This window comes from Microvirga arsenatis (genome assembly GCF_009910705.1).
GTDB lineage: Bacteria > Pseudomonadota > Alphaproteobacteria > Rhizobiales > Beijerinckiaceae > Microvirga > Microvirga arsenatis.
In genome coordinates this window covers 621,215-678,885 of record NZ_JAAAXJ010000001.1, presented here as the reverse complement: position 1 = coordinate 678,885, position 57,671 = coordinate 621,215, and the positions used below count along the sequence as shown (strand labels likewise).

The 57,671-nt window shown below is 63.4% G+C and carries 35 protein-coding genes (2 of these 35 running past the window's edge); 6 read left to right on the top strand and 29 right to left on the bottom strand.

Annotation, left to right across the window (positions count from 1 at the left end; genetic code table 11):
• The 3 genes from moaC to GR303_RS03125 form a co-directional block, all read left to right on the top strand.
• Positions 1-283: the 3' portion of a cyclic pyranopterin monophosphate synthase MoaC gene (gene moaC / locus GR303_RS03135; protein ID WP_161724528.1), read on the top strand. 194 nt of this gene lie to the left of the window's left edge; 283 of the gene's 477 nt are visible here — the last part of the coding sequence; its start codon lies beyond the left edge, outside the window; the stop codon is at positions 281-283.
• Complete coding sequence (locus tag GR303_RS03130; RefSeq protein WP_161724525.1) at positions 280-1,536, top strand: molybdopterin molybdotransferase MoeA; 1,257 nt, start codon at positions 280-282, stop codon at positions 1,534-1,536. Before moaC ends, GR303_RS03130 begins: the two co-directional genes overlap by 4 nt.
• A 167-nt stretch (positions 1,537-1,703) precedes the next feature.
• Positions 1,704-3,017, top strand: coding sequence for a calcium-binding protein (locus tag GR303_RS03125; protein WP_161724523.1), 1,314 nt, complete (start codon positions 1,704-1,706; stop codon positions 3,015-3,017).
• A gap of 516 nt (positions 3,018-3,533) precedes the next feature.
• Here the strand turns inward: GR303_RS03125 and GR303_RS03120 are convergent.
• The gene (locus GR303_RS03120) at positions 3,534-6,587 is read right to left on the bottom strand and encodes a hypothetical protein (protein ID WP_161724521.1); all 3,054 of its coding nucleotides are present in this window, start codon (positions 6,585-6,587) and stop codon (positions 3,534-3,536) included.
• An 89-nt stretch (positions 6,588-6,676) separates the two neighbouring features.
• Complete coding sequence (locus GR303_RS24555) at positions 6,677-17,140, bottom strand: hypothetical protein (protein WP_281351498.1); 10,464 nt, start codon at positions 17,138-17,140, stop codon at positions 6,677-6,679.
• 654 nt (positions 17,141-17,794) lie between these two features.
• Here GR303_RS24555 and lexA point away from each other — a divergent pair.
• Entirely contained in the window at positions 17,795-18,505 is a 711-nt protein-coding gene (gene lexA, locus GR303_RS03035) for a transcriptional repressor LexA (protein ID WP_161724519.1), read from the top strand.
• Here the strand turns inward: lexA and GR303_RS03030 are convergent.
• Positions 18,483-20,759: a ComEC/Rec2 family competence protein gene (locus GR303_RS03030; protein ID WP_161724517.1), complete on the bottom strand. Its 2,277-nt coding sequence runs from the start codon at positions 20,757-20,759 to the stop codon at positions 18,483-18,485. The two genes, lexA and GR303_RS03030, sit on opposite strands and share 23 nt — an antisense overlap.
• A gap of 141 nt (positions 20,760-20,900) precedes the next feature.
• On the opposite strand from GR303_RS03030, the gene gltX reads away from it, so the two are divergent.
• Both gltX and gltA read left to right on the top strand, forming a co-directional pair.
• Positions 20,901-22,331, top strand: coding sequence for a glutamate--tRNA ligase (gltX, locus tag GR303_RS03025; protein ID WP_161724515.1), 1,431 nt, complete (start codon positions 20,901-20,903; stop codon positions 22,329-22,331).
• A 171-nt stretch (positions 22,332-22,502) separates the two neighbouring features.
• Positions 22,503-23,795: a citrate synthase gene (gltA, locus tag GR303_RS03020; RefSeq protein ID WP_161724514.1), complete on the top strand. Its 1,293-nt coding sequence runs from the start codon at positions 22,503-22,505 to the stop codon at positions 23,793-23,795.
• A gap of 74 nt (positions 23,796-23,869) precedes the next feature.
• Here the strand turns inward: gltA and lpxB are convergent, their stop codons facing one another.
• From lpxB to nuoL, 26 genes are all read right to left on the bottom strand, one after another.
• Positions 23,870-25,054 carry a lipid-A-disaccharide synthase gene (gene lpxB / locus GR303_RS03015; protein ID WP_161724513.1) on the bottom strand — a complete coding sequence of 395 codons (1,185 nt, stop codon included), beginning with the start codon at positions 25,052-25,054 and terminating at the stop codon, positions 23,870-23,872.
• Entirely contained in the window at positions 25,047-25,964 is a 918-nt protein-coding gene (locus GR303_RS03010; protein ID WP_161724511.1) for an LpxI family protein, read from the bottom strand. The genes lpxB and GR303_RS03010 overlap by 8 nt, the downstream gene beginning before the upstream one ends.
• A 6-nt stretch (positions 25,965-25,970) precedes the next feature.
• Positions 25,971-26,783 carry an acyl-ACP--UDP-N-acetylglucosamine O-acyltransferase gene (lpxA, locus tag GR303_RS03005; protein WP_161724510.1) on the bottom strand — a complete coding sequence of 271 codons (813 nt, stop codon included), beginning with the start codon at positions 26,781-26,783 and terminating at the stop codon, positions 25,971-25,973.
• Positions 26,780-27,244, bottom strand: a complete 465-nt coding sequence (gene fabZ, locus GR303_RS03000; RefSeq protein WP_161724509.1) for a 3-hydroxyacyl-ACP dehydratase FabZ — start codon at positions 27,242-27,244, stop codon at positions 26,780-26,782. Before fabZ ends, lpxA begins: the two co-directional genes overlap by 4 nt.
• Before the next feature lie 40 nt (positions 27,245-27,284).
• Complete coding sequence (gene lpxD / locus GR303_RS02995) at positions 27,285-28,349, bottom strand: UDP-3-O-(3-hydroxymyristoyl)glucosamine N-acyltransferase (RefSeq protein WP_161724507.1); 1,065 nt, start codon at positions 28,347-28,349, stop codon at positions 27,285-27,287.
• A gap of 38 nt (positions 28,350-28,387) precedes the next feature.
• Complete coding sequence (gene bamA, locus GR303_RS02990) at positions 28,388-30,700, bottom strand: outer membrane protein assembly factor BamA (RefSeq protein ID WP_161724505.1); 2,313 nt, start codon at positions 30,698-30,700, stop codon at positions 28,388-28,390.
• 164 nt (positions 30,701-30,864) lie between these two features.
• Positions 30,865-32,028, bottom strand: a complete 1,164-nt coding sequence (rseP, locus tag GR303_RS02985; RefSeq protein WP_161724503.1) for an RIP metalloprotease RseP — start codon at positions 32,026-32,028, stop codon at positions 30,865-30,867.
• Between the two features lie 20 nt (positions 32,029-32,048).
• Positions 32,049-33,230 carry a 1-deoxy-D-xylulose-5-phosphate reductoisomerase gene (dxr, locus tag GR303_RS02980; RefSeq protein ID WP_161724501.1) on the bottom strand — a complete coding sequence of 394 codons (1,182 nt, stop codon included), beginning with the start codon at positions 33,228-33,230 and terminating at the stop codon, positions 32,049-32,051.
• Between the two features lie 7 nt (positions 33,231-33,237).
• Positions 33,238-34,095: a phosphatidate cytidylyltransferase gene (locus tag GR303_RS02975; protein WP_161724499.1), complete on the bottom strand. Its 858-nt coding sequence runs from the start codon at positions 34,093-34,095 to the stop codon at positions 33,238-33,240.
• Between the two features lie 2 nt (positions 34,096-34,097).
• Positions 34,098-34,865 (bottom strand): isoprenyl transferase, encoded by a 768-nt coding sequence (locus tag GR303_RS02970; RefSeq protein WP_161724496.1) that lies wholly within the window; start codon positions 34,863-34,865, stop codon positions 34,098-34,100.
• Between the two features lie 30 nt (positions 34,866-34,895).
• Positions 34,896-35,456 (bottom strand): ribosome recycling factor, encoded by a 561-nt coding sequence (frr, locus tag GR303_RS02965; protein ID WP_161724494.1) that lies wholly within the window; start codon positions 35,454-35,456, stop codon positions 34,896-34,898.
• Between the two features lie 71 nt (positions 35,457-35,527).
• Entirely contained in the window at positions 35,528-36,241 is a 714-nt protein-coding gene (pyrH, locus tag GR303_RS02960; RefSeq protein ID WP_425487123.1) for a UMP kinase, read from the bottom strand.
• Between the two features lie 70 nt (positions 36,242-36,311).
• A complete protein-coding gene (gene tsf / locus GR303_RS02955) occupies positions 36,312-37,241 on the bottom strand; it encodes a translation elongation factor Ts (protein ID WP_161724491.1) in 930 nt (309 codons plus the stop codon).
• Between the two features lie 104 nt (positions 37,242-37,345).
• Positions 37,346-38,362 (bottom strand): 30S ribosomal protein S2, encoded by a 1,017-nt coding sequence (locus GR303_RS02950; protein ID WP_161724489.1) that lies wholly within the window; start codon positions 38,360-38,362, stop codon positions 37,346-37,348.
• A gap of 591 nt (positions 38,363-38,953) precedes the next feature.
• On the bottom strand, positions 38,954-42,427 hold the full coding sequence (gene dnaE, locus GR303_RS02945) for a DNA polymerase III subunit alpha (protein ID WP_161724486.1): 3,474 nt from the start codon (positions 42,425-42,427) through the stop codon (positions 38,954-38,956).
• A 410-nt stretch (positions 42,428-42,837) separates the two neighbouring features.
• Positions 42,838-44,916 (bottom strand): calcium-binding protein, encoded by a 2,079-nt coding sequence (locus GR303_RS02940; protein WP_161724484.1) that lies wholly within the window; start codon positions 44,914-44,916, stop codon positions 42,838-42,840.
• An 824-nt stretch (positions 44,917-45,740) separates the two neighbouring features.
• Entirely contained in the window at positions 45,741-46,436 is a 696-nt protein-coding gene (locus GR303_RS02935) for an ABC transporter ATP-binding protein (RefSeq protein WP_161724633.1), read from the bottom strand.
• Positions 46,437-46,438: 2 nt separating this feature from the next.
• The gene (locus GR303_RS02930; protein ID WP_161724481.1) at positions 46,439-47,728 is read right to left on the bottom strand and encodes a lipoprotein-releasing ABC transporter permease subunit; all 1,290 of its coding nucleotides are present in this window, start codon (positions 47,726-47,728) and stop codon (positions 46,439-46,441) included.
• Between the two features lie 6 nt (positions 47,729-47,734).
• The gene (proS, locus tag GR303_RS02925; protein WP_161724479.1) at positions 47,735-49,063 is read right to left on the bottom strand and encodes a proline--tRNA ligase; all 1,329 of its coding nucleotides are present in this window, start codon (positions 49,061-49,063) and stop codon (positions 47,735-47,737) included.
• Positions 49,064-49,455: 392 nt separating this feature from the next.
• Positions 49,456-49,722, bottom strand: a complete 267-nt coding sequence (locus GR303_RS24270) for a DUF1467 family protein (protein WP_161724477.1) — start codon at positions 49,720-49,722, stop codon at positions 49,456-49,458.
• A gap of 79 nt (positions 49,723-49,801) precedes the next feature.
• Positions 49,802-50,206, bottom strand: a complete 405-nt coding sequence (mce, locus tag GR303_RS02915) for a methylmalonyl-CoA epimerase (protein WP_161724474.1) — start codon at positions 50,204-50,206, stop codon at positions 49,802-49,804.
• Positions 50,207-50,332: 126 nt separating this feature from the next.
• Positions 50,333-52,006: a ribonuclease J gene (locus tag GR303_RS02910; RefSeq protein ID WP_161724472.1), complete on the bottom strand. Its 1,674-nt coding sequence runs from the start codon at positions 52,004-52,006 to the stop codon at positions 50,333-50,335.
• Positions 52,006-52,836 (bottom strand): biotin--[acetyl-CoA-carboxylase] ligase, encoded by an 831-nt coding sequence (locus GR303_RS02905; RefSeq protein WP_343038471.1) that lies wholly within the window; start codon positions 52,834-52,836, stop codon positions 52,006-52,008. Before GR303_RS02905 ends, GR303_RS02910 begins: the two co-directional genes overlap by 1 nt.
• 2 nt (positions 52,837-52,838) lie before the next feature.
• A complete protein-coding gene (gene nuoN, locus GR303_RS02900; RefSeq protein WP_161724471.1) occupies positions 52,839-54,278 on the bottom strand; it encodes an NADH-quinone oxidoreductase subunit NuoN in 1,440 nt (479 codons plus the stop codon).
• A gap of 7 nt (positions 54,279-54,285) precedes the next feature.
• The gene (locus tag GR303_RS02895) at positions 54,286-55,797 is read right to left on the bottom strand and encodes an NADH-quinone oxidoreductase subunit M (protein WP_161724469.1); all 1,512 of its coding nucleotides are present in this window, start codon (positions 55,795-55,797) and stop codon (positions 54,286-54,288) included.
• Positions 55,797-57,671, bottom strand: the 3' portion of a protein-coding gene (nuoL, locus tag GR303_RS02890) for an NADH-quinone oxidoreductase subunit L (protein ID WP_161724466.1). 168 nt of this gene lie beyond the right edge of the window; only the last 1,875 of its 2,043 coding nucleotides appear in the window; its start codon lies off the right edge, out of view; its stop codon occupies positions 55,797-55,799. Before nuoL ends, GR303_RS02895 begins: the two co-directional genes overlap by 1 nt.

The following is a 57,671-nucleotide window of genomic DNA, read 5'->3' as shown; positions in this document are numbered from 1 at the left end:
CTCGAAGCGCACCCACGAGCTCATCCCCCTCTGCCACCCTCTCCTCATCTCCAAGGTGAAGATCGATTGCGCCCTCGACGAGAGTCTGCCGGGCGTGCGGGTGACCGCTGAGGTGAAGGTGTCGGGCCAGACCGGCGTGGAGATGGAGGCGCTCACCGCCGTCTCCGTCGCCTGCCTCACGATCTACGACATGGTGAAGGCCGCCGATAAGGGCATGCGGATCGAGAGCGTGCGCCTGCGCCGGAAGAGCGGTGGCCGGTCGGGAGATTTCGAGGCGCCATGAGCCTGATCTCGGTCGAGGATGCCCTGTCCCGCGTATTGGCCAGCATCGAAAGGCCGGTTGAAGCCGAGCATGTTCCTCTGGCCTCCTGCGCCGGGCGCACCCTCGCCGAGGATGTGAGCGCCCGGCGCGACCAGCCTCCGTTCCCGGCTTCCGCAATGGACGGCTATGCGGTGCGCAGCATCGACTGCACCCGGATCCCTGCGACCCTCCAGGTGATCGGAACCAGTGCAGCAGGAGCCCGGTTTGCCGGTGCGCTCGGCCTCGGGGAGGCCGTGCGGATCTTCACCGGAGCTCCCGTGCCCGAAGGCGCCGACGCTGTGGTGCTGCAGGAGGACGCGGAGCGCTCCGGCGACACGGTGACGATCAAGGAAGCGCCCCGCCCCGGACGTCACATCCGCGCCGCAGGCCTGGATTTCCGGGTCGGCGACATTCTCCTGCAGGCGGGGCTGCGCCTCGACTCCCGCCACATCGCGCTGGCCGCCGCGATGGGTCACGGGACGCTCTCCGTCCACCGCAAACCCCGCGTTGCCGTCCTCGCCACCGGCGACGAGCTGGTGCGGGCGGGCGATCCCTTAGGTCCGGACCAGATCGTGGCCTCAAGCCTCCCGGCCACCCTGATGATGGCTGAGAAGGCCGGCGCGGAGGCCATCGATCTCGGCATTGCCCGCGACAGTATCGAAGCGCTCGAGGAGCGCATCCGGGCCGCGCGGGAGGCCCAGGCCGACATCCTTGTCACCCTGGGCGGCGCCTCGGTAGGGGAGCATGATCTGGTGCAGAAGGCCCTCACCCGCCAGGGCATGAGGCTCGGCTTCTGGCGCGTGGCCCTGCGCCCTGGAAAGCCGCTGATGCACGGCCGCCTGGGCTCGACCCTGCTCCTGGGGCTGCCTGGCAACCCGGTTTCGTCCCTCGTCTGCGCCGTGCTGTTCCTGGTGCCTGCCATCCGCGCCCTGCTCGGCGACCAGCATGCGGCCGAGGACCCGACGGAAGACGCCATCCTCGGAGCTGATCTGCCGGCGAACGGAGAGCGCCAGGACTACATGCGGGCCTCCCTCGCCCTTCAGCCGGTTCCCTTGAGCCTTTCCCCAGGAACCGAGCGCCTGATGCTCCCTGTCGCGACGCCGCACCTCCTGCAGGATTCCTCCATGCTGAGCATCCTGGAGCGCTCCGACGCCCTCCTCGTCCGCCCCCCTCATGCGCCTGCGGCCTCCGCGGGAGAGCCATGCCGGATCATCCGGCTAGGGCAGTTTTGTTAGGAACTACTCCCTGCTTACTGCTGGCGGTCGATCGCCACTTCGTTGGACCTCCAGCGGTACTCCTCGTCATGCCCTTTCGATATGTGACGGCATACTCTATTGCCCCTCGCCCCATCTTATGTAACGTTATATAAATAATCATATAGCCAAGTCACAAAGGGGCAGAAATGGCAGACCGTATTTTTGAGGGCAGCGAGAGTAATGATGTATTCAACGTTGTCGCTCCCCATCCTAACGACACTCTGATCTATGTCGGATTGGGCGGTAACGACACTTTCGTAGTGAATGCAGGCGTAGCAAGAACAAGCATTTCCGGAACGAACAACTTTGGCCATTTCAATGATCGCCAAATAGACGTCATCCAACTCCTTGGCTCTGCTCACTTCAATTCCATCACCGCCATTGATGCTCTTACTTTTGCGTCCCCGGTACCGACTGCAACTACGCTCACTTACAACGCCAACAGCTTCTTTGGCGTTTCTCAGGTTTACGGATCCACGGCCGGCATTGACACGATCCACTTCACGAGCGCCTCTGAATCCGTCGATCTCGATCTGTCCGGAACGACTTTCCTGAACTGGAGCCGAGCCAATCAGACCATTCTGGTTGAGATGAACACCGATACAACAAGGGTCTTGGACGACCGTTTCGTCGGCAGCACGGCAGGCGAGCGTGTCACCGCAGGCCTCGGCCGTGACCTGCTCTATGGCAACCTCGGCAACGACTATCTCGACGGCGGCGACGGCATCGACGTCCTCGACGGCGGCGACGGCAACGACACCTTGATCGGCGGCGGCGGCGAAGGCCCGAACATCCTGAAGGGCGGCAAGGGCAACGACGTCTACAAGTTCAGGGAAAAGGTCGACATCATCATCGACGCCGGTGGTCTCGACTGCCGCGTGGTGACGAAGAACACCACTTTGTCGTCGAGCGACAGGCTGTTCGAGGGTCTGGCTGCCGACGAGGCGCTCAGTGCCGGGAAATCCGTGAGCCTGAAGGGCACGGCGAAGGCCAACCTGCTCATCGGCCATACCGGCCGGAACACGCTCGACGGCCTTGCAGGCAACGACCTCCTGGAAGGACGCGGCGGGAACGACAAGCTGATCGGCGGCGCTGGCAACGACCGCCTCACCGGCGGCCTGGGTACGGACGCCCTCAATGGCGGGGCGGGCCGGGATGCGTTTGTGTTCGATGCCGCTCTCGGCTCCGGAATCGACAAGATCACCGGTTTCTCGACGCGTGACGACACCATCGTTCTCGATCAATCCGTCTTTACCGGCATTGCTGCGGGCAAGCTTCCTTCTAGCTTCTTCGTCAGCCACACGGCGGCGAAGGATGCCGACGACCGGATCATCTACAACAAGAAGACCGGCGCCCTCTTCTACGATGCCGATGGCATCGGAACGGCAGCGGCGGCGATCCGGTTCGCAACGATCGACAAGAACCTGAAGCTCTCGGCTGCGGACTTCCTGATCGCCTGATCAGCAGCACGCGACAAGAAGAGCATATCAAGACCGCTCCGGCCCAAGCCGGAGCGTTTTCATTTTGTGCTGAACAGGGTGCTGCGTTGCCCGACGACAGCTCTGGCTGGACGGCTTCGATCTTCTAGAGAACCCGGAAGCGTGATCTTCACTGCCCGGCGGAGCAGGCGCGCATATCGACAGTTCGGTACTCTCCGTTGAGCAATAATCGGGTCAATATCCAGCAATGCTTTTCCCATGTAGCCCCTGTTGTGGACCGGAAGACGGGCCAACCCATTCGGTCCTGAACCCTCGCCTCACTGTCGAAAATGACGGGAGCATACCCAGACGCTGGCAGGTAAAGCGCTTCCGGGGTGATGGCTGACGAGGTGCATGCTCGAGCAGCAGGGCAGCAAATCTCACATGTGAGAAGTGGGAGTAAGGCGGCATCCCGCTCCTCCCACGTCCTGACAGAAACAGATATGCCGGCCTCGCGAGAGGCCGGCACAGTACTCATTATAGCGTTGCAAATCTATCCTAAATGAACAGGACTTCCTTGTGGTTGAAGCCCCTCAAGGCCTTGTTATTGGTGAAGTTCGCCATTTCGATGGCCGCCTTCGAGCCTGAGCCGTCGGCGTCATAGTAGAGCACGCGCTTCTTGGAGTCGTAGACGAAGTAGTCGTCCTGATCCTTTGCCTTGGCGCCGACCGTGAAGAATTTCTTGTCCATCTTCAGCGGGATGATTTCCGTGCCCTTCTTGATCAAGCCATAGAGCTTCTTGTTCGACTTGAACAGGTCGTTGTCGAGCCAGATCGAGTCATCCTTGACGCTGTAGTCCTTGATCGTGTCGTAGTTGACCCGCCGGTCCGTCGAGGACGTTCCGAGCTTGCCGTCGAAGACGAACACGTCCTTGCCGACGCCACCCCAGAGCGTGTCGTTGCCGTACCCCCCCCAGAGCTTGTCATCGCCCAGGCCACCAAAGAATGTGTCCTTGAAGTTGCCCGTCTTGCTGCCCTTGATCACATCGTTGAGCGGGCTGGCACTCGCGGCCAACATCGTCTCCGGGTTGATGTCGGCAACATTGATGGTGATATTCTCCTCATATGATAGTCCGGCCCCTGACTTATCAGTGACGCGTACCCTCACCACATGCGATAGACTCTGTTCCGCATCGAGCATGACGCCGTTCGCAACCACGATCTGGTTGCCGCTGATCGCGAAGCGCCCATCTGGATTAACGATCGAGTAGACAAAGCCACTGGTGTCGTTGGGATCTTGGGCGCCAAGCGTGGCAACTACAGTGTTGGCGCCTGTGCTGCTGGCGCCTGCCAGTTCCTGAACCGTGCCACCGCTCAGAACGAGGATGTCGTTCGGAGCTTGGTTCTGAGAAGCAGTTACAGGGTTAATGCGGACGGTCACGGTCTCCGTATGAGAGAAGCTGCCGTCAGCAATACGTACATAAACCTCAACGTCGGTCGGCTGATTCACGTCGGGCAGGCCGAGCTGCCCGACTGTGATTGCTCCTGTAGCCGCATTCACCGCGAAGTTGTACGCGCCGGTAATCTCGACCCCATTGCGGTCAACGAGCGTATACTGGTAATTGCGGGTCGCAGGAGCTGTGTCGGGGTCCGTAATAGATTGCACCGTACCTACTGTCGCCCCGACATTCGCGTTTTCACTGATCGGGCTCACGTTATAGGTCGCATCCGAGATCGCCTCGTTCCTGTCGTTGAGGTAGACCTTCACAGTAGTCGGAGCAGAGGTCAGACCACCCGTACCGCTCTCCCTCGCACGCACCTGCACATTGAAGTACTTGCGCTCTTGCGCAGTTCCGGCGTCCTCCACCATCAGGTTCGGGTTGTTCTCATAGTTCTGAGCGGTTCCGTTGAAAGTTATGACACCCGACGAGTTTACGGAGAAAAGGCCCCCGAAGGTGTTGAGCAACTCATACCCTAGCGTTGTTCCGCCAAATCCGTCGTCAGTCGACTGAACAGTCGCGACGTTCACGGTCCCGGCCAGATCTTCTGTCAGAGCTAGGACATTCCCGCCGACAATGGTCGGGGCAGTCGGAGGGTTGTTGCTTTGGTCGTCGCTCGGGTCGTTTGTCAGATTAATGGTGACGTATTGAGAGCCTTCAGCGCCGCTGTTGTCCCTCGCGATGATCTTGATCAAGTGTCGCTTCTGACCTGCCGGGAGAGCGTCGTAATCGATCGTTCCCTTGACGACGAGGGTCCAGACACCGCCATTGCTGACGATATCGTACAACGACGCATAGGGAGTCTGGGAGTCGGTCGTATCGATCCGGTAAGTGAACGGACCACCCCATTGCGGATGGTTCCCATCGGGATCGGAAGCGACCAGTTGAGCGACTTGAAAGTTCGTAGGCCGATTTTCCTGAATCGTAACTTGATTGTTGTCTACAGTGTTCAGCCACGCTCTCGGAGCATCATTCACATTGTTCAAGTAGACCTTCACCTGGGTTGTGCCAGACTGCAAGCCTCCCTGCCCACTTTCAACCGCCCTGACAGTCACGTTGAAGAACTTGCGCTCCTGTGGAGTTCCAGGACTCTCAACCTGAAGATTCGCGTTGTTCTCATAGTCCTGCCGTCCACCGGTGAACCTGATCTCGCCAGTCTGTGCATCAAGTCCGAACAGCCCCCCAGGATTGCTGACCAGCTCATAACGCAAAGCGCCGCCGATACCATCGTCAGTCGACTGCACACGAGCAATGACCGTTGTCGCGGGTATCGTGGCCTCTTCATCGAGCGTTGCAACCGTTCCCTGAACGGCAGGATTGCTTGGAGGATCGTTAGTCGCCACAGGGTTGACAGTGAACGTCACGCTTTCTCTGTAAGACGCACCCGCACCGCCCATGTCAGTCACCCGCACATGCAAGGTCACAGGAGTGGGAACGGTTACATCAGGGAGCCCACCGGGTCCTACAGTAATAACCCCAGTGGTTGAGTTAATCTGATAGTTAGTCCCAGTGTAAGGCGAACCGTCGGAATTTACGAGAGCATAGCGAAAATCCCGGAAATTCTGAAGCTGATCCTCATCCGTGACAGTGATCCCGGTTGCGATTACATCACCCTGGGATGCATTCTCGTTTAGGGTGTAGACGGTGGCGTATTGCAGATCCGTAGGAGCATCATTCGCATTTTGGATGTTGAATGTATACTTGACTTCGTATTCGGCAATAGGTGTATACCCAGATTTCGGAGTAACTTTAAAGTCGATCTGATTGTACCAAAGATCGTTTGGGCCATCCTTATCTTCGGAATTGAAATTAATGGGGCCGCCATTCTTGATGTAAACAACCCAATCGCCTGCATTCCATTGAGGAGGAGATCCAGGGCCGTTGGTGGTTGCCTGCATAATCCCGTATCGGCCAAAGTCGTCCCCGGCCGCTCCAGGATCCGTAAGCGGTGTAATATCAAAGCGCGTGTGATCCTCTCCGGGCTCCCACCCGGTAATTTTTGCGACAATTGTCCCAGTAGCGATATTCTCCGGAATGTTCAGGGCAGCTGGATTGCCGGACTGTGTCGTATAGCCATTCACGCCCTGCATTTCGAGGAAGAAGAATTCAGGCATTTTTTAAACCCCCATATTAACGTTGAGCCTTGCGAGCAATGTGCTCATGTGAAGAAAACGGGAGGCAGGCCTCCCGAAAGTTGTCGATGTCAGATGACAAGGAAGTCGTTGAACGACAGGTTGGCCTTGTTCGTCAGCTTGGCGATCGCAACGGCAGCCTTTTGGCCAGACCCATCTGCATCGTAGAGGAGAACGCCAACATCTCCGGTGTTGTCGTAGATGATGCGATGCGTAGCCGATTGGGCCTGCACTCCTGCGAAGAAGGTGTCTGCATCAAGACCTTGTCCGATCCGACCTAGAAGGTCGAAGATTTCTGAGGACAGGTGGATCTTGTCCTCACCTATGGAGAAATCAGCGATTGTATCGACTTCTGCCGCCACGGGATTGGTAGTGAATACGAATTTGTCACCTCCAACTCCGCCATTGAAGAAGTCGGCTCCACGTGCGCCAATGAATGTATCCGATCCGCCACCTCCAAAGTAGGAGTCGTCTCCGATTCCACCTTTGAATACGTCATCGCTTGACTTTGCAGTCCGATAGGTCTCGTTCAGCCAATCACGTACGACGATTCTGATGTTTGACTCGACGAATTGCGTGCCAGTTACATCGTCCGTAACCTGGAGCGTAATCAAGTGCGTACGAATGTTCTCATGGTCGAGCTTTGAACTATCTGCGACCTGTAGGCGGGCAGTTCCGTTAACCACGACTATCTTGAAGCGACCATCTGTATCTACCCACCTCATAGTGCCATCGCCATTATCGATGCCAATCTTGTAGGTGTAAGTGTGACCTGTGTTCACGTTTACCGACAGCGACGCTATGTTGGAGTTGTCGCGTGATAATTCCTGAACCCAGTTGCTGGACAGGCGAATATCAGACGGACTTTGGCTGCTACCGTCATAGAGAAGCCCATCGATAAAGACACGTTCGATACCGTTGCTCCTCAGGTTAGAGACAAAAACGTGTACCGCAGCGTCGTCGCCGATATTCCTCGATAGAGCGTAAACAACGTCGTCGCCTAGATCGCCGCCTTGGTCGAATTCGATGACATCTCCAGCATCCATAAGGTAGTAGGCGTCATTGCCTGCTCCTCCGCGAAGAGTATCAGCGAATCCATCGCCTATCGCATTACCCCTACTGTCGAACGTGCCACCAGTGAGAATGTCGTTGCCCTCTCCGCCTTCGAGAGAGTCATTGCCTGTTCCACCTTCAAGAAGGTCATCTCCATCCCCGCCGAGGAGCGTGTCGTTGTCGGCACCACCTTGGAGTATGTCGTTGCCGAGTCCGCCCATGAGCGTGTCCTCGCCATCTCCGCCATCGAGTAAGTCGCTGCCGCTGCCGGCGTTCGATCCATCCTCCTCATCATCGGAGATAAGATCGTTGCCTGCACCGCCCCTGAGGGTGTCGTTACGCGTGCTGCCGTAGATGGTGTTGGCTTGGTTGTTGCCGATCAGTTCGACGTCGAAATCGAGACCATCGACCACCGAGAGAATCTCGACGCCAAACTTGTCATCGAGGGTATAGCTCGCGATATGAACGTTAGCCCGATCCTGGCTTCCGCCTTTCTCAGGATCGAGAGGCTCGTCCTTGATCTCATCGCCGACAAAGATCTCGTAGACGTCGTCCAGTCCGCTGCCCTGGCCTCCGTAGGGATTCTCGCTATCGTCGATGTAGATCTCTTCGATGCCTTTCCCCCAATGCTGCTCGGCAAAAGCCTGAATCGCCTTCCAATCGACTTGATCCCCATTCATGAAGTTCTTCGACAAGATATAAACCTTGTCGAAGCCTCCATCGGCCTCGTCACCGAACTCGATGACGTCAGCAGCATCCATCAGGTAGTAGACGTCGTCGCCTGCACCAGCGTGAAGCGTGTCCGCCGCACCATCGCCGCTAACTTCGCCATTCTCATCGATCAGGCCGCCGTTGAGCGTGTCGTTGCCGTCGCCGCCGATGAGCTCGTCGCTGCCGTCGCCGCCGCGCAGGACGTCGTTGTCGGCTCCGCCATTCATAATGTCATTGCCGTCGCCGCCAATGAGAAGGTCGTCGTCGGCACCGCCATCGAGGTTGTCGTCACCATCGCCACCAAAGAGCCGATCGATTCCGGCACCACCGTTCAGGGTGTCGTTACCGCCCCGGCCGTCGAGATCGTTGGCTCCGTCGTTGCCGATGAGGATGTTGCCCTCGAGATCACTGCCGGTGACGTTGATCGGATCTTCGCCGTCTCCCGCTTGAACGACCTCGACGCCGCTCTGCTCCTCCAATGTGAAGTCAATGCTGGTAACGATAGTGTCCTTGCCGCCTGCCTCATCGTCATCTTCGAGCACTGTGTCGCCATCGCTATCGATGACGTAGGTGTCGTTGCCGGCGCCGCCGGTCATGACGTCGTTGCCCTCACCACCGTCGAGGAGGTCGTTGCCGGCACCGCCGGTGACGCCGTCGTCGCCGCCGCCGCCATTAAGGGTGTTGCCGCTGTCGTTGCCTTCGACGGCGTTCCCGAGGTTGTTGCCGGAGAGCGTGTTTCCACCTCCCGCAGCCGCATCCAGCTTCAGAACCTCCACTTCTTCGTCCGTATCCAGGGTGAAGCTGCCATGAGCGATCACGGTATCGGTTCCACCGCTAGTCGTTTCATGCACGTGGTCGCCCGTGGTCACATGGTAGGTGTCATCGCCCTGCCCGCCTCTCAGCGTGTCAGTGTCTGATCCACCATCCAGGATGTCGTTGCCCTCGCCGCCGTCGAGCGAATCGCTGCCTTCGCCGCCGGCGAGTTCGTCGATGCCATCGTGACCCTCCAGAGTGTCGCCGCCGCCTGCACCGTGCAGTGTATTGGCTTCGTTGTTGCCCGTGATTTTGTCGGCGTCATCCGTGCCGATCACATGCACGTCGGTGACCCCTGCCTGGATCTCGATCTCCTCGATCCCGGTCGAGATGTTGTAAGTGCCGGAGGCGGTGATGATGACCTTGTCCAGGGCACCACTCGCGTCGGTGACATCATCCCCAGCGTCGTCAAGGTAATAGATGTCATCGCCGGAACCGCCAACCAGGATATCGGCCCCGACGCCGCCATCCAGCGTGTCGTCGCCTTCCCCGCCGACAAGCGAGTCCACGCCATCATGTCCGGCCAGAGAGTCGCTGCCGCCGGCGCCGTCGAGGGTGTTCGCCTCGTTGTTGCCGGTGAGGTCGTTGCCCTGGCTGTTGCCGACCAGGTGGACGCCGGTGGTGTTCCCGCCGACCTTGCCGTTCTCTATGCTGCCGCCCAGCGTGTACACGCCGGACGTGAACACGACGACCGTGTCCTCGTCCCCGTCAGCGTCAATGATCTTCTCGCTGCCGTAGACATGATAGGTGTCGTTGCCAATGCCGCCTTCGAGCGTGTCATCACCGTCGCCGCCGTCGAGGGTATCGTCGCCGTCTTGGCCCACGATCGAGTCGTTCCCGCCAGCGCCGTTGAGCGAATCGTTGCCCACGCCGCCAATGATCGTATTGGCGAACATGTTGCCGGTGATCTGGACGCCGAACGTCACCTTGTCGCCGACCTCGAGAATCTCGACGCCGACGGTATCCTGAAGCTCGTACTTGCCGATGTGGATATAGGCCTTGTCCGCGGTGCCGCCGCTCTCCGCAATATCCTCGACGATGACGTCGCCCTCGTCGTGGACGTGGTAGATATCGTTGCCGGAGCCTCCGGTCATGATGTCGTTGCCGAGGCCGCCGTTGAGGATGTCGTTGCCCTCGCCGCCGGTGAGAACGTCATCGCCGCCTTTTCCGTTGATGACGTCGTTGCCCTTGCCGCCATCAAGGGTATCGTTGCCCTCGCCGCCGTTGAGCGTGTTGTCGCCATCGTCGCCGGTCTCGGAAATGTCTCTGATCAGGACAATGTTCTCGATGCCCTTGTCTCTCTGCAGAGAGAGCACAAAAGCGTCGTACTGCGCCTGGCTAGCGAACGTTCCTCTGTAGACATAGGCGGTATCGTTGCTGCCGCCCATATCCTCCACGGTATCACCGGCTCGGACATAATAGACATCATTGCCGAGGCCGCCTTCGAGGGTGTTCGCCTCGCCCGAGCCACCGTTCAGCGTGTCGTCGCCGTCGCCGCCCTTAAGAGTATCGGCACCGTCTCCGCCGAACAATTCATCGTTGTCGTTGCCGCCGTCGATGCTGTCGTTGCCTGCTCCGCCGTAGAGGGTGTCATTCCCAGCACCGCCGTCGAGCGTGTCGTCGCCGATCTCTCCTTCGAGCCGGTCAGCTCCGTCCTTCCCGTCGATGGAGTCGTTGCCGCCACCGCCCCTGATCGTATTGGCGAAATTGTTGCCGGTCAGCGCATTGCCGCCGTCATTGCCGATCAGGGTCACGCCTTCGGCGCCCGTGTCGATGCCGCCGTTCTCGATGTCCGTTCCGAGCCTGTATGTTCCGGACTTCGTAGCGATGAGGGTGTCGGTGCCTGAGCTGTCGGTGACCTTGTCGTCGAGATCGACATAGTAGGTGTCGTCGCCCGACCCGCCCTGCAGATCATCGGCTCCGTCCCCCCCCTTAAGGACGTCGGCGCCGCCATTGCCTTGCAGCAAGTCGTTTCCACCGCCCCCTTCGAGGGTGTTGGCCGTCTCGTTGCCGGTGAGCGTGTTGGCGTCTCCATTGCCCTTCAGGGTGACTCCGCCGATCTCGCTCTGGATCTCACCAATTTCGATGCCCGATGCCAGAGTGTACGTGCCGGTCTCGGTAACGATGACCTTATCGCTTGTACCGCCAGCGTCGCCATTAACGATGTCCTTAGCATCGACATAATAGGTGTCGCTGCCGTCACCGCCGTCGAGCGTATCCGCTCCGAGACCACCATCTAGGGTGTTGGCGAGCTCGTTTCCGGTGAGCTCGTTCGCCTGGGTGTTGCCGATCAGGTGCACCAGGCTGACATTGTCTTGGATCCTGCCGTCCTCCACGCCTCCGGCGAGCGTGTATTCGCCGGTCCCGATGACGATGATCAGGTCGTCGTCGCCACCCGTATCCTCTTCGACCGCGTCGTTTGCATCGACATAATACGTATCGCTCCCTCCGCCGCCGTTGAGGGTGTCGGCTCCTGCGTCGCCCTTGAGAACATCCGAGCCGGATCCGCCGGCAACCTTGTCGTCACCGCCGCCGCCATAGAGGCTGTTCCCGCTGTCGTTGCCTTCGACGACGTTGCCGAGATTGTTGCCCGACAGCGTGTTGCCGCCCCCGGCAGACCCGTGCAGCCTCAGTGTCTCCACTTCCTGGTTCAGGGCCAGAGTGAAGCTTGCATGGGCGATGATCGTATCCAGGCCTTGACCGGTGGCCTCATAGACCCGGTCGCCCGTACCGACATGATACGTGTCGTTGCCGTCCTTACCGTAGAGGTCGTCGATGCCACCGCCGCCGTCGAGGGTGTTGTCTTTGTTGTTGCCGGTGATCGTATTGGCTTCCACATTGCCGATCACATGAACATCGGTGACGTCCGCCTGGATCTCGGCATTTTCCACCCCATCCGCCATGGTGTAGGTGCCGGATGCCGTGATGATCACCTTGTCGGCAGTGCCGCCAGTGGCCGAGTCCTTGCTCTCCACAACCACATCGTTTTGGTTGTCGAGGTAGTAGGTGTCGCTTCCACCGCCGCCATCGAGCGTGTCGACGCCGCCCTTGCCGTCGAGTGCGTTGCTGCCGCTGTTGCCGGTGAGCCGGTTTCCGGAGCTGTTTCCGGTCAGGCTAATATTGCCGGCGCGAAGTGCCGTCAGGTGCTCGACACGTGTGAGGGTCTCAAGGGAATAGGAAACAGTAGTCTCAATCAGGTCGTCTGTATCGGCTCCGGTCTCGTCGACGGTGTCGCTCCCGGAATCCACCCGATAGACGTCGTTTCCGGCGCCGCCCTCCATGGAGTCGATGCCAGTGCCGCCGTCAAGAGTGTCATTGTCGGCGCCGCCCCGCAGCGTATCGTTGTCGCTGCCGCCTTCCAGGCTGTCTCTGCCGCCACCTCCGTTGAGGGTGTCGCTCTCGTCTCCGCCGATCAGCTGGTCGTTGCCGGTGGCGCCGGTGATGCTATTGGCGAACTTATTGCCTTCCAGGCTCAGGTCCGCAGTTCCAGCACCGAAGAGCTCTTCAACGGCTGCGTCTTCGGCAAGCCGGTAGCTCTTGTTGGTATGGATCGTATCCCGGCCGCCATCCGTGCTGTCTTCCAGGACTTGGTCGCTGCTGTCGTCGACGAAGTAGATATCCGATCCTGTGCCGCCTCTCATGACGTCAGCGCCAGTGGCGCCATCAAGGATATCGTTGCCTCCATTGCCAATCAGCGTGTTGCTGCCGCTGTTGCCGGTGATCCGGTTGCCAAGGCCGTTGCCGGTGAGCGTGACATCGGCTTTGTCGGTCGCCTGGATATTCTCGATGTCGCCATAAGTCGCGATGGAGAAGGATACCGACGTCTTGACAGTATCGGTGCCGCCACCTTCTATCGTGCCGAAACTCTCATGGATGCTGTCGGCCGGATCGTCAATGATGTAGGTGTCGTCGCCCTTGCCGCCGATCAGCGTATCCGCGCCGCCTTTGCCGTTGAGGGTATTGTTGCCGCTATTGCCGGTGAGCCGGTTTCCGAGCCCATTGCCGGTGAGGCTGATGTTGGCTGCGCCGTTGGCCCGGATATGTTCGACATTCGCCCGGCCCTCGATCGAATACGTTGCGGAGGTTTCCACCAGGTCCTCGCCGGACCCGTCAGTCTCGTCGACGACGTCATCTTCCGAGTCGACCCAGTAGACGTCGTCGCCTGCACCGCCAATCATATAATCGACGCCAGAGCCGCCATTGAGCGTGTCGCTACCGTCTTTGCCGACAAGAGTGTCGTTGCCCGAGCTGCCGTCGAGCGAGTTGGCCGCGTTGTTACCGGTGAGCCTGTTCTCCAGCGTATTACCGATCAGGTGGTACCCTTCACCGGAACCTCCGATTTCGCCATTCTCAATCCCTGTCACAAGCGTGTAGGTGCCAGCCACGGTCGCGATGATCCGATCCGCACTGCCGCCGGCGAGGCTGTCTCCATCTTCGGTGACTGTGTCGTTCTTGTTGATGTAGTCGAGGTCGACATAGTAGGTGTCGTTGTCCGCGCCACCTGCCAGCACATCGTTCTCGGATCCACCGCGCAGCGTGTCGTTACCCGCACCGCCTACCAGGCTGTCGTTGCCGGTGCCACCCTCCAGGATGTCGTTGCCACCGCGTCCGTTCAGGGTGTCGTTACCTATGCCGCCTTCCAGAGTGTCGGCAATATTGCCGCCGTTAAGCTCGTTGCTGATTTCATTGCCGATGATGTGGTAGCTCTCGGAGAGATTGTAAGCCGACCCGATTTCTATGCCGGAAACGAGCGTGTATTTTCCGGCCTCGACGAGGTTCACCTGATCCTTGGACCCACTCTTGTCCGCGTCGATCTTGTCACTCAGATCGATGTGGTAGGTGTCATCGCCATCGCCGCCGACCATGCTGTCGGCACCCTCCCCACCGATCAGAAGGTCATTGCCGCCGCCGCCATCCAATGTATCGTTGCCAGATCCACCGAGCAGTCCATTGTCCTTGTTGTTGCCGGTGAGCTTATTGTCGAGACCATTGCCGGTCAGGGTGACGCCAGTGACATCAGTGTCGATCTCACCGCTCTCAATTCCGGTTGCCAGCGTGTAGGTGCCGGAGACGGTCGCAATGATCCGATCCGCGCTGCCGCCGATCGTGCTTTCCTTGTCCTCGATGACTGTGTCGTTCAGGTCAACATAGTAGGTATCGTTATCTGCGCCACCACTCAGCTCATCATTTCCGGAGCCACCCCGCAGAATGTCGTTGCCGCGGTTGCCGATAAGAGTGTCATTCCCGGAGCCGCCATCGATCGAGTTAACGCCATCATTGCCGATGATGGTGTTGGCCTCATTCCTGCCGCTCAAGTTGATCGTAGATTCACCCTCGATTGCCTTAAGGATTTCAACGCCGGTTCCATCACTAAGTGTGTAATCGAAGTTGACGATGGCTGTGTCGTTGGTGCCTCCTGCGGGTGCGGTAGTCTCAACGAATACATCAAAAAGACTGGTGAGATAATATGTGTCGTCACCGGCACCGCCGGTCATGTGATCGATCTCGGAGCCGCCATCCAGCGTGTCGTTTCCAGCGCCGCCGATGAGCGTGTCGGCGTCCGATCCGCCTTTCAGATGATCGTTTCCTTCTCCACCGTCCAAGGTATCGTCGCCGGAGTCTCCAGCCAGTTCATCGTGACCCGCGCTGCCGGTGAGGCTGTCGTTCTGAGTACCGCCTGTCAGGGAGTCGTCATCATCCCCGCCATCGAGCGTATCGTTGCCGCTGCCGCCGATGATTGTGTCGTTGTCGCTCCCACCCCGGAGGGAATCCGCGCCTCCTCGGCCGTCGATGCGATCCTTGCCGCCGTGCCCATAAAGCTGGTCCGCTAAGGCGTCACCACCAAGCAGCGTATCGTCATGCAGAGAGCCGGATACGGCCTCAATGGACGTGTATGTGTCCCCGGCCGCATCTCCTTGGTTCAGGTGCATGGCATCCCGATCAACGAGGATCTTGGACCCAGCCGTTGAATAATCTGCTGTATCGCCGCCGATACCACCGTCGAGCTGATCTCCGCCCTGGCCGCCTATGAGGATATCGCTCCCTTCCTCCCCATGCAGAATATCCGCCCCGTCGCGACCATTAATAAAGTCCGCGCCGCTGCCGCCATAAAGTCGGTCGCCCTGATCGGTTCTGTTCGTGCCGTACAGATGATCTCCGTGGCTCGTTCCGTTAAACCTTTCAATGGAGTTGAAGGTATCGCCAACAGCATCGCCTGCGTTGCGGCTGCCGTCCAAAAGGTCGAGTGTGATCGCTGCATTGGCTTGTGAGTAGTCGACAACGTCGAAGTCGGCGCCGCCGTCCATATTATCGGCGCCGCTGCCACCAGACAGAGTGTCGTCGCCATCGGCGCCGCTTAACGTATCGTTCCCTCCCCAGCCCACGAGGCGATCATTTTCACGATCACCCCAAAAATTATTGTTCTGATCGTTGCCTTCGATTGTGTCCTGCCAGTGCGACCCGGCGATCACTTCAATGCTATTGAAGGTATCGCCCGCTGCAGCGCCCTTATTAACGCTGCCGGAATAGAGCAAATAAATCTCGACACTGCCAGAATCCCAATAGCTCGCTGTGTCCTGGCCGGCCCCCCCATCGAGATGATCGGCGCCTGCACCGCCATTGAGCACATCGTTGCCAGAGCCGCCCTTCAGGGTATCGTTGTCACCGCCACCCTCAAGTGCATCGTCGCCATGGTGGCCTGAAAGGCGGTCGGCTCCGTCAAGGCCGATAATACGATCGGCACCAATGGTCCCGGCGTAGTTGTCCCCTGCAGCTTTCCCCGTCCATAGGATGCCGGCGATTGAGCGTGTGTCGAACGTCTGGCTGCGGATGTAACCGCCATGTTCGCTCCATGCCGTGGTCCAAGAGATGGTAAAGCGCCCATCGCCATGCGAAATGATCTGAGGATCAATCTGAGCTCCGCCAACGTACGTACTGACGACGAATGCGCTCCCGTCCTTCTCTCCGGGAGCGGAGAACTTTTGGGCCTTGATAATGCTGGTGCCACCTTGCTGCTCCACCCAGGCGACGACAAATTTTGTACTTCCTGGGCTACCGTCGAAGTTGGGGATGCTAGCGACAACAGGCTTGCTTTCGATGTCTGCTATTGTCGAGTCGATGGTAAACTCGCTACCAACACGGTTACCGTTCCCGTCCACAACTTGAGCGCGCATTGACACGCCTGTGGTGGAGGAAGCCTCCAGCCAAGTGACAAGTATCGTTCCATCGTGCAGGGTAGTAATCTCTACATCTTTCAGTTCTGCACCGAACTGATAAGTAGAAGACGTTTTGAGGCTGATTGTGAGATCCCGGCTCGGAAACTCGTTTGTTTGGATGCGCAGAACAATCTCAGTATAGAGGTAGTCACCGATTTGACCGCTGTACGTTACTGCGCATGCCCTTCCAAACATGCCAAATGAAGAGCCTACAACGTCAATAGGATTCATGCCTATTTTAGGGCTTGCGACAACAACAGGGTCTCCCAGGCTGACGCCACTCGCAGAAAAGCTCTGTATCTTTACCTGCGAGTTCTCTTCAAACAGAATGGAATAGGAGTCGCCAGCATTTGCGATCACCTCTGCATCGGAAGGGAAGCCGTCCGTGGGAAGAATAGCATTCCCACCCGCAGAAGACCCATCCGCATTGATGAGCGTCGTGATTATCCCGGCCCCTTGGTCAAACGCTATTGCGAACTTTCCATCCGGTAGCGCGGCAATCGAGGGCCTAGACTGGGCTGGCATACCTCCGTAGGTAGATATATCGAAAGCAGACTTGATGAGGGTACCATCAAAGGCAACGATCTGACCGACGATCTTTGTGATGCCTTGGATTGGATCCCACTGCTCCCAGACGGTCATAACCGATCCATCCGGTGCAATAGCCATCGCGACACGGTTCTGTGTCTGCTCGACATTGTGGACCCAATTTTCGTCGTTCCACCGGGTCGGTCCGCCAGCCATGTCGCTCTCCACGCGTAATCTTACTTAATGTAATATTACATCGTTTATGGCATCAAACCAGAGGTAAAAGCAACCCTCTTTCATTCAGGTCAACAATCTTGGTTGACGTGGCAAATTGGCCCCTTCGCGCCTAAAAAGTAAGAATATTTGCCTCTGATAAGCAGGATTGAGGCGAGGTTTAATATGGTTAATTATAATCAGTCAGCTTTCGATTGGCGCCGAACAAGCAAGATAAACTTCAATATAACTAGGATTATGATTGCATATTACATATGAGAAGCTTGTTTGAAGGACAAAAAATGAAAATAACTTCTTGTTAAGGATCTTCGACCGATCCTCAAAGCTACTTCCCCTCTCATGCACTTCTCAAGTGCGGTATCGTCGGAGGAAGCCAGGATGGTGTCCTGGGGCCTGGCAGGACTCGTACAAAAAGGGAGATGCGGCGGAATAGGCAGGGGATTTCGCCAATCGACCCGCCAAAAGTTCCTTATTTGCCAGGAATGGATCGGCCTCTTTGCATGCCTCGCCACACTTAGCGGCGCGAACGATCTCCCAGCAACCTTAACAGCACACTTGCGGAACACAGCGAGAACGGCTACCTTGTTCCCGATTTGTTTTCGGAATCGCTCCACCAGGGAGCAGTAAGGGCCAGCCATGCTGACGCGTAAACAGCACGAATTGCTCCGCTTCATTCATGAGCGGCTGCGTGAAACCGGGGTTCCGCCGTCCTTCGACGAGATGAAGGATGCGCTCGACCTCAAGTCGAAATCGGGTATCCACCGCCTCATCACGGCGCTGGAGGAGCGCGGCTTCATCCGCCGCCTGCCGAACCGGGCCCGGGCGCTGGAGGTGATCCGCCTGCCCGAGAGCACGAGCGGCGCAGGCAGCCAGCGGCGGTTCACGCCGAGCGTGGTCGAGGGTGGGCTGGCCGGCAAGGCGAAGCCCGCAGCGCCCTCGCCTGCCGCCGAGGAGCGCAACCGGGACATCGCCTCCGTTCCGGTCATGGGACGCATCGCCGCCGGCGTGCCGATCGCGGCGATCCAGAACCGCAGCCATTCCGTCACCCTGTCGGGCGACTTCCTCTCCCAGGGCGACCACTTCGCCCTCGAGGTGCGCGGGGATTCGATGGTGGAGGCCGGCATCCTCGACGGCGACCTCGTGGTGATCCGCCGGCAGGACACGGCCAACACGGGCGACATCGTCGTGGCCCTGATCGACGACGAGGAGGCGACCCTCAAGCGCTTCCGCCGCCGCGGCTCGTCCATCGCGCTGGAGGCAGCCAACCAAGCCTACGAGACCCGCGTGCTCGGCCCCGACCGGGTCAAGATCCAGGGCAAGCTCGTCAGCCTGGTTCGTCGCTACTGAACTCCTCCTCTGGGAAATCCTGCTCGGGAACGGGCGGCCTCGGCCGAGCCCTTTCTCGGGCAGGCCCGTCTCCGGCCCCTGCCGTCTCCGCCACGAGCCAGGGCAGGACCTCCCGTCCCTTCCTGACGGATACCACCTCCACCGTTTTCAACCCGAAGCGCAGGGTCAGCGCGCCGCGCTCCTTCAAGGCCTCGCCGCCCAGCAGCAGGGGCGCGCGGCATGAGGGCGGCGGCGACAGCCGGGTGACGATCACGCTGGCACGCCGGCAGTCCTCGTCGAAGGCCGCATGATCCTGCACGAAGGCGATGCGCCGCCCGCCGCCGGCGACCACGACGCAGCCCAAGCCATCGCATCGCGCCTCCGTCCTCAGGCTCGCATCGTCGACCTGTCTCGCATCGCCATCGGCACGAAGCCATTGCTCGGCCACGAAGTCCGAGGGGCGTCCCACGAGTGTCAGGCGGCCGCCGGAGCCGCGAATGGCGGCCCCTGCCCCATCACGATCCACGAACACGTCATAGCGGTGCGGGGCGGCCGCAAGAACGAGACCCGCTCCCGCAGGCACCACGGCGACCCAGCGCAGGGCGGAGGTCGGAATTGTGAGGATCAACAGGCCGATGGCGAGGAGCACCAACGCGCTTGCGCCCAAGGCCGGGACCACAAGGGTCGAGCCGCTGAAGCCATGGACCCAGGCCGAGAGCTCCAGCACCTGCGCAACCGCCGTTCCCATCAGTTGCCAGACGGGCCGGTCGAGGCCGAAGGGATAGGCCAGAACGCCGAGAACGGCGGAAGGCATGACGACCAGGGACACGAGCGGCAGCGCCAGCGCATTGCCGATGAGGCCGTAGGGATTCAGGCTCTGGAAGTGGTAGGCGGCGAAGGGAGCGGTGGCGAGGCTTGCCACCAGGGTCGTCGTGACAAGCCCGAGCATGGCCTGCCCTGCCCAACGCAGGCCCCGGTCGAGCATGGACCCCGACGCCCCCTCGCCGTGCTTTCTGTGCATCAGCGGCACGAGGGCCATCATGGCGGCCACGGCGCCGAAGGACATCTGGAAGCTCGGGCCCAGCAGGGCCTCTGGCTCCCGGGCAAGGACGATCAGGGCGGCGATGGCGAGATTGCGGATGCTCAAGGCAGGACGGTCCACCAGCACCGCGCCGAACATCACGAGGGTCATGATCAGCGAGCGCTCGGTCGCCACATCGGCTCCGGAGAAGATGCAGTAGATTGTGGCCCCGGCCATTGCGGCGATGGCGGCGATCTTCTTCACCGGCCAGAGCAAGGCGAGGGCCGGCGCCAGCGCCAGGATCGCGCGCACTATCCAGAAGAAGGTGCCGGCCGCCAGCACCATGTGCAGCCCTGAAATCGAGACGATGTGATAGATGCCGGCCCCGCGGAGCACGTCGTTCGTCGGCTCTGGGATGAGGCCGCGCTTTCCCGTCACCAGGGCCGCCCCGACGCCGCCCGCAGCCCCGCCAATGGCGGAGGCGATGCGATGCGTCAGGGCATTGCGCGCCTCGTCCACCGACGCGGCAAGCCGCAGGCGCCAACCCGGCGGTGCAGGCGGATCGAGACGTCGCACTTGGCCGACAATGGAGCCGACGGCGCCGATCCCCTTGTAGTAGGCATCGCGGGCGAAGTCGTAGCCTCCTGGCCAGGCGGGCTCCGGCGGCGGGAGCAGCCGCGCCGTGCCGGCGACGAACTGGCCGGCCGACAGCTCCGCCCCCCGGCGCATGGACAGCCGCACGAGATGCGGGCGCTCGGCTTCCGCAACGCCCTTCAGTTCCACGAGTCGCAGCAGAAGCCGCTTCCCCTCCTCGCGATCCTCGACGGCTTCGATGAAACCCGAGAACGGGGCGATGGTCACGCGGGTGAGAACGGGAGCCGCCACGGTCCGGCTCCGGACCACGCCTGCCGTAAAGCCGGCGAAGATCGCGGCCAACGCGATCATTGCGACGAATGCCGTCAGGTTTCTTCGAAGCGCGATCGCAGCCAGGGAGCAAAGGCAGAAGGCTCCGAGAGGGGCCCAGAGGGCGGGCGCGCCATCCGCCTGGAAGAACAGAAGGATCCCGATGCCGAAACACACGGCGATCCACGGGAAGAGACGGCGCTGCTCGATTTCCCGGGCAAGGGCTTTGGACAGCCATGCGCGCCCATCCAGAAGCGGCCATCCGGCAGCCGTGCCCCAGGCCAGCGGAAAAGCGGCGGCCCGCGCGGCGCTGCGCGGGATCCAGGGGGGCTTTCCTCGGTTGTCTTGCATCGTGGCTGCGGCTTAACGCGGATCTCAACGCATGCTAGACGACCGCACGCCCCGGCCCAAACCGCCCTGTGGATTGAGTCGGGACAAGCCGCGTCGGCAAGACCGCGCGACCCATGTTCTTCAAGTCAAGGTTTTCCCGCGATGACCGTCGTCACCCGCTTCGCCCCCTCGCCAACCGGTTTTCTCCATATCGGAGGGGGACGCACGGCCCTGTTCAACTGGCTCTATGCCAAGCGGCATGGAGGCAAGATGCTCCTGCGCATCGAGGACACCGACCGGGAACGCTCGACCGATGCCGCCATCGCGGCCATTCTCGACGGTTTGAAGTGGCTCGGCCTCGATTGGGACGGCGACGTGGTCTACCAGTTCTCCCGCGCTGCCCGTCACAAAGAGGTAGCTGAGAGCCTGCTCGCCCAGGGCCGCGCCTATTACTGCTACGCGACCCAGCAGGAGCTGGAGGAGATGCGCGAGACCGCCCGCAAGGAGGGCCGCCCTCTGCGCTACGACGGCCGCTGGCGCGACCGGGATCCGTCCGAGGCGCCGAAGGACGTGAAGCCGGTGATCCGTCTGAAGGCTCCGACCGAGGGCGAAACCGTGGTCGAGGACGAGGTGCAGGGTCGCGTGGTCTGGCAGAACAAAGACCTCGATGATCTCGTTCTCCTGCGCTCCGACGGCACGCCCACCTACATGCTCGCGGTGGTGGTGGATGATCACGACATGGATGTCACTCACGTCATCCGGGGCGACGACCACCTCACCAATGCGGCCCGCCAGACCCAGATCTATCAGGCGCTCGGCTGGAAAGTGCCGAAGATGGCGCATATCCCGCTGATCCATGGCCCGGATGGCGCCAAGCTCTCCAAGCGTCATGGCGCGCTCGGCGTCGAAGCCTATCGCAGCATGGGCTACCTGCCCGAGGCTCTGCGCAACTACCTCGTGCGCCTCGGCTGGAGCCATGGCGACCAGGAGATCTTCTCCACCCAGGAGATGATCGACGCCTTCGATCTCGGCAGCATCGGACGCTCACCTGCACGCTTTGATTTCGCGAAGCTCGAGAACCTCAACGGGCACTACATGCGCCAAGCCGATGACGAGCGGCTGGTGCGGGCGCTCGAAGACCTGCTGCCGGAACTTGAGAAAGACGAGCACCATCTGGGCCGCACCTTCAAGCCGGCGCTGAGGCAAAAGCTGATTGCGGCGATGCCGGGCCTCAAGGAGCGGGCCAAGACCCTGGTGGAGCTGCTCGACAGCGCCTACTACCTCTATGCCGCGCGCCCCCTGCAGCTCGACGAGAAGGCCGCTGCGCTCCTGGCGGATGGGCGGCCTCGCCTCGCCGGCATAGCCGATAGGCTCGAGGCCGTATCGGACTGGACGGCCCAGAGCGTCGAGGCGGTGGTGCGCGCGCATGCCGACGCCATCGGAGCGAAGCTCGGGCAGGTGGCGCAGCCTCTGAGGGCGGCTCTCACCGGCCGCGCCACGTCGCCCGGCCTGTTCGACGTCATGGCGGTTCTCGGCAAGGACGAAACGCTGTTGCGCATCCGCGACCAAGTCACGGATGCGCCTGCCGCATAGCCGCGCGAACTCGCCTTTAGACGTGCTTGCTCCGTTCTGACGGATAAGCTACCGAAGGCGCCATTATTTTCGACCGACCGGCAAACCCTGGCTCGGCAGCCCCGAGGGCCTATCCTGCTCCCCCGGTTGCTCTAGGTTCTGCCCGGCCTCCTTTTGAAAGGGCCATGACGCATGAGTTCCAAAACCAGCACAATCACAGTTGACGGCAAGTCCGTGGAGCTGCCGGTCAAAGAAGGCACCATCGGCCCGAGCGTCATCGATATCTCGAAGCTCTACGGTCAGACCGGGATGTTCACCTACGATCCCGGCTTCACCTCCACCGCTGCCACCGAGTCGAAGATCACCTATATCGACGGGGACAAGGGCATCCTGCTCTATCGCGGCTACCCGATCGACCAGCTGGCGGAGCACGGCGACTTCCTCGAGACCTGCTATCTGCTGCTCTACGGAGAGCTGCCGACGGCTGCGCAGAAGGCCGATTTCGACTACCGCGTCACGCGCCACACCATGGTGCATGACCAGATGAACCGGTTCTTCACCGGGTTCCGTCGGGACGCTCACCCGATGGCGATCATGGTCGCCTGCGTCGGTGCGCTCTCGGCCTTCTATCACGATTCCACCGACATTTCCGATCCGCATCAGCGCATGATCGCTTCCATGCGCATGATCGCGAAGATGCCGACCCTGGCTGCCATGGCCTACAAGTATTCCATCGGCCAGCCCTTCGTGTACCCGCAGAACGACTTGGACTACACGTCCAACTTCCTGCGCATGTGCTTTGCGGTTCCGGCCGAGGAGTACAAGGTCAATCCGGTGCTCTCGCGGGCGCTCGACCGCATCTTCATCCTGCATGCCGACCACGAGCAGAACGCCTCGACCTCCACCGTGCGTCTCGCCGGCTCTTCGGGCGCCAACCCGTTCGCCTGCATCGCGGCCGGCATCGCCTGCCTGTGGGGACCTGCCCATGGCGGCGCCAACGAGGCGGCTCTCAAGATGCTGGAAGAGATCGGCACGCCCGACCGTATTCCGATGTACATCGCGAAGGCGAAGGACAAGAACGATCCGTTCCGCCTCATGGGCTTCGGCCACCGGGTCTACAAGAACTACGATCCGCGCGCGCGCATCATGCAGAAGACCACCCACGAGGTGCTCAACGAACTCGGGATCAAGGACGACCCGCTCCTCGACGTGGCTATCGAACTGGAGCAGATCGCGCTCAAGGACGAGTACTTCGTCGAGAAGAAGCTCTACCCGAACATCGACTTCTACTCGGGCATCACGCTGAAGGCGATGGGCTTCCCCACCTCCATGTTCACGGTGCTGTTCGCGCTGGCCCGCACGGTCGGCTGGATCGCCCAGTGGAGCGAGATGATCGAGGATCCGTCCCAACGCATCGGCCGTCCGCGCCAGCTCTACACCGGTGCACCGCACCGCGACTACGTCACGCTCGCGCAGCGCGGCTGAGGCGTTCGGTCAAGAAAAAGGACAAGGGGCCGAAAGGCCCCTTTTTCATGTCCGTAACCCCGCGGGCCGAGACGCTAAGCTCTCGCCTGCCGCCTCTCGAGCACTTCGGCCACGATGCGCGCGGCCCGTTCACTGGGAGCCTCATCGCCGATCCGCATGAGATCGTCGAGCCGCCGGAGCGCCGCCTCCTGGCGTCGGCGCTCCGGCGTGCTCGACAGCAGCGGAAGAAGCGTCGTCGCCAGGGTTTCCGGCGTGCAGTCGTCCTGGATGAACTCTGGGATCGCGTTCTCGCCGAGAACCAGGTTGGTGAGCACGATGGATTGTGCCTTGATGAGAGGGCGCAGGATTGTCTCCTCGATTTTCGACACCTTGTAGGCCACCACCATCGGGATGCCGGAGAGGCCGAGTTCGAGGGTGACGGTGCCGGATGCGGCCAGCGCCGCATCGGCGCTGCGGAAGGCCTGCCACTTGGCGGCCTCGCCTTCTACGATGCGCGTCGTCACGCTCCACGAGGCGGCGCCGTCGCGAATGTCCTGCACCAGATGCGGCACGGCCGGGATCGTCACGGCAAAGGGCCGAGGCGATCGCTCCTGCAGGAGCGCCAGGGTCCTGCCGAAGATGTCCAGCAGGCGGTTCACCTCGGACCGACGACTGCCGGGAAGGACGAGGAGGTTCAGCGGCCCCTCCCGTTGGAGGCTGCGCTCGCCCTCGACCGGCCTGAACTCACCGACCCGCTCGATGAGCGGGTGCCCGACATAGGTTGTGGGGGGGCCGCCCAAGCGCCTGTGAGCTTCGGGCTCGAAGGGCAGCAGCGCCATCAGGTGATCCACATAGACACGCATCTTTGCGGCCCGTCCAGGGCGCCATGCCCATACGGACGGGCTGACGTAGTCGACAATGGGGATCTGCGGCGCACGCTTGCGCACGGCTTTCGCGACCCGGTGCGTGAAATCGGGGCTGTCGATGATGACGAGACAATCGGGATCGGCTGCGACCACCGCATCGGCCGTGACACGAATGCGGTTGAGCACCGTCGGCAGCCGTCCGATGACGGCTACGATCCCCATGACGGCAATGTCGTGCAGGGGAAAGAGGCTGTCGAGCCCCTCCTGTGCCATGGCCTGCCCGCCTACGCCTCCGAAGCGCAGGCGCCTGGCTCCCAGCCGGGCCTTCAGCGACCTCATGAGCTTTGCCCCGAGCTGGTCGCCGGATTCCTCTCCCGATACGATCCAGATGGTCAGCGGCCTCGTCTCATCCAACGGCGTTCTCCATCCAGGGCAGATCCACGGCGACAAGGAAAAGACCGAGGCGGTCGGCCGTGCGCAGCGTCTCCTCCTGCTCCAGCACGAAGGTGGAGCCTGCGCCGATGGCGATTCCGGAGAGGCCCGCCTTCGCGGCTTCCGTCACCGTGCGAGGGCCGATGGTCGGCATGTCCACGCGCAGATCCTGACCGCGCTTTGCCGCCTTGATCAGCACCCCTCCCTCCTTGCGCCGCCGCAGCCCGAGCCATGATTGGCGCAGGCTCCCGACCCGGCGCAGCATGCGGTCCGTGCCTTCCGGCCCCTCGATGGCCAGCACATGCCGGCGGGCGATCACCGCGCCCTGGCCGATGTCGAAAGCCGACAACGAAGCCAGAAGATCGAGACCCAAGGCGATGGCCTGGCGGTCGTCCTCGCCGGGAGCGAGAGAGCCGCTCAAGGAACGGGGCGCCACCAAGCCTGGTGCCAGCTCGTGCGCTCCCACCACCCTGTGCCCGTGCTCCTCGATGAGCATCACTGCGCCACGGAGCACCTGATCGTCCCCACGGGCGATGACCTCTTTCACCTCCTGCATGTTGCGCAGGGCCGAGTAGGCCCCGAGCAGCGCAGCAAAACCGGGACGACGCACGGCCCCGACAAGGGAGACTGACCGCGGCTGCCACCCGTCGAGGGTGTTCATGATGGTCTTGAGGTCGAGCAGGTCCACATTCGCGTGGGCCTTGCGGCGGAGTTCCGGGGCGGCAAAACCACGGAAGGCCAGGATACGGTAATCCTGCCCCGTTCTTTCAAGATGCTCGACAACCTGGATGGGCAGGCGCCCGCCCCCGGCGACGATAGCGACAGGCGCACCTGAGGTTTGGGCTGACCCGTGTGGGCCTGCTCCCCGGTCTTTCTCGCTTTCGGGCTGCATTCAGCCTCAGCCGCCCGAGCTGACAGGGTCCCGCGGCGTGCAGATGGCACGGTCGCCGCCGGCACGGATGAAGTCCAGAATCTCGTGCACGAAGGGATGGCTGTCGAACTCGCCGGCCACGTCCTCGACCCGTTCGGCAAGGGTGCCCTCGTCCGCGAAGAGCAGCCGGTAGGCGCGCCGGATGTCGTGGATCTGCTCGCGGGTGAAGCCGCGGCGGCGCAGGCCGATGATGTTGAGCCCGGCAAGATGCGCCCGGTTCCCCATGGCCATCCCATAAGGGATCAGATCGTTCTCGAGACCCGACATGCCGCCCACGAAGGCATGGGAGCCGACACGGGCGAACTGGATGACCGCGGAGCCGCCGCCGAAGATCACGAAATCGCCGACCGTGACATGGCCCGCCAGCATCACGTTGTTCGACAGGATGCAGTCGTTGCCGACCTTGGTGTCGTGGCCCACGTGGGAGTTCGCCAGGAAGGTGCAGCGGTCACCGATGACCGTGCGCAGCCCGCCGCCTTCGGTGCCGGGATTCATGGTCACGCCTTCGCGGATCATGCAATCGGCGCCGATCTCCAGCGTCGAGGCCTCGCCCTTGTACTTGAGGTCCTGCGGGATGTGGCCGATCGAAGCGAAGGGGAAGATGCGGGTGCGCGGACCGATGGTGGTTCGTCCTGCCACGGCCACATGGCTGATGAGCTGACAGCCCTCCCCCAGTACGACTTCGGGACCCACTGTGCAGAAAGGGCCGATCCTGCTGCCCTGGCCGATCTTTGCCCCATCCTCGACGATGGCGGTCGGATGAATCACGGTCTCGGTCATTCGGTCACCAGCATGGCGCTGACCTCGGCCTCGCAGACGAGGGTGCCGTCGACCTTCGCCTCGCCCTTGTACCACCACATGTTGCGGCGGTTGTTCAGCTTGCGCATGTGAAACTCGACCCGGTCTCCCGGCTCCACGGGCTTGCGGAATTTCACCTTGTCGATCGTCATGAAATATACCTGCTTCGGCTTGGCCTGCTGCGCCATCTTCGCCTTCACGCAGATGGCACCCGCCGTCTGAGCCATCGCCTCGATGAGGAAGACGCCCGGGAAGATCGGCCGGGTGGGAAAATGGCCCGTGAATTGTGGCTCATTGAAGGTGACGTTCTTGATGCCGATGCACGAATTGTCGCCGTCGATCTCGATGATCTTGTCGACCAGCAGGAAGGGATATCTGTGCGGCAGGAGCTCCAGAATCTCCATGATATCAGCGGTTTGAAGCGTGGTGGGCGCTTCGGACATGACGTGAACTCCGAACCTTCGTGGATGTCTTCAACGAACGTTATGAAGACGCATCGTCGTCTTTGGCGGAATCGCCGCCGGATGCAAGCTTTTTCAGGGCGGTGATTTCGCGGAACCATTCCCGCATGGGCCGGGCGGGAATGCCTCCCCAACGGGCGCCGGGCGGCACGTCGCCATTGACGCCGCTGGTCGCCGCGATCTGGGCCCCCATGCCGATCCTCACATGGCCCTTCACGGCCACCTGTCCGCCGATGGCCACGTAATCCTCGACGGTGGTCGAGCCGGCGATGCCGACCTGGGCTACGATCACGCAGTGGCGTCCGATCACCACGTTGTGGGCGATCTGGACGAGGTTGTCGATCTTCGTGCCCTCGCCGATCACGGTGTCCCGGCTCGCCCCGCGATCGACGGTGGAGTTGGCGCCGATCTCCACGTCGTCCTGAATGATCACCCGGCCGACCTGCGGCACCTTCAGATGCCCCTGCGGCCCCATGGCGAAGCCGAAGCCGTCCTGGCCGATGCGCACGCCGGGATGAAGAATGACCCGGTTGCCGATATAGGCATGGGAAACCGTGACGTGAGGAGCCAGGGAACAGTCGCGCCCGATCTTGACGTTAGGTCCGATGACCGTGTGCGCCCCGATCAGGGTGCCGGATCCGATTTCCGCATGAGGTCCGATCACTGCGCCGGGATCGACCCGCACCCCGTGCTCGAGCCGGGCGGAAGGATGAACGAAGGAGCCGGGCGAGATCCCGGTGGCCGCGAAGGAGGATTCCGGGCGCAGGGCGGAGGGGAACAGCAGCCCGAGCACCTGCGCAAAGACCCGATAGGCCTGCGGGGTCACGATGGCGACCGTATGGGACGGGACCTTCGGTGCGTAGCGCGGGGTCACGAGGCAGGCCCCGGCCTTCGTGGCAGCCAGAGCTCCGACATAGGCGGGGTTGTCCATATAGGCGAGGTCGCCCGGACCGGCGCTCTCCAAGGGAGCCACGCCCTGAAGCAAACGCTCCCCGTCGGTGCCGTCGGGGAGCGTCGCATTCGCCATCTCCGCAACCTGACGTAGGGTTAACGTCTGGCTTTGCGGGAAGAAAGAGGATTCTGCCATGAAGCAAACGTGAGGGCGCCAAGCGGCGCCCTCCCCGATTAGAAGCGCGTGCCGCCGGAGAAGCGGAACGCCTGGGTGCGGTCGGCACCAACGCCGTTGATGCCCTCTTCCTTCGACAGGGCAATCGCGTAGTCGAAGCGGATCGGGCCGAGCGGAGAAGCCCAGAGCAGCGAGGCGCCGACAGAGGAGCGGATCTTGTCGCTGTCGAGAACCCGGATCGTGCCGCCGTCGACTCCGGTGAAGACGGTCGGCCCCTCATAGCCGTAGAGCGTGCCGGCGTCGGCGAAGACGGCGCCCTTCAGGCCCAGGTCACGCGGCAGGCCGAAGATCGGGAACTGCACTTCGAGAGACGCGCCGAAGTAGGTGGTGCCGCCGAGGGCGTTGGCGCGGCTGTCGGCCGTCGAGATGTCGCGCGGCCCGATGCCGTTCGGGGCAAAGCCGCGGACCAGGGACGGCCCCATGAAGAAATGGTCGACAATGCGAAGGTCGCCGCCATTCACGCCGTTGTCGCCGAAGCCCATGATGTGGCCGCCCTGGACACGGGCGATACCGACCACGTCCTCGATGATCTCGTGGTAGTAACGGGCATCGCCGGTGACCCGGAAGTAGTGCGAGTCACCGCCCAGGCCGGCAAAGTCCGTCTTCACCTCGGCATAGAAGCCGTTGCGGGGATTACGGGTGCTGTCCAGGGTGTTGTAGTTGAAGGTCAGGCCCGCCAGGGAGGTCAGGGTTTCGCCCTGAGCCTGCTTGATCGCGCGGGAGGCTTCACCGTTCGCCTCACACTCTGCGCGCGTGACAACGCCATCCCTGTTCGCATCCGTAAAACCCGGGATGGGGAACGAGCAGTCGTTGTAGGGACGCTCGGCGTCGTTCGGGATCTCGATCTCCTGCTGGTACAGCGAGTACCGCGCGGTGACCGTGAACTCTTCCGTGAAGGGCAGGCCCAGGCGCAGCGTACCGCCCGTCATGCGGTTCTCGTAACGGGAGTAGCGGGTCTGGTCGCTGAACTTGGAGAAGAGGTCGATACCGGCCGACATGCGGTAGCCGAGGAAGTACGGCTCGGTAAACGAGAAGTCGACGCCGTTGCTGCGCTGGCCGAGCTGGCCCGCGAGGCGGACGAACTGGCCGCGGCCCAGGAAGTTGGTTTCCGTGACCGAGACCTCGCCGATGAAGCCGTCGGCCGTCGAGTAGCCGCCGGAGATCGAGAACGACCCGGTGGACTGATCCTCCACGTCCACGTTCACGACCACACGGTCGGCCGACGAGCCGGGCTCGTTGGAGATGCGGACGCGCTTGAAGTAGCCCAGGTTGTTCAGGCGGCGCTCGGCGCGGTCGATGAGGACCTGGTTGTAGGCGTCGCCCTCGCCGAGCTCGAACTCGCGGCGGATGACGTAGTCGCGGGTCCGGCTGTTGCCGCGCACGTTGATCCGCTCGATGTAGATCCGCGGCGCCTCCTCGACGACATAGGTGAGGCTGACCGTGCGGGTCGAGGGATCGCGGGCGCCGACGGGACGCACCAGGGCGAACGGGTTGCCCTGGCGGGCGACGTTGGCGGTGAGGTTCTGAACCGTCCGCTCGACGGCCTCGGCGTTGTAGACGGAGCCTGCCGACGTCGTGATGCCCCTGCGCACGGCTTCGGCATCGACGCCCGGCAGCCGCGGGTCGACGGCCACATTGCCAATCCGGTACTGCTCACCCTCCTCTACGGCGATCGTGACGACGTAGCCGCCGGCATTGGGGTCGAACTGCACGTCGCTGGAGACGATGCGGAAGTCGGCATAGCCGTTCTTCAGGTAGTAGCGGCGGATGAGTTCCAGATCGTTCGCGAGCCTGTCCGGGTCATAGACGTCGGTGCTCTTCAGGAAGCTCAGAAGGTTCGTCTCGGTCGTCTGCATGACGCCGCGGAGACGGCTGGACGAGACCTGGCTGTTGCCGACGAAGCGAATCTCCTTCACGCCGGTCTTGTCGCCCTCGACCACGGTGTAGACCACGTCGACGGTTCCGTTGGGCAGGTCGACGACCCGCGGGGTCACCTGGGCGAGACCGCGGCCCGAACGCTGATAGATCTCAAGGATCCGCTGGACGTCGGCATCGACGGCCGCCTGATTGTAGGGAGCGCGGGCCCGGGCCTGGAGCTGGTCCTCGATGAGCGCCTTCTCGACCCTCTTGTTCCCTTCGATGACGACCCGGTTGACGATCGGCCCCTGCGTGGCGGAGACCCGGCGATTCCTCGGAGCCGCCTGCTGCGCGAAGGCGCTCTCGGCGGCTGTAAGCCCGGCCATGAGCGCGCTGATCGCGATAACGGCGGTGGAGGCCGGCTTTTTCCGGCGAGGCGTGGTCGTCGACATCATCAACTGGCCCGTTCTTTATTTCTGTCCCTAGCGGGTGAACCCGCGCGGGTTGGAGACGGAAGTCCCCAACCTTATCCGTGTGGACCGCTTGTACAAACTTTCGCCGCTATTGCAAACGGCACATCCACAACGGGTAGCAATTTTTGACCTGCGTGGCGTCCTTGTCACGATCCCCTGGCCATAAAACTGGTGCCAAGGTGAACGAGATCATTCCATGTCGCAAACAGCATCAGCATCGCCACCAGGGCAAAGCCGATTCTGAACCCGATTTCCTGGGCTTTCTCGCTCAGGGGGCGCCCCCGCAGGGCCTCGATGGCATAGAACAGGAGATGCCCGCCATCCAGAAGCGGAATGGGGAAAAGGTTAATGAGTCCAATCGAAACGGACATGAACCCGATCAGGCTGACGAGGCTGTAGACGCCTCCGAGGTCGAAGGCGGTGCCCGAGGCCCGGGCGATTCCAATGGGCCCGGAAAGCTGATCGGCCGATTCCCAGCCCATGACGAGGCGGCGGATGAAGTTGAGGGTGCGCTCGACGAGATTCCACGTCTCCACCACGGCTGCCTTGACCGCCCCCCAGGGCGAGTAGGTCAGCCGCTTGACCGCCGACGGGTCCCTCGAGGCTTCGACGCCCAGGAGGCCGATCCGCTGCTTGCCGAAGGGGCTGGTCCGCTCGACGAAATTCGGCGTCGCCGTGAGGGGAACCACCTGTCCGTTGCGCTCGACGGTAAAGTCCAGGGGCTCGCCGGCGCTGGAGCTGACGATCAGCTGCATGTCGGCGAAGGTCTCGATCCGGCGGCCATCGACCGTCAGGATGAGGTCCTTGGGCTGGAACCCGGCCTTTTCGGCCGCGCTGCCGGGCTGGACGGCCTCGATCCGCGGCTCCAGCACCAGGCGTCCGTTGAAGTAGTTGAAGCCTGCAAAGATGGCGATCGCCAGAATGAAATTGGCGATCGGCCCCGCCGCCACGATGGCTGCCCGCTTGGCCACGCTCTGGTGGGGGAAGCTGATCGAACGCTGCTCCATCGGCATGCGGTCGAGCTGGTCCTGGTCGGGAACGCTGGCGGCGTTCAGGTCGCCGACGAACTTCACGTAGCCGCCGAGGGGAATCGCGCAGATCTTCCAGCGCGTGCCCTTCCTGTCCGTCCAGCCGATCAGCTCCGGCCCGAACCCGATGGAAAAGGCCGTCACTCCCACGCCGCAGAGCCGTCCGACCCAGAAATGGCCGAACTCGTGGATGAAGACCACGACCGTCAGCACCACCAGGAAGGCGATCAGCGTCAGGAACAGGGAGCCGGTCGCCCCGCCGATCATCGTCAGAAATTCCATCGTCGTCCCCTTCGCGCCTGTCAAAGTCGCGTTGTTTCAGTGAAGGCCGCCGCGAGCTGCCTCGCCGCCTGCCGGGTCTCCTCGTCGATCGCCAGGGCCTCCGCCACTGTCGCAGGTGCGGCAAGTCCTCTTCCCGAAAAGCTCGAGCAAACCTGCTCAACCATTTCCGAAATATGGTAAAACCCGACACGGCCCGCCATATAGGCCTCGACGGCGATTTCGTTGGCGGCGTTCAGAATCGTCGGCATCGCCCCTCCCGCCCGGAGCGCGGCCTTGGCCAGCGAGAGGCAGGGAAAACGCTCCTCGTCGGGCCGCTCGAAGCTTAAACGGCCAATCGCGGCAAGATCGAGACGGGGCAGATCCATCTGCAGGCGGCCCTGGTTGCGCAGGGCATTGGCAATCGGCACCTTCATGTCCGGGAGGGCCAGGCCGGCCGTGACGGCGCCGTCGCTCCATTGCACGAGGCCGTGCACGATGGCTTCCGGATGGACCAGGACGTCGAGCCGATCCGCCTCGAGGTCGAAAAGGTGATGCGCCTCGATCAGCTCCAGCCCCTTGTTCATGAGGGTGGCCGAGTCGATGTTGATCTTCGAGCCCATGGACCAGACCGGATGGGCCGAAGCCTCCTTGGCACTGGCCTTTGCGATCTGCTCCCTCGGCGTGGTGCGAAACGGGCCGCCCGTCGCCGTGATGATCGCCTTCTCCACATCGGCGTTCCGCCCGGCGGCGAGGGCCTGGTCCAGGGCATTGTGCTCCGAATCGACCGGCATGATCTCGACTCCGAGGCGGCGGGCATCGGCCATGAAGGCCGCTCCGGCGCAGACGAGGCTTTCCTTGTTGGCCAGGGCGAGCCGACGGCCCGGCTTCAGGGCGGCGTGCGTGGGTGCGAGCCCTGCCGTGCCGCTGATGGCAGCCAGGACCGTGTCGGCGTCCCGCGCAACCGCCTCCAGCACGGCGGAGGACCCGGCCCCATTCCCGATCCCGGTTCCCGAAAGCGCCTCTCTCAAGGCGCCGCCGCTTCGCTCGTCGGCCAGGGCAGCAAAACGGGCGCCGAGGCGCCGGGCCATGGCAGCCAAGGCCGCGGCATCCCGCCCGCCGACCACGGCCTCGACCCGGAACGCCTCGGGCTGGGCGAGAACCACGTCCGCCGTCGAACGGCCGATGGAGCCGGTGGCGCCGAGAATCGTAAGGGTGCGTGTCAATTGGGTCCTACGCGGTGAAATGGAGGGCCAGGAGAACGGCTGCCACGATGAGACAGACGGCCCAGAAGCCGTCCAGGCGGTCCATGACGCCGCCATGGCCGGGAATGAGATGGCTCGAATCCTTGACCTGGCAATGGCGCTTGAGAGCAGATTCCCCAAGGTCTCCGATCTGGCTCGCAATCGAAGCGACGACGGCAAGCGCCGCGAGGGCAGGATAGCCGACGGGCGGATGCGCTCCGAAGCGCCGGCCGATCCACGCCACCAGCAGCCCTCCCAGGGTGGCGGCGACGACACCGCCGATAAAGCCCGACCAGGTCTTCTTCGGGCTGATGGACGGGCAGAGCTTCGGCCCGCCGAAGGCCCGGCCGGTGAAGTAGGCTGCGATGTCCGTGGCCCAGACCACTGCGAACATCCAGAGCAGACCGAGGATCCCAAAGTCGGGATGCTCGCGTACGAGGGGCGGGACGAGAACGATCACAGCCGCATAGGCAAAGCCCAGGCTGGCCCAACGCTTGCCCTCTTCCCCGCGGGCCAGGAGTGCGCCGGCCGCCAGGAAGCCCAGCATGACCGCCGCGGAAAGGCCCAGGCCAGCGTTGGCTATCAGGAGAAGGGTCAGGACGACCAGCCCGGCTGAAAGGAGTGCCTGCACCGGCCGCCGCGGCTCCACACCTGTCATGTCGGTCCATTCGACCATCATCGCGATGCCTGCCGCCAGCCAGAACAGGGCGAAGGCCCACCCTCCCAGATAGGCCGTGAGGAGCGCGAGGGCGATCATCACGAGGGCCGACAGGACGCGGGTCGTGAGTTCCTTCGAAGGGCCCCGCTTGGGGCTGGACGGCAGGGAGGAGCCTTCGTTGGCGACCATGGTCAGCCAGCCCGGGCGCTCAGGCCGCCGAAGCGGCGGTCACGCCTGAAATACTCGTCGATGGCCGCCTTGAACGTCGCCTCGTCGAAATCGGGCCAGTAGCAGGGCAGGAAGACGAACTCGGAATAGGCGGTCTGCCAGGTGAGAAAGTTCGAGACCCGCTGCTCGCCCGAGGTCCGGATGACGAGATCCGGGTCCGGAATTCCGTGGGTGTCGAGGGCTGCCTCGATGGTTTCCATGTCGATCCGGTCGGGATCCAGGCTCCCCTCCTGCACCTTTCGGGCCAGGGCGCGGACGGCGCTGAGGATCTCCTGGCGGCCGCCATAATTGAAGGCGATGACCAGGGTCAGGCCGGTATTGTCGCGGGTGAGCTGCTCGGCCTCCTCCAGGAGCGGGCGGATATCGGAGGCCAGCCCCTCCCGCTCGCCGATGATCCGGACGCGGACGTTGTTGGCGTGGAGCTCGGCCAGATCGTGCCGGACGAAGCGCTTGAGCAGGCCCATGAGGTCGGAGACCTCCTGGGCAGGGCGCCGCCAGTTCTCCGCGGAGAAGCTGTAGACGGTGAGATAGCGGATGCCGAGATCGCCTGCGATGCGCACGGCCCGGCGGATCGCATCGACGCCGCGCCGGTGCCCCTCGAAACGGGGAAGGCCCCTCTGCGCAGCCCAACGGCCGTTGCCATCCATGATGATGGCGACATGGGCCGGGATCCCCTCGCCTGCCTTGCTGCAGGCCGGGTCCGGGGCCGTCCGTTTGGCTTCGCCGCTCATGATGTCCTGTTCCGGTGCACGCCTTTTGGATCAGACGTGCATGATTTCCTTTTCCTTGGCCGACAGGAGGGTGTCGATCTCGGCCACGAACTGGTCGGTCGCCTTCTGCACCTGGTCAGCCTGGCGCTTGCCGTCATCCTCACTGATGGTACCGTCCTTCTCAAGCTTCTTGAGCAGGTCGAGGCCGTCGCGGCGCACATGGCGCACGGCGATCTTCGCCTCCTCCGCATATTTGTGCGCGACCTTCACCATCTCCTTGCGGCGCTGCTCGTTCATCTCCGGGATGCGCAGGCGGATCACCTGCCCCTCGGTCTGCGGGTTGAGGCCGAGATCCGACTCGCGGATCGCCTTCTCCACGGCGGCCACCATGCCCCGGTCCCAGACCTGGACGCTGAGCAGGCGCGGCTCCGGCACGTTGACCGTGGCGACCTGGGTGATCGGCATCAGGGAGCCATAGGCATCGACCTGGATCGGATCGAGCAGGTTCGGGGAGGCACGCCCGGTGCGCAGGCTGGCGAGATCGTTCTTGAAAGCGTTGATGGCGCCCTGCATGCGGCGCTTCACATCGGCGAGATCAAAGGTCGTTGCCATCGGTTCTGTCCCTAACGCGAACTACTTAAACGGGCTTACGCCCCCCAGGGTCCAGCATCAAGGCCCCAGGATCAAGGGGCGACGACCGTGGAGGGAACTTTCCCCTGAAGAAGAGCGGTCACCGAGCTGGGGGCATGGACCGACCCCACGATGATGGACAGCCTGCTCTCCCGCGCGAGGGCGAAGGCGGCCGTGTCCATGACCTTCAGGTCCTTGGCGATGGCCTCGTCGTGGGTGAGGCGCTCGAATCGCACCGCGCTCGGGTCCTTCTTGGGATCGGCCGAGTAGACGCCGTCCACCTGGGTGGCCTTGAGCACGGCATCGCAGCGCAGTTCCGCGGCCCGCAGAACGGCGGCGGTATCGGTGGTGAAGAACGGGTTGCCGGTGCCGCCGGCGAGCACGACGACCTGCCCCTTGTCCAGGTGATGCAGGGCCGGTTGGCGGGCATAGGTCTCGCAGATCGTCGGCATGGAGACCGCCGACATGGTGCGGGCCGGAACGCCGGCAGCATTCAGGGCGGTTTCGATGGCGAGCGAGTTCATGACCGTGCCGAGCATGCCCATGGAATCGGCCGTCGGGCGGTCGATCCAGCCGGCAGCGCTCATGCGTGCGCCGCGGATGATGTTGCCGCCGCCGATGACGACGGCGATCTCGAACCCGGCGCGGGTGGCCTGGGCGAGGTCCTCAGCCAGGGAGGTCAGGGTCTGAGGATCGAGCCAGTACCCGTCGGGAGCCATCAGGGCCTCCCCGGAAAGCTTCACAAGGATGCGCCGGAACGTTGCCATCGTCAGACCTTTCTTTTCGAATCCTCTCATGAAAACGGCGGCTCTTCAGCCGCCGTTTCGAAGGTTCGACTTAGGCCTTGAGCCCGGCCTGGGCGGCGACTTCCGCCGCGAAGTCCGGAGCCTCCTCCTTCTCGATGCCCTCGCCGAGGGCATAGCGGACGAAGGCCTTGAGGGTCACGGGCTTGCCGGCCTTGGACTCGGCTTCCTTGAGCACCTGCGTGACGGTCTTGGACGGATCGTGCACGAAGGGCTGCTCCAGGAGGGTGACCTCCTTGAAGTAGCTCTTGAGGCCGCTCTCGATGATCTTCTGCATGACATGGTCCGGCTTGCCGGCGTTCTTGTCGCGCAGGATCGCGGTCTCGCGCTCGACGGTGGCCTGATCGACGCCGGAAGCATCGAGCGCCACCGGGTTCGTGGCGGCCACGTGCATGGCGATCTGGCGGCCGAGGGCGCCGAGAACGCCCACATCGCCTTCCGATTCCAGCGCCACGAGCACGCCGATCTTGCCGAGGCCTTCGGTCACGGCGTTGTGCACATAGGTCGCGATCACGCCCTTGGAAACTTCAAGCTTCGCGACACGACGCAGGGTCATGTTCTCGCCGATGGTGGCGATGAGCTCCTGCAGCCGGTCCTTCACGGTCGTGGACGAGCCGGGGAAGGTCGCGGCCTCGAGCGACTCGATGGTGCCGTTGCCGTTGAGAGCGATCTTGGCGGCTTCGCGGACGAAGGCCTGGAAGCCGTCGTTGCGGGCCACGAAGTCGGTCTCGGAGTTGACCTCGAGGATCGTGGCGCTGTGACCGGACGATTCGACGGCCACGAGGCCCTCGGCGGCCACGCGGCCGGCCTTCTTGGCGGCCTTCGAGAGGCCCTTCTTGCGGAGCCAGTCGATGGCGGCTTCCATGTCGCCGTTGGTCTCGGCGAGAGCGGCCTTGCAGTCCATCATGCCGGCGCTGGTGGCCTCGCGCAGTTCTTTCACCATCGCAGCGGTAATGTTCGCCATGGCTTTTCCTTTCAAAGGTTCACGCATAGAGGGAGCCCGGCGCTCGAGGAACGCCGGGCTCGGTCATGGTTCGAGCGGCGCTGCTGGGTGCGGCGCCGTGAGGCTTACGCAGCAGCGGCTTCGATCATGGCGCGGGCCTGGTTGATCCAGCCGTCGCGCTCGAGGCGGCCGTTCAGCTTCAGGTCCTTGTCGAGCTGGGCGGCATCGGCCGGCTGCATGGCGGCCAGCTGCCAGTAGTGGAAGATGCCGGCTTCGTTCAGCTTCTTCTCGAGCTGCGGGCCGACGCCATTGAGCTTGGTCAGGTCGTCCGGGGCGCCGCGGGGGGCAGCCAGACGCTCGAACTGCTCGCCCTCGTAGGCGGCGGTGTCGTTCGCCGGGAGTTCCTCGGCCAGCGGGTTCTCGGACGCACCGATGTCGATGCCCATCTCGCCGGCGCCGCGGGAGATGCCGTCGAGGGCGGCGCGGGCAACCAGGTCGCAGTAGAGCGAGATCGCGCGGCCGGCGTCGTCATTGGCCGGAACCGGGAAGGTGATGCCGTCCGGATCGCAGTTCGTGTCGACGATGGCGGCCACCGGGATGCCGAGGCGCTTGGCCTCCTGGATCGCCAGCTGCTCCTTGTTGGTGTCGATGACGAAGATCAGGTCCGGGGTGCCGCCCATGTCCTTGATGCCGCCGAGAGCGCGCTCGAGCTTCTCCTTCTCGCGGGCGAGCATGAGGCGCTCCTTCTTCGTGAGGCCCTGGCCGCCGCCGGCGAGGATCTCGTCCACCTTGCGCAGGCGGGCGATCGAGCCGGAGATCGTCTTCCAGTTGGTCAGCATGCCGCCGAGCCAGCGTGAGTTCACGTAGTACTGGGCCGAACGCTTGGCCGCATCGGCGACCGCATCGGCAGCCTGGCGCTTCGTGCCGACGAAGAGCACGCGGCCGCCCTTGGCCACGGTGTCGCTGACGGCCTGAAGGGCGCGGTGCAGCATCGGAACCGTCTGGGCCAGGTCGATGATGTGGATGTTGTTGCGGGTGCCGAAGATGAACTGACCCATCTTCGGGTTCCAACGGTGGGCCTGGTGGCCAAAGTGAGCGCCAGCTTCCAGCAGCTGACGCATCGAGAAATCGGGAAGCGCCATAATCTTTTCTCCGGTTAAGCCTCCGCGGAACAGTGGACCGGACTTCCGGCCACCGGGGTATCCTCATGGGCTCATGAGGGGATTCCGCGTGTGGGATGCGGGCGCATATAGGGGGAAACGGGGGGAAACGCAAGCGGGACATTCTCCTGTCAGGAGCATGGCGGTGTAACCCCTTCCCTCATCCTCTTCTCTTGGGCGCGAGGGCGCCTTCGGTGAATGGATGAGAAAAGCCAGCGCCTTCGGGCCCGCAGCGTGAGCTGCGAGCCGTCGGGTTTGCTCGAGGGTGGCGCTTGGGGCAGCCCGGCTCGATGGGTGGTGGTGTGGATGGAAGAGCTGGACGGCCTCTTCGCGCACGGTTCTTTTCAGGCGGACCTGGAACAAGCCAGGGTCGGCCTCCCGCGACCACAGGAGTGCGAGCCCTGCGGCGGGACCGTGCCTGCTCCCACACTGCGACGCCTCGCGAGCGCGCCCCTCGACAGGAGCAGATCTACACATCGATATAGCAGAGCTTGCAGCACCTGTCAAGAACAAAATGAGAACGTTGCTCCTGTTCCAGACTTCGCTCTCCGGCGGGAGGGGTCCCTCGCCGCCTCAGTTCATCTGCACCTCGACCACTCCCGGCACGGCCCGGAGGGCACCGGCGATCTGGGGGGTGGCCATGTACTTGCCGGGAAGCTTGACCTCCACCTCCCGGTCGCCTTCGTCGAGAATCAGGACCAGGGAGACCTCGCCCTCGCCGCGGGCCCTGAGCCGCTCCTGGACGCTCGGGATGGGCCGCTCGTCCCGCAGGAAGATCCGCATGCCCTTCTGGTGCTTGGCGAGGGCCTCCTCCAGCGGTTCGGCGAGCCCGATGCGCGCCCTCACCTCCTCGCCCTCGATTCCGGCCTGGAGCATGAGGACGACGGCGGAGCCGGGCTCCAGCACCTCGCGGAAGCGCATGAGGCCCTCCGAGAAGATGATGGCCTCGTACTGCCCGGTCTGATCCGAGAGGGTGAGAATCCCCATCTTGTTGCCGGTCTTGGTCCGGCGCTCCTGACGGTCGAGCACGGTCGCGGCGACGCGCCCCACGGAGTTGCCGGCCTTCACCGAGCGGCAGAACTCCGCCCAGGTCTGCACCCGCAGCTTCTTGAGCAGGTCCCCGTATTCATCCAGCGGATGGCCCGAGAGAAAGAAGCCGACCGCATCGTATTCCCTCTGCAGCCTCTCGGCGGCCGGCCAGGGATCGTAGGGGCCGATGCGCAGCTGCACATCCGCCGAGGCGACGCCCCCGAACATGTCCATCATGCCGCCATTGGCGGCCTCATGCGACTGCTGGGCGAGGCTCATCATGGCGTCGACGGAGGCGCAGGCCTTGGCCCGGTCGGGCTCCAGCTCGTCGAAGGCGCCGGCGGCGATCAGGTTCTCCAGCGTTCGCTTGTTGAGCATGCGCGGATTGATGCGCCGGGCGAAGTCGGCGAGATCCTTGAACGGCTTGTCGCCGCGTGCCTCGACCACGCTTTCGATGGCCTGGCGGCCCACGCCCTTGACGGCCGCGAGCGCGTAAAGGATCTGCCCCTTGCCCTCGGCGTCGTACTGCACGTCGAACACCACGCCGGAGCGGTTGATGGAGGGCGGGATGACCTTGAAGCCGAGGCGCTGCGCCTCGCGCCGGAATTCGGCCAGCTTGTCGGTGTTGTCGAGGTCCAGCGTCATCGACGCGGCCAGGAACTCGACCGGGAAGTTGGCCTTGAGATAAGCCGTCTGGAAGGCCACCAGCGCATAGGCCGCGGCGTGGCTCTTGTTGAAGCCGTAATCGGCGAACTTCGCCAAGAGGTCGAAGATCTCGTTCGCCTTCGCCTTGTCGAGCCCGCCCTTCTCCGCGCCGGCCACGAAGCGCTCGCGCTGAGCGTCCATCTCGGCCTTGATCTTCTTGCCCATGGCGCGGCGCAGAAGGTCGGCGTCTCCCAGCGAGTAGCCGGAGAGGACCTTTGCCACCTCCATCACCTGCTCCTGGTAGACGATGATGCCGAAGGTCTCGCGCAGGATCGGCTCGAGCTTCTCGTGAGGATACCAGCTCCTCTTGTTGTGCTCGTCCCGTCCGAGCTTGCGGGCGCAATAGACGGGGATGTTCGCCATCGGGCCCGGTCGATAGAGAGCCACAAGCGCGATGATGTCCTCGAAGCGGTCGGCTTCCATCTCGACCAGCGCCTTGCGCATGCCCGCCGATTCCACCTGGAACACGCCGACCGTCTCGCCGCGCTGGAGCATCTCGTAGGTCTTGCGGTCGTCGAGCGGCAGGGCCGAGAGATCGACCTCGATCCCCTTGCGGCGGATGAGGTCCACCGCCGTGCGCAGCACGGTGAGCGTCTTCAACCCTAAGAAGTCGAACTTCACGAGGCCCGCCTGCTCGACCCATTTCATGTTGAACTGGGTCACGCGCATGCCGGTCTTCGGGTCTCGGTAGAGGGGCACCAGTTCCTGCAGGGGACGGTCGCCGATCACCACGCCGGCCGCATGGGTCGAGGCGTGACGGTGCAGGCCTTCGAGCTTCTGCGCGATGTCGAGCATGCGCTTGACGACGGGCTCCTCCTCGATGGCCGCCTGCAGCTTCGGCTCGCCCTCGATGGCCTGCGCGAGCGTCACCGGGTTGGCGGGGTTCTGCGGCACGAGCTTGGTGAGCTTGTCCACCTGACCGTAGGGCATTTCGAGCACCCGGCCCACGTCGCGCATCACGCCGCGGGCGAGCAGGGTGCCGAAGGTGATGATCTGCGCGACCTGCTCCTCGCCGTAGCGCTGCTGCACGTATTCGATGACCCGCTCGCGCCCCTCGACGCAGAAGTCGATGTCGAAGTCCGGCATCGACACGCGTTCCGGGTTGAGGAAGCGCTCGAAGAGCAGGCTGAACCGCAGGGGATCGAGATCGGTGATGGTGAGCGCATAGGCCACGAGCGAGCCTGCACCCGAGCCGCGCCCCGGCCCGACCGGGATGTTGTGGTCCTTCGCCCATTTGATGAAGTCGGCCACGATCAGGAAGTAGCCGGGGAACTTCATGTTCCGGATGATGCCGACTTCGAAGGCCAGGCGGTCGCGGTAATCCTGCTCCGTGAGGCCGGGCGCGGGTCCGTGCGCGGCAAGGCGCTTGGCCAGCCCCTCCTCCGCCTGGCGCTGCAGCTCCTCGCCTTCGTCGAGGGCGGCGGCATCCGGGCCCGTGCCGAAGTTCGGCAGAATGGGCTTGCGGGTCCGCACGCGCGTGGAGCAGCGCATGGCGATCTCGACGCTGGCCTGCAACGCGTCCGGCAGGTCCGCGAACAGCTCCATCATCTGCTGGCGGGTCTTGAAATGATGCTCGGGCGAGAGGCGGCGCCGGTTGGGATTGGAGACGATCTGCCCCTCGGCGATCGCAAGCAGCGCATCATGCGCCTCGTAGTCCTTCGCCGAGGAGAAGAAGGGCTCGTTCGCGGCCACGATGGGCAGGCCGTTGCGGTCGGCAAGCGCCAGCAGCTCGTTCTCGATCAGGCGCTCGTCCTCCAGCCCGTGGCGCTGGATTTCCACATAGAGCTGATGGCCGAAGGCGCTTTTGAGGATGTCGAGCCGGGCCTGGGCGAGATCCTGCCGCCCGCCGTCGCGCAGGGCGCTGTCGAGGGGGCCCGTGAAGCCGCCGGTCAGCGCGATGAGCCCTTCGCTGTGAGAGGACAGCACGGGAGCGGCGACCCGCGGGTTCTCGCCGAGCGGCACGCCGAAATAGGCGTGGCTCACGAGGCGCATGAGGTTGCGGTAGCCCTCCTCCGTCTGGGCGAGCAGCACGATGTTGGCGGGCTGGGGCACCACGCGGGCCACCGGGTCCGCCTCCTCGAAGCAGACGGAGAGCTGGACCCCGGCAATGGGCTGGATGCCGGAGCCCGCCATCTTCTCGGAGAATTCGAGGGCGCCGAAGAGATTGTTGGTGTCGGTGAGCGCGAGCGCCGGCTGCTTGTCGGCAGCGGCGAGCTTGGCGAGCTGCGGGATCTTCAGGGCACCCTCGAGCAGCGAATACGAGGAATGCACGTGCAGATGGACGAAGCCGACGTCGTGAAGAATGCGCGCCATGAAACTCTACTCACTCAATGGCACGCATAGTGGCACGATTCTTATCCAAGAAAGCCTAACCCGGAGCGCCGAGGAACAAGTTTCTGTGAATCGGCGTGGGTTGTTGTGGATTCCCGGTATCAAGCGATGGGAGAAAGAACCAGAGCCCATATCGCCACGGCCGAGCCGAATGTGGCGAGCGAAGCGATTTCGGCAGTGGTTTCGAGGATGAAGCGAAGCATGGTCTGATCTCCGTGTTCCCAATATGTTCATTCTTGTTCATCGAATGTTCTGTGTAAAGAATGTGCAGAGGCTGCATTCGGGACGGAGTCAACAGAGTCTTAACGAGATTGGAAACGCGAACAGCCGGCCTTTGGCCGGCTGTTTGCATGGAGTGTAGCGCTTGCCTTGGTTCGGCGGTGCGCTGCTGCTCAGAGTGTGAAGAGCTGGAAGTGATTGGCGGTAAGCTGGGTGCCGGGGGTCACCTTGGCAAACAGCACCTGAGCAATGGAGCCGGAGCCGTCCGCATCGTAGTAGAGCGCCCCCGTGCTCTGATCGTACACGATCTTCTGCGCCGTCGTCGTGGCCCGCGGGCCTGCCACAAAGGAGCTGCTCTTCAGCGTGGTGTTGAGCACATAGCCCTCCTCCGCCACCACCGCCGCAAAGGCCGAGAACACGTTGGTGCACAGCACGATCCTGTCCTCCGCCGCGCTGAAGTCGACCAGCGTGTCCGCGCTGCCGTGCAGCTCCGCCCAGGGTGCCGTGTCGAACCGGAACACGTCCCGCCCGGCCCCGCCCGCAAGCCAGTCCAGCCCGTCGCCGCCCGACAGCGTGTCGGCTCCCTCGCCCCCGTGCAGGTAGTCGTTGCCGCCCTCGCCCAGAAGCTCGTCGTTGCCGCCGTAATCCCACAGGGTGTTGGCCCCGTCGTTGCCCTGCAGCACGTCGGCGTGCCACGAGCCCTGCAGCCCCTCGATCGACACATACGCGTCGCCCGCCGCATCGCCCGTGTTCAGGTGCGGGCTCTTCAGGCTCGCCCGCACCCCGCTCGCGCTGCTCCAGTACACCGCAAAGTCGATGCCCTCGCCCCCGTCCAGGTGATCGCCCCCGCCCCGGCCCTCGAGCACGTCGTCGCCCGATCCGGCATAGAACCCGTCCCAGCCGGCTGTGCCGTAAAGCTCGTCCCCGAAGGCCGAGCCCTTCACCCCCTCGATGGAGACATAGGTGTCGCCCGCTGCCTCGCCCGCATTGCGGGCCATGTTCATGCGGTCCACCACCACCCGGCCTGCGGCCTCGGAGTAGTCGGCCACATCGAAGCCCTCGCCGCCGTCGAGAAGATCGCCGTGCGTGCCGCCCAAGAGGTAGTCGTCGCCGGCGCCGCCTTTGAGCACGTCGGTGTTGCCGCGCCCCTTCAGGATGTCGTTGCCGGCATCGCCGAAGAAGGTGTCGACGCTGGCGTTGCTGCCCTCGAGGGTGTCGGCATGGGTCGAGCCGTCGATCCCCTCGATGGAGATGTACACGTCGCTGGCCGCTTCACCGGTGTTGCGCGAGAGGTTCTCCAGGTCCACCCGCACGCCTGACGCCGCGCTCCAGTAGCTCGCCGTGTCGATGCCGGCGCCGCCGTTGAGGGTGTCGGCGCCCCGCCCGCCCTCGAGCGTGTCGTCGCCGGACCCGCCCAAGAGATCGTCGTCGCCGCCGGCGCCCTTGAGCCGGTCGCGGCCATCGTCGCCCCAGAAGGTGTTGGCCGCATCGTCGCCCTCCAGGATGTCGTCGAAGCGCGAGCCGTCGACCACCTCCACATCGATCAGCTTGTCGCCGCCGGCCTCGCCGCGGTTGAGGCTCTGGTTCCACAGGTAGACCTGCACGGCCGTGAGGCTGTGGTAGTAGCTCACCGTGTCGCGGCCGGCACCGCCGTCGAGGGTGTCGGCGCTGATGCCGCTGAACATCCGGTCGTCGCCGTCGTCGCCATAGAGAGCATCGCCGCCGCCGTCGCCGTCGAGCACGTCGTTGCCGGCCCCGCCCTCCAGGCGGTTGCCCAGGTTGTCGCCGGTGAGCACGTCGGCATGCTCGGAGCCGACCAGGCCCTCGACGGACAGGAACGTGTCGCCGGCGGCCTCGCCGGTGTGCTGCACCACATTGGACAGGGTGACCGTGACGCCGGCGGCAGAAGGCGCGTAGCTGGCGATGTCGAAGCCGGCGCCGCCCTCCAGCCGGTCGGCGCCGGCGCCGCCCACGAGAATGTCCAGGCCCGCGCCCCCCTTCAGGGTGTCGGCGCCGGCCCCGCCGTCGAGCACGTCCGTGTCGTAGGGATCGTCAGCCCCGGTGAGCACGTCGTCGCCGCCCAGCCCGCTCAGCATCTCCGCGCCGGAAAGATCGTCGTTGCCCTCCGTCCCCTCCTTGAAGGTGAGGTACATAGTTCTAGTACCGGTTTCAATGACCCTGATGCGGCCGTCCTTGATCGCATCGATCAGCTCCGCTCGCTCCCTCTCGATCCGAAGAAGATCCTGGGTCATGAGATGGTTCGTATACTCGGCCGGAACGCCGAAAAAACGCAAACTAAGGTCCCCCTCGGGGCCATTGTAAATTCCTTGCCTCTGCACCTCTGTAACGGAGCCATCGGACCAAGTAATTCTGGTATTCGTCCTTACCACTCCGCCGCCCATATACTCGGCCGAAATGGACGAGGAGACCAATGCAGGTACTGCAATACGTCCGATGTAATCAGCAGACTTTATGCCTTCCCCTCCCTCACCGAGGCTCGATGCTGGAGTTGTCGTTCTGATCGTGCGTCCATCCCAAGTTTCGACGACTGTTACGATATTGCCACCTTGCCTGTAGATGTTCTTATCTTTGACGTCTTCGGGACGGACGCTAGCCCCACCATTCGGAATCACCGCTACACTCACTCCGCTAGCTCCGCCTGTCCCTCTGCCAGCTTGCGCCCCCCAGTACACGCCGCTCGGCCCGGCTTTGCCACCGTGCTGCGCCATGAATTGCAGATATGCGAGCTCAAGTCGGCTTAGCATCGTGTGCCTCCCTTACAGACATTCTACGGGTTCTAGTCTAATCCCATCTACGGTCGGTCACAGATGCTACAAAACAAAAGCGGCAGGAACTCTCGATTTATATAGGATGATTGTTATGTTTTAACTTTGTTGAACACTGCGGATACTATAGATCGTATATCCCGCTACGTAATATATATTGAAGATTGCAGTTGCGAGCACAGCACGATTGGAATGGCCGCTCAATCGACCTGCAGACATGTGCTCAACACTGAACAACGCGCTTGGCAGCCGCGCCACCGCGGGTAGGCAATTGGGAATGACGAAAGCGCCTAAGGCAGCTGCACCACCAACCCATCCCGTATCGTCACCCGCCGATCCATGCGCGCCGCGAGGTCCATGTTGTGCGTCGCAATGAGGGCTGCGAGCTTGGAGGCGTGCACGATGGCGACGAGCGTCTGGAAGACGCGGTCGGCGGTGTGCGGGTCGAGGTTGCCGGTGGGTTCGTCGGCCAGGAGCAGGCGCGGCGCGTTGGCCACCGCGCGGGCGATGGCGACGCGCTGCTGCTCGCCGCCGGAGAGTTCGCCGGGGCGGTGGTCGAGGCGCTTGCCGAGGCCCAGGAAGGTCAGGAGCTGCCGCGCCCGCTCCTGCGCTTCCGACTTTGAAAGGCCGCGGATGAGCTGCGGGATCACCACGTTCTCAAGCGCCGAGAATTCCGGCAGGAGGTGGTGGAACTGGTAGACGAAGCCGAGCTCCTCACGCCGGATGCGCGTGCGCTCCTGATCGTTCATGGCGGCGGTCGGCTTGGAGCCGACGAAAACCTCGCCGCCATCGGGCTTTTCCAGCAGGCCTGCCACATGAAGCAGAGTCGACTTGCCCGTGCCTGAAGGGGCGACGAGCGCGACGATCTCGCCCGGCCAGATCGCCAGATCGGCGCCGCGCAGCACTTCGAGAAAGCTGTCCCCTTGCGGGTAGCGGCGCTCGACTTTCGACAGGTGCAGGGCGGGCTGGGACTGGGCTTGCGGCATACTCAACCGTAACGCAACGCCTCCACGGGATCGAGCTTCGCAGCCCGCCAGGAGGGATAGAGAGTGGCAAGCAGCGAGAGCACCATCGCCATGATGAGAATGCTCGCGACCTCCGTCGGATTCACATCGGCCGGCAGGCGGCTCAGGAAGTAGAGCTCGGCCGGGAAGAGATTGGTGCTCGTGAGCCGGGAGATCACGTCCCGGATGGTCTCGACATTGAGGGCGAGCAGCAGCCCGAGGCCGAAGCCCGCCAGCGTCCCGACAATGCCGATGGAGGCGCCGGTGATGAGGAACACGCGCATGATGGCGCCCCGCGTCGCCCCCATGGTGCGCAGGATCGCGATGTCCTCCGACTTGTCCTTCACCAGCATGATGAGCCCGGAGATGATGTTGAGCGCCGCCACCAGCACGATGAGGGTGAGGATGAGGAACATCACGTTCCGCTCCACCTCGAGCGCCCCGAAGAAGGTGCGGTTGCGCTGGCGCCAGTCGGTCATCAGGATCGGGCGGCCCGCCGCCTCCTCGATGGCGGCTCGAGCCTCGTCCACCCGGTCGGCATTGTCGAGATAGACCTCGATCAGCTGCACGTCGCCCTGGCGGTTGAAATAGTTCTGCGCTTCGGTGAGCGGCATGAACACGAAGGTGGAGTCGAATTCCGACATGCCGATCTCGAAGATCGCCTTCACCGGGTAGCCCTTCACGCGCGGCGCGGTGCCGAAGGGCGTCGAGGCGCCGCGCGGGGTGATCAGCGTGAAGGTGTCGCCGGCCTGAATCGAGAGCGCATCCGCGAGGCGGCGGCCGATGGCGACGCCCTCGCCTTCGTCGAAGTCTTCGAGGGTCCCCTGGCGGATATTGCCGGAGATGTGCTCGATCTTCCGCAGGTCCTCCGGGCGGATGCCGCGCACGAGAACGCCGCTGCCGTTGTATTGCGAGGAGCCGAAGGCTTGGCCCTCCACCAGAGGAATGGCGCGCCGGATGCCGGGCACGGCGGCGATGCGGGCTGCGACCTCCGGATAATCCGTAAGGGGGCTTTCCAGCGGCGCCACGAAGATGTGCCCGTTGATGCCGACGATCTTGTCGAGCAGTTCCTTGCGAAAGCCGTTCATGACCGAGAGCACCACGATCAGGGTGGCGACGCCGAGCATGATGCCCAGGAACGAGAAGCCTGCGATGACCGACACGAAGCCTTCCCGCCGCCTCGTGCGCAGGTAGCGCCCGGCGAGCATCCACTCGAAGAGCGAGAAGGGCCTCGTGCCCGATCGTGACAGCCTGGCTTCCGGTGCTTTGGCCATGGGCGCTTATTTGTGGCCGCTCAGCCGGGCGGCCACGTCCTCGAGCGAAAGCATCTCCCGCTCCCCGGTGGCGCGGCGCTTGAGCTCGACCTTGCCTTCGGCGAGGCCCTTCGGGCCGATCAGAACCTGCCACGGCACGCCGATGAGGTCGGCGGTGGCGAACTTGGCTCCGGGACGCTCGTCCCGGTCGTCGTAGAGTACGTCGCGTCCGGCGGCGGAAAGCTCCTGATACAGTTTCTGACAGGCGGCGTCGGTGCCGGCATCGCCTGCCTTCAGGTTCAGGATCGCCACGTCGAACGGGGCCACGGCCTCGGGCCAGATGATGCCGTTCTCGTCATGGCTCGCCTCGATGATGGCGGCGATCAGGCGGCTCGGGCCGATGCCGTAGGAGCCCATGTGAACCGGCCTCTCCTGCCCGTCCGGCCCCATGACCCTGGCCCCCATGGGCTCGGAATACTTGGTGCCGAAATAGAAGATATGACCCACCTCGATGCCCCGGGCGGACATCTTCTTGTCGGCGGGCACGGCCTCGTATGCCGCAGCGTCATGCATCTCCGAGGTTGCGGCGTAGAGGGAGGTCCACCTGTCGACCGTGCTCTGGAGGGCGGGAATGTCGTCGAAATCCGTGTCGGCCGGCGGAATGTCGAAATCCAGGTAATCCGCGTGGCAGAACACCTCGCTCTCGCCCGTAGAGGCCAGGATGATAAATTCGTGGCTCAAGTTTCCGCCGATGGGGCCGGTATCGGCCCGCATGGGGATCGCCTTCAGCCCCATGCGGGCGAAGGTGCGCAGATAGGCCACGAACATCTTGTTGTAGGAATGGACGGCACCGGCCTGGTCCAGGTCGAAGGAATAGGCATCCTTCATCAGGAACTCGCGCGAACGCATGACGCCGAAGCGCGGGCGCACCTCGTCGCGGAACTTCCATTGGATGTGATAAAGGTTCAGCGGCAGGTCCTTGTAGGAGCGCACGTAGCCCCGGAAGATCTCCGTGATCATCTCCTCGTTGGTGGGGCCGAACAGCATCTCGCGCTCGTGGCGATCCTGGATCCGCAGCATCTCCTTGCCGTAGGCGTCATAGCGGCCGGATTCGCGCCAGAGGTCGGCGGACTGGATCGTCGGCATCAGGAGTTCGATGGCGCCCGACCGGTTCTGCTCCTCGCGCACGATGGCATTGACCTTGTTCAGGACCCGGAGGCCCAGGGGCAGCCAGGCATAGATGCCTGCAGCTTCCTGGCGGATCATGCCGGCGCGCAGCATCAGGCGATGGGAGACGATCTCCGCCTCTTTCGGCGTCTCGCGGAGGATGGGAAGGAAATAGCGGCTCAAACGCATGGGACGCCTTCAGGATCTCGTTCGGAACAGGATTGGGGTAACGACTCGTTCCCTGCACACAACACAGGCCCCAGGCAAAAGACAAGCTGTCATCGTGTCCGCATGGCTACGCCACGGTGAATTAGACGAAAGATGGAGAGGGCAAGTGCCGAAAAAAGCGTCAGGGCCTGCCCAAGAAAGGTGACACCCTAGTGGAACCTCACTATAACGAACTGGTAACGTGTTCGACCTTCAAAGGTCAGCCGCTACGGTCCGAGTTTCGGGAGGAACAAGGTCCCCAAGCGCCAAGCAGGCGCCGGCCCTAGAAAGCCAGGGACAAAAATTGCCAAAAGGCAGTTCAGGCAAGGCGAAAGCCTTGCTTTTTTCTTGTGCGCTCCCGCTCTCCAGGCCCCTCAGAGCCCTGCCAGAGGGAACACGGCCGCCGCGATCAGAAGCACGACCGAAGCCACGAGGGTGGTCCATATCGCCTTTTCGCGCAGGGCCGGGAGCGTGGGTGCGCCCGGTTCGCTGCCCTGCACCACCTCCCCCGCCTCGGCCTGGCTGCGGACCCCGAAGGGCAGGACCGCGAAGAGCAGGATCCACCAGATCACGAAATAAAGGGCCAGGCCGCCGCTCACCCGCAACCCGAACCAGCCGACCGCGGCGGCAATGGCGATCATGGACACCGCCACAACGGCAGCCAGGGTTGACCACAGCGATCCGGCAACAGCTTTTACAAGGCTTATCAACAGCTTGTCCTCAGGCTTGCTCGAGTTCGATGAGGGTCCCGTTGAAATCCTTTGGATGCAGGAAAAGCACGGGTTTCCCATGAGCGCCGATCTTCGGCTCCCCCGAGCCGAGCACCCTGGCCCCGGACTTCACAAGCCGGTCGCGCGCGGCTTCGATATCGTCAACCTCGTAGCAGATGTGATGCATGCCGCCATCAGGGTTCTTCTCCAGGAAACGGGCAATCGGCGAATCCTCGCCCAGGGGCTCCAGGAGTTCGATCTTGGTGTTGGGCAGGGTGATGAACACCACGCTGACGCCATGCTCCGCGAGCGGCTCGGGAGCCGATACCTGAGCCCCGAGGGTGCTGCGGTAGACCTCCGAAGCCGCTGCGATATCGCGCACGGCGATGGCAACATGGTTGAGGCGTCCGATCATCCCTATTCCCTCTGCGCTTCCCTTTGGAGCGGTCGGCGATTCCATCGAATCGCCCACCGCCTTGTAAGTCTTTGGTTTGTCGCCATTTCGGACGGAAAACCGGTTCCCACTTTTCCTGAAATGGCTTTAGGCCTCGATCACGAGGACATGGCAAGCCGGCTTCTTGCCCCATTCCTGGTTGACGGCGGCCCGCACCGCCCGGTGGACGGCGTTCTCGACGGCCTCCGAGTCCCGGCGCTTGGCCTTGGGCAAGCCGTCGAGCAGGTCTGCCACCGTATCGGCAATGATGTCGGCCATCTCCCGTCCCTGCCGGTTCTTGTCAGGCAAGCCCATGGCATCGATGACGGGATCGCCCACGAGCTCGCCCCGATCGTCGATGGCGATGGCGACGGTGACGATGCCGGCGAAGGCGAGCTTGCGGCGCTCCGGCAAGGCGCGCTCACCCGCCCCGATCACGATGTTGCCGTCCTTGTAGAGGCGGCCGGCCGGGATGTTGTCGATGATCTCGGCGGGGCCGGGGGCCAGGCGCACGAGCGTCCCGTTCTTCGCCTGGACAACTTCCTTCACGCCCTGCTGGCGGGCGAACTTCGCATGCTCGCTCAGGTGCAGCGGTTCGCCATGGGCGGGAATCGCGATCCGGGGCCGTGTCCACTGATACATCTGCGCCAGCTCCCCCCGGCGGGGATGGCCCGACACATGGACAAGCTCGGTCCGATCGGTGATGACCTCGATGCCGCGCTCGATCAGGCCATTGATGATGGCGCCGACCGCCTTCTCGTTGCCGGGGATGGCGCGGGACGAGAAGATCACCCTGTCCCCCGCGGAGAGCGCGATATCGGGATGCTCATCCTGAGCGATGCGCGCGAGCGCGGCGCGGGGTTCGCCCTGGGAGCCGGTGAGGATCGCGACGACCTTGTCGCGGGGCATGTAGCCGAAATTCTCCGTGGATCTGAATTCGGGCAGATCATCGAGATAGCCGCATTCCTTTGCGACCTCCACGACACGGTCCATGGCCCGGCCGACCACGACGACTTCGCGCCCGCATTCCCGCGCAGCCTCGGCCACGGAACGGATGCGGGCAACGTTGGATGCGAAGGTTGTCACCGCCACCCGGTGGGGTGCATCCTCGATCAGCTTGGCGAGGTTCCTGGATACGTCGGCCTCGCTGGGGCTCGTTCCCTCGCGGACCACGTTGGTGGAATCGCAGACGAGGGCGAGAACGCCCTCGTCTCCCAGGGCCCGGAAGGTCTCCTCCGATGTCAGGCTGCCGAGATAAGGCGTGCTGTCGAGCTTCCAGTCGCCGGTATGCACCACAAGCCCATGCGGCGTCCGGATGGCGAGAGCATTCGACTCAGGGATCGAGTGGGCCACCGGCACATACTCGATCTCGAAGGGGCCGAGCTTCAGGCGTTGGCCCGGCACAATTTCGTTGAGGTCGACCTTCGGCGCATTGGGCTCAGACAGGCGGCGTGTCTCCAAGAGACCGATGGCGAATTTCGTGGCGTAGACGGGCGCGCGCAGGCGGGGCCACATCTCGACAAGGGCGCCGATGTGATCCTCATGGGCATGGGTGATGAAGATGCCGAGGAGGTTGTGGCGCTCCTCCTCGATGAAGCGCAGATCCGGATAGACGAGATCGATGCCAGGCAGGTTCTCCTCGCTGCCGAAACCCATGCCGCAATCGACCAGAATCCACTGCCGATCCTCCTCCGGCCCGAAGCCGTAAAGGGCAGCGTTCATCCCGATTTCGCCGAGTCCTCCGAGAGGGAGAAAGACCAGTTCGTCCTGCTGGGAAGCCATTAATGTTGAAACCTTTTCGTGCCAGCGTCAGGCTTGGCTATATCGTGCAGCAAATTGGGAAAATAAAGGTCGCCTGCGTCGATCAGTTCCATTCCGCCGGCGCTTTTCAGCTGCAGGCGGCCGAAGCGGTCGAGCCCTTCGAAGGTGCCTCGCTTCTCGCCGGAGGGAAGCCGGATCGTGACCTCCTGGCCCAAACCTGCCGCGCGCTCGAGCCAGAGCCGGCGGATCGCGCCGAACGGGTCGGAGGCACTCATCCGCGCGGATGTCCTCCATGCGGAGAATGTGCGGGCGAAAGCCGAGGAGAGCGCGCGAAACACCTCCTCCCGCGCCAGGTTCGGCCCGGACGCCTGGAGCGTGGTTGCAGGATACGGCGTGCCCGTCGGTGCGAAGGCGACATTGACGCCGAAGCCGATGACGATGGCGAGGGCTCCGCCTTGCTGGAGCCTGTGTCCTTCCAGAAGGAGCCCGGAGACCTTGGCGCCGTCGAGCAGCAGATCGTTGGGCCATTTCAGGGCAAGGCGCGGCGCCCCCACGCCCGTCACCGTCTCGATGGCCTCGTGCAGGGCAAGGCCGGCCACGAAGCCGAGCTGCGGTGCAGCGGCAACGTCGCAGGGATCGATCAGGAGCAGGCTCGCATAGAGATTGCCCGGCGGCGACGACCATTGCCGGCCGTGCCGCCCCCTCCCCGCCAGCTGCTCGGCGGCGACGATCCAGAGCTGCCCCGGATCGCCGGACCTGGCGGCCTCGAGCGCGTCGTCGTTCGTCGAGTTCGTTGCCTGAAGCGAGACGAGCCTGTATCCGGCCTGCTCGGTGTCGGGCGACAGCTGCACGATCAGAACAACGAGCGCGCGGCGGCCCCTGCCGCGGCCACCAATGGCGCCGGAACGATGCCGAACAGAACCACGAAGACGCTGCAGAGGCCGAGGACCAGCCTCACGCCCGCGGGCTGCGCATCGTAGCGCTCGGCCGGCTCGTCGAAGTACATCACCTTCACGATGCGCAAGTAGTAGTAGGCGCCGATGACGCTCGTCACCACGCCGATGATGGCAAGCGCCACAAGATCGGCTTCGATGGCGGCGTTGAAGACCGCGAACTTGGCGAAGAACCCGGCCAGCGGCGGAATGCCGGCGAGCGAGAACATCATCATGCCGAGGCAGAAGGCGATGACCGGGTGCGTGCGCGCCAGGCCGGAGAGGTCCTCCACGTTCTCGAACATCACGTTGCCGCGGCGCAGGCTGAGGATGCAGGCGAAGGTGCCGAGGGTCATGGCCAGGTAGATCGCCATGTAGACGGCAACGCCCTGGATGCCCTGCTGCGTGCCGGCGGCAAGCCCGATGAGCGCGTAGCCCACGTTGCCGATGGAGGAATAGGCCATCAGGCGCTTGATGTTGCGCTGGCCGATCGCCGCGAAGGAGCCGAGCGCCATGGAGGCGATGGAGATGAAGACGACGATCTGCTGCCACTGGACCAGGATGCCCGGGAAGGCATCGATGAAGACGCGGGTGGCCATGGCCATGCCGGCCATCTTGGGCGCCGCGGCGAAGAAGGCCGTCACCGGGGTCGGCGAGCCCTCGTACACGTCCGGGGTCCACATGTGGAACGGCACGGCGGAGATCTTGAAGGCGATGCCGGCGGACACGAAGACGAGGCCGACGATGGCGCCGATGCCGGCGCTGCCCTGCAGGACCGATGCGATGACCGGGAAGGACACGCTGCCGGTGAAGCCGTAGACCAGCGAGGCGCCGTAGAGCAGCATGCCGGACGAGAGGGCGCCGAGCACAAAGTACTTGAGGCCTGCTTCCGTGGAGCGGACATTGTCACGGTCGAAGGCGGCGATCACGTAGGACGACAGGCTCAGCAGCTCGAGGCCGAGGTAGAGCGCGATCAGGTCGTTCGCGGAGATGACCATCATCATGCCGATGGTCGAGAGCACGATCAGGATCGGGTACTCGAACCGGCTGATGCCCTCGCGGCGCATGTAGTCGAGGGAGAGGATGACGCCGCCGGCGGAGGCGATCAGCGTCAGCGCCTTCATGAACTTGGCGAAGCCGTCGACGACGAAGGAGCCGCTCATGGTTTCGACGCGCTCGGAGGGGAGAATCAGCACCGCCGCCAGAGTGACGGCCAGAAGCGCCAGGGCGATGATGTTCATGCCGTAGCCCGGACGCTCGCCGCGAATGGCGCCGAAGAGGACCATGACGAGGGCTCCGGCCGCCATGAGGATCTCTGGCAGCATCGGGCCGAAGGCGGGAATGGTGAAGGCGGGGTTCATCGTGACCTCAGTGTGCGGCGACAGCGGCCGTTTTTACGGTGGCGAGCGCGGCCTGAACATTGTTCAGCAGCGCCTCCGTCGGCGCCGCGAAGGCGTCGAGGATGGGGCCTGGCTGCACGCCGTAGTAGATGATCAGCAGGATGAGGGGAGCGAAGGTGATGATCTCGCGCCGGTTCAGATCCGTGATGCCCTGAAGCGCGGGCTTCTCCAGCGGCCCGTAGACCACGCGCCGGTAGAGCCAGAGCGCATAGGCCGCCGAGAGGATCACGCCCGTCGAGGCGAAGAAAGCCACCCAGGTGTTGGACCGGAAGGCACCCATCAGGGTCAGGAACTCGCCGATGAAGCCCGAGGTGCCGGGAAGCGCCACGTTCGCCATGGTCAGGATGAGGAACACGACCGCGTAGATCGGCATCCGGTTCACGAGGCCGCCATAGGCCTTGATCTCCCGGGTGTGCATCCGGTCGTAGATCACGCCGACGCAGAGGAAGAGCGCGCCCGAGACGAGGCCGTGGGAGATCATGGTGAACATGGCTCCCTGGATGCCCTGCTCGTTCATGGCAAACAGGCCCATGGTGACGAAGCCCATATGCGCCACGGATGAATAGGCGATGAGCTTCTTGATGTCCTCCTGCATCAGGGCGACCAGGGAGGTATAGACGATCGCGATGATCGAGAGGGCGAAGACCAGCGGCGCGAAGTACTCCGATGCCTCGGGGAACATCGGCAGCGACACGCGGATGAAGCCGTAGCCGCCCATCTTCAGGAGCACGCCTGCCAGGATCACCGAGCCTGCGGTCGGAGCCTCCACGTGTGCGTCCGGAAGCCAGGTATGGACCGGCCACATGGGCATCTTCACCGCAAACGAGGCGAAGAAGGCCAGCCACAGCCAGATCTGCAGGTTCGAGGCGAACTTGAAGGCCAGCAGCGTCGGGATGTCGGTGGTGCCGGCCTGCCAGTACATGGCCATGATGGCGAGCAGCATCAGAACGGAGCCGAGCAGCGTGTAGAGGAAGAACTTGAAGCTGGCGTAGATGCGCCGCTTGCCGCCCCAGATGCCGATGATGAGGAACATCGGGATGAGTCCGGCCTCGAAGAACAGGTAGAACAGCACGAGATCGAGGGCGCAGAACACGCCGATCATCGTGGTCTCGAGGACCAGGAAGGCGACGAAGTATTCCTTCACCCGGTGCCCGATCGACTCCCACGAGGCCAGGATGCAGAAGGGCATCAGGAAGGTGGTGAGCAGGATCAGCGGCATGGAGAAGCCGTCGACGCCGAGCTTGAACCGGATGGTCTCGGTCAGCCAGGCATGGCTCTCCACAAGCTGGAACGACGCCGTCGCCGTGTCGAAGCGCGCCCAGGCCACGAGCGACAGCAGGAAGGTCGCGATCGTCGTCGCCAGGGCCGCCCAGCGGGCGTTGGAGCGGGCAGCCTCGCTGTCTCCCCGCAAGGTGAGGATGAAGGCCGCCCCGACGAGCGGAAGGATGAGAAGGCCGGAGAGGATGCCGAAGCCGAACATTAGTGGGCTCCCCTGAAGAGATAGAAGGTCACGAGAGCCGCAACGCCGATCAGCATCGCGAAGGCATAGTGGTAGACGTAGCCCGTCTGGACCCGCACCACGCCGCGCGTCACGTCGAGGACCCGAGCCGAGATGCCGTCGGGCCCGAGCCCGTCGATGATCCGCTGGTCGCCCGTGCGCCAGAAGAAGCGGCCGACGGCCATGGCGGGGCGAACGAAGATCGCGTCATACAGCTCGTCGAAGTACCACTTGTTCAGGAGGAAGCGGTACAGGATCGGGTGATCCGCCGCGAGCCTCGCCGGCTGCTTGGCGTCGACGATGTACATGTAATAGGCGAGCGCCAGTCCGAGGGCCATCATGATCGAGGGCAGGAGCGGCACCCAGCCCGGGAGATGGTGCATCTCCTCCAGGATGTGGTTCTCGGGCCGCGTGAACAGGGCTCCCTTCCAGAACGCTGCATAGCCTTCGCCGATGAAGGCGTTGTGGAACACGGCACCGGCCACGAGCGCCCCGATGGCGAGCACGACGAGCGGCAGCAGCATCACGAGGGGGCTCTCATGGGGAGTATGGTCGCCGTGGTGGCCGTGCTCGTGCTGCGCATGGTGCGCAGGCTCGACGTCGCGGCTGCGCTCGTCATGCTCCACGCCCTCATGGTCATGAGGGGCATGGGCCGCATGACCGTGGTGGCCATGCCCCCATCGAGCGGTGCCCTCGAAGGTGAGGAAGAACAGGCGCCAGGAGTAGAACGAGGTCATCAGGGCCGCGATGACGGTCGCCAGGAAGGCGAAGGACCCGGCCGAGGAATGGGCCGCGTAGGCCGCCTCGATGATGGCGTCCTTCGAGTAGTAGCCGGCCGTGAACGGGAAGCCGGTCAGGGCCAGGTTGCCGATGAGCATCATGGCCATGGTGAAGGGGATGTAGCGGCGGAGCGCTCCCATGTGGCGCATGTCCTGCTCGTGATGCATGGCGTGGATCACCGACCCGGCGCCCAGGAACAGCAGGGCCTTGAAGAAGGCGTGCGTGAAGAGGTGGAACACGCCCGCGCCGTAAGCCCCGACGCCGAGGCCCACGAACATGTATCCCAGCTGCGAGCAGGTGGAATAGGCGATCACGCGCTTGATGTCGTTCTGCACCAGGCCGACGGTGGCGGCGAAGAAGGCGGTGATCCCGCCGATCACCGTCACGACGGTCAGGGCCGCCGGCGCATACTCGAAGACCGGCGAGAGGCGGGCGACCATGAACACGCCGGCGGTCACCATGGTGGCGGCGTGGATCAGGGCCGAAACCGGGGTCGGGCCTTCCATCGCGTCCGGCAGCCAGGTGTGCAGCAGGAACTGCGCCGACTTGCCCATGGCGCCCATGAAGAGCAGCAGGCAGGCGATGGTCAGGGCATGCCACTCGATGCCGAGGAAGGTGAATCGGGCATTGGCGAACTCGGCCACGCGCGGGAAGATGGAGTCGAAGGTCACGCCGCCGAACAGGACGAAGATCGTGAAGATGCCGAGAAGGAAGCCGAAGTCGCCGACGCGGTTGACGATGAAGGCCTTTATGGCCGCCGCATTGGCGGAGTCCTTCTGATACCAGAAGCCGATGAGCAGATAGCTCGCCAGGCCCACGCCCTCCCAGCCGAAGAACATCTGGACGAGGTTGTCGGCCGTCACCAGCATGAGCATGGCGAAGGTGAAGAGCGACAGATAGGCGAAGAAGCGCGGACGGTGCGGATCCTCGTGCATGTAGCCGATGGAGTAGAGGTGCACCAGGGCCGAGACCGTGTTCACCACCACCAGCATCATGGCGGTCAGCGTGTCGATGCGGAACGCCCAGTCGACCTGAAGGTCGCCGACCGACATCCACTGGGCCACCTGAACCCGGGT

What these genes read in the sequence shown, in the direction of transcription:
- GR303_RS03130 (WP_161724525.1), top strand. Translation starts at nt 280, where the DNA reads ATGAGCCTGATCTCGGTCGAGGATGCCCTGTCCCGCGTATTGGCCAGC.
- GR303_RS03125 (WP_161724523.1), top strand. Translation starts at nt 1,704, where the DNA reads ATGGCAGACCGTATTTTTGAGGGCAGCGAGAGTAATGATGTATTCAAC.
- GR303_RS03120 (WP_161724521.1), bottom strand. Translation starts at nt 6,587, where the DNA reads ATGCCTGAATTCTTCTTCCTCGAAATGCAGGGCGTGAATGGCTATACG.
- GR303_RS24555 (WP_281351498.1), bottom strand. Translation starts at nt 17,140, where the DNA reads ATGGCTGGCGGACCGACCCGGTGGAACGACGAAAATTGGGTCCACAAT.
- lexA (WP_161724519.1), top strand. Translation starts at nt 17,795, where the DNA reads ATGCTGACGCGTAAACAGCACGAATTGCTCCGCTTCATTCATGAGCGG.
- GR303_RS03030 (WP_161724517.1), bottom strand. Translation starts at nt 20,759, where the DNA reads ATGCAAGACAACCGAGGAAAGCCCCCCTGGATCCCGCGCAGCGCCGCG.
- gltX (WP_161724515.1), top strand. Translation starts at nt 20,901, where the DNA reads ATGACCGTCGTCACCCGCTTCGCCCCCTCGCCAACCGGTTTTCTCCAT.
- gltA (WP_161724514.1), top strand. Translation starts at nt 22,503, where the DNA reads ATGAGTTCCAAAACCAGCACAATCACAGTTGACGGCAAGTCCGTGGAG.
- GR303_RS03010 (WP_161724511.1), bottom strand. Translation starts at nt 25,964, where the DNA reads ATGCAGCCCGAAAGCGAGAAAGACCGGGGAGCAGGCCCACACGGGTCA.
- lpxA (WP_161724510.1), bottom strand. Translation starts at nt 26,783, where the DNA reads ATGACCGAGACCGTGATTCATCCGACCGCCATCGTCGAGGATGGGGCA.
- fabZ (WP_161724509.1), bottom strand. Translation starts at nt 27,244, where the DNA reads ATGTCCGAAGCGCCCACCACGCTTCAAACCGCTGATATCATGGAGATT.
- lpxD (WP_161724507.1), bottom strand. Translation starts at nt 28,349, where the DNA reads ATGGCAGAATCCTCTTTCTTCCCGCAAAGCCAGACGTTAACCCTACGT.
- bamA (WP_161724505.1), bottom strand. Translation starts at nt 30,700, where the DNA reads ATGATGTCGACGACCACGCCTCGCCGGAAAAAGCCGGCCTCCACCGCC.
- rseP (WP_161724503.1), bottom strand. Translation starts at nt 32,028, where the DNA reads ATGGAATTTCTGACGATGATCGGCGGGGCGACCGGCTCCCTGTTCCTG.
- GR303_RS02975 (WP_161724499.1), bottom strand. Translation starts at nt 34,095, where the DNA reads ATGGTCGCCAACGAAGGCTCCTCCCTGCCGTCCAGCCCCAAGCGGGGC.
- GR303_RS02970 (WP_161724496.1), bottom strand. Translation starts at nt 34,865, where the DNA reads ATGAGCGGCGAAGCCAAACGGACGGCCCCGGACCCGGCCTGCAGCAAG.
- frr (WP_161724494.1), bottom strand. Translation starts at nt 35,456, where the DNA reads ATGGCAACGACCTTTGATCTCGCCGATGTGAAGCGCCGCATGCAGGGC.
- pyrH (WP_425487123.1), bottom strand. Translation starts at nt 36,241, where the DNA reads ATGGCAACGTTCCGGCGCATCCTTGTGAAGCTTTCCGGGGAGGCCCTG.
- tsf (WP_161724491.1), bottom strand. Translation starts at nt 37,241, where the DNA reads ATGGCGAACATTACCGCTGCGATGGTGAAAGAACTGCGCGAGGCCACC.
- GR303_RS02950 (WP_161724489.1), bottom strand. Translation starts at nt 38,362, where the DNA reads ATGGCGCTTCCCGATTTCTCGATGCGTCAGCTGCTGGAAGCTGGCGCT.
- dnaE (WP_161724486.1), bottom strand. Translation starts at nt 42,427, where the DNA reads ATGGCGCGCATTCTTCACGACGTCGGCTTCGTCCATCTGCACGTGCAT.
- GR303_RS02940 (WP_161724484.1), bottom strand. Translation starts at nt 44,916, where the DNA reads ATGACCCAGGATCTTCTTCGGATCGAGAGGGAGCGAGCGGAGCTGATC.
- GR303_RS02935 (WP_161724633.1), bottom strand. Translation starts at nt 46,436, where the DNA reads ATGCCGCAAGCCCAGTCCCAGCCCGCCCTGCACCTGTCGAAAGTCGAG.
- GR303_RS02930 (WP_161724481.1), bottom strand. Translation starts at nt 47,728, where the DNA reads ATGGCCAAAGCACCGGAAGCCAGGCTGTCACGATCGGGCACGAGGCCC.
- proS (WP_161724479.1), bottom strand. Translation starts at nt 49,063, where the DNA reads ATGCGTTTGAGCCGCTATTTCCTTCCCATCCTCCGCGAGACGCCGAAA.
- GR303_RS24270 (WP_161724477.1), bottom strand. Translation starts at nt 49,722, where the DNA reads ATGATCGCCATTGCCGCCGCGGTCGGCTGGTTCGGGTTGCGGGTGAGC.
- mce (WP_161724474.1), bottom strand. Translation starts at nt 50,206, where the DNA reads ATGATCGGACGCCTCAACCATGTTGCCATCGCCGTGCGCGATATCGCA.
- GR303_RS02910 (WP_161724472.1), bottom strand. Translation starts at nt 52,006, where the DNA reads ATGGCTTCCCAGCAGGACGAACTGGTCTTTCTCCCTCTCGGAGGACTC.
- nuoN (WP_161724471.1), bottom strand. Translation starts at nt 54,278, where the DNA reads ATGAACCCCGCCTTCACCATTCCCGCCTTCGGCCCGATGCTGCCAGAG.
- GR303_RS02895 (WP_161724469.1), bottom strand. Translation starts at nt 55,797, where the DNA reads ATGTTCGGCTTCGGCATCCTCTCCGGCCTTCTCATCCTTCCGCTCGTC.